Origin of the sequence: Nonomuraea sp. NPDC050153 (genome assembly GCF_044460125.1) — a bacterium.
In the GTDB taxonomy this organism is placed as follows: domain Bacteria; phylum Actinomycetota; class Actinomycetes; order Streptosporangiales; family Streptosporangiaceae; genus Nonomuraea.
Window position 1 is genome coordinate 228,952 of the sequence record NZ_JBITJQ010000003.1, and the last position, 53,934, is coordinate 282,885.

Here is a 53,934-nt window from a genome sequence, read left to right on the forward strand (position 1 = left end):
CACTCCGATGCTCGGCCTAGGAACGCGTGCTCGATGGGATCAGCCCCGCGTGCGCGGGGAGCACGCCGGCCTGCTCTGCACCATTGAGGCTATGGAGGGGTCACCCCCGCGTGCGCGGGGAGCACGCCACGGTCCCGGGCCAGCCGGGCGCGCAAGAGGGGTCACCCCCGCGTGCGCGGGGAGCACACGACGCGTCGTGAATCGCGTTCGCTGATGTCGGGGTCACCCCCGCGTGCGCGGGGAGCACCGAACACGGCCGGGTCGCAGAGAGAGACGATTGGGGTCACCCCCGCGTGCGCGGGGAGCACAAGCACGTGCCCGCGTTCAAGGCGGGCGACAGGGGGTCACCCCCGCGTGCGCGGGGAGCACTCTTGTTGACCTGCGACGTTGTCCGCGATTGGGCTCGGAATTGAGCACTTCCATAGAAAAGGGCATACCGGACATTTTGGTTATCAAGCTGCTGACTAGGTCGTCCCAGGCTGCATCATCGGCGGGGTAGCAGGCAACTTGGCTCCACTCCCCGCAAGATGTGGCTGTCCCCGTGTGCACGGAGAACACCCCCGGACCCTCCGCGACGGATCCTCCATGCAGGACCATCCCCGCGTGCGCGGGGAGCACGTGCCCGCGCAGGCCGGGCATGGCATCCACTCGGGACCATCCCCGCGTGCGCGGGGAGCACCGTCCTGATCGCACCACGTTGAGCGACGGGTAGGGACCATCCCCGCGTGCGCGGGGAGCACATGACCGGGCTCGGATTCCAGACCGTGCAGCCGGGACCATCCCCGCGTGCGCGGGGAGCACGGAGACGCCGGCCCGCCCCCGTCCGGCTGGACGGGACCATCCCCGCGTGCGCGGGGAGCACGGGCCCGGCGGCATCATCAGTGCCCTCTGGATGGGACCATCCCCGCGTGCGCGGGGAGCACTTCGCGGCGGCATCCAAGGTGCCGCTGACCGCGGGACCATCCCCGCGTGCGCGGGGAGCACTCAATGAGGCCACTCACAACGACGCTGAGGACGGGACCATCCCCGCGTGCGCGGGGAGCACGACGGAAACTTCCCGGACCCGGCCACCCTCCAGGGACCATCCCCGCGTGCGCGGGGAGCACTGACAACGGAGCGTGCCCCTCGTTGACGTGCTGGGACCATCCCCGCGTGCGCGGGGAGCACTTCTGAAGGCTGCGGGTGGAGGCGGTTCTGGCGGGACCATCCCCGCGTGCGCGGGGAGCACGGTGAGGACACGGGAGCGTTCTCCGTCGCAGCGGGACCATCCCCGCGTGCGCGGGGAGCACCCAAGTCCGGTTTCATCTCAGCCGCAAATCGTGGGGACCATCCCCGCGTGCGCGGGGAGCACGACGACACTTCGCCGTGGAATCGGTAGACGCGGGGACCATCCCCGCGTGCGCGGGGAGCACAACGCGTACACCAGGCACCGGGGGTCGACATGGGGACCATCCCCGCGTGCGCGGGGAGCACTGCTGGCCGATCACCACCGGACGGGAGACCTACGGGACCATCCCCGCGTGCGCGGGGAGCACCTGACCCGGGGCTTGAAGCTGATGGCGGGCGAGGGACCATCCCCGCGTGCGCCGGGGAGCACGATTTCGCGCGTTTGCGTTTCCCACACGCAGTGGGACCATCCCCGCGTGCGCGGGGAGCACGTTGCGCCGGTGTTGCGGGCAACGTCGGTGTCGGGGACCATCCCCGCGTGCGCGGGGAGCACGGCTCGTCGGCCTGGGGCATGTACCCGGGCACGGGACCATCCCCGCGTGCGCGGGGAGCACTCTCGCTCACCTGCATGTTTAGCGGGGAAAGAGGCCGTTCTGAAGCACTTTTGCGGAATCGGACATTGCGGACTCCCGTGAGGATTGGCGAGAGGGCGATGATCGCAAGTGGTTGGTGGAGGGGCTCAGCAAGAGTGTTGCATGCCGTCAGTCGTGCGCACGTATTTGGCACGATCATCCGCAAGCGATCATCCACAGCCGTACACCACCGGACACATCAAAAAGCCCCTGACTCGCGTTTCCGCTGGTCAGAGGCGCTTTGCTGCTGGTCGAACCTGGTGCCCCCGGCAGGATTCGAACCTGCGGCACCCGCTTTAGGAGAGTGGTGGCCTTACAGTCGGCTTCGCTGCTTTAACCTGCGCAGATGCTTCACGCTCTCCGCACCATCTGGAAGATCATCCCGCGCATGTCCCCGCGCCTGGCTTATAGGGCTCGGGCCCGAGAACCAGAAGCCGCGGGGTCGGTAGGACCTCACCTGTCAACCCCGCACACTGCTCTGCTTACGTGCCGAAGTTTACGGGTCCGAGCGCATGTTGTCCGCCTGCATCTGAGCGTGACGTCGATGACATCGTCCTCGGCCAGCTCCTCGCCCGTTCCACAAGCAGCCTTAGTCGCAAGCCTCTTCGACAAAGCCCCCTGTATCATACGTGGGCGGAGGATTGTAGTGGTAATATTCGACTTTCCAACCTCTCCTGCGACGCACGTCTATTTGGTCCGCATAAGCTTGCGCAATGTACGCAATACGGGACGGCAATAGATCGTCTTCCATTCGCTGTACAGTGTCTTTGAATAGCACGGACTCTATTTGTTTGGTTGCGAGTTCTGATCTCTCGTAGAAGTCATAGCAATCATCATGTCGCCCCATGTAATTAAACTTGCCTCTCATCACCACTCTCTGGTGAGGGAGGCGCGCGCCTGCGTATCCGAAGTAAGATGCCACAAACAAGCGGATGCCCATCTGTGGATCATATCGAGCGCCAAGATCGATGCCGGTCTCAAGTGTACCGTTCACTTTTTTGTGCGGGATGGCAAAGAGGTGAAACTGTTGTTCACTGTATTCCCTCTCAGCTTGCGAGGGACTAATAACCCCTTTGTATCGAAAGGTCGAACAACTCGTGTGTAGTTCAGATTTGCACTGTACCTCAATCGCTGAGTATGGACAGCATAGGCGAGCAAATAGCTCCGTGGTACGTATTGGAGTATTCCTGGAAATCGTCTTATTGAAACTAGGGTAGCCACTCATTGCTGAGTCCGAGGCGCAGGAGACGTCGGGATCGAAGTCGACCGAATAGAATATGGGTTCCTGAACTTCTCCAAAGCCCTCCCATCCATCCCGTCGTACTGTTTCCAGCATTGCCCGCGGGTGGCCAACCGTTTCCGCAATGAAGGAGTTCAAATTCTTTACGATCGCATCTGTCCAAATGGACTTGAGCTCCTCTATGTTTGCAGGTCCTTGTCTCTCTTTAGGTGACTCTCTGGAGGTTTCGGTCGATCTTGGGGTCTCTGTATTCCGAAGTTTCCGCAGTGCCTGCCTTTCTGCTTCTCCATGCTCTCGCAGCAGTTTACGGAGAAATCCTTCATCGCTCATCGTGGAACACCTTTTCGCGGAAGACATCTTACAAGTTTGCAGAAATGGATCCACTCTTGTCGCATTCTCGACTCCTCTTGTGCGAGTTTCCACCTCTGTGTGCGTCAACTCAACCTGATGATTGCAAAGGCTTAAGCCTTCTGCTCTACATAGGATTTACACAAGTAGGGGTGATGGCTCATGACGCGCAAGAAGATCCAAGAGTTGGGTTCGTCGTTACCGTGCCAGACGACGATCTGGAAGGTATCGACTGTGCCGTGTATCGACTCGTACGCAACGGCTATGCAGGCGATCTGTGCAGACGTAGGGTCTACATGGCGGATCGCTGCTGTGGATGACGGCACAGCCCAGGCTTCAGGGCTGGCGGCATGGGGTTGGTCATGCCCGTGACACCGTGACCGGGCTGCGCACCGCACTGTCGACACCTGGCGAGGGCCTCGGCGTCGATCCCTCCAGCCACGGCCAGTAATTGGCGAAGTAAGAAATCGTCACGGTCGCGTGCCGATCAACATCCGCAGTAGGAGAGCGCGGGCAGACTTGTCTCTGAACATCCATTGACCTGCTGAAACAGAGTCTTGCCTTCACCAGGCTAGCTTGATCATCTCGCGCATGTCCCACGTCAAGCAACCGACCCGGATTGGAAGGGCGCCAAGGCCCGAGAGTGCCGGAAGCGGCGCGGCACGGCCGGCACCGCGTGTTGGGACGTGAAGGCCGTTCCATCTTGTCAGGCGTCCGCCCACGCCGCGCCGACTATATAGTCAAGGCTATCCACCGCCATGACCGCAACGCTCGCATTCCGGTTTTGCCACGATCACGTAGTACTAACGGGGGGAGATGGAATCGCCGATAGTGTCGCCGTGACGATCTGTGGAACCTGCGAAGGTGGGGTACGTGAACAACGAGACCAACGTCCTTGATCAGCTGATCAGTCGGGTCAACGACGAGGCTCTGCGTAGTCGGTTGGCGCGTGAGGTCGAGCTGCTTCGAGGTTCGCGCAGGTTCGGTCTCGTGTTCGACAGGCATCTCCCCGAGTCTGTCAAGCTTGCCGATCACCCCATCCGCAAGGGCGTCAAGGTCGCGCTGAGTGATGAGTCGAACGCAATGACGTGGCGAGTGGTCGGCTTCACTGACATGACCCGCAGAGTCGCAGTGCTCGACGGCGACGGCGGCGAGCAGGCCGTTGCCGATCTTGTTGTGGTCCGCGAGTTCGGTGAGCCGATCTATCCTGGTCTTCAGTCGCTGGAACGCATCCAGAACGCCCCGGCGGACTCCCCGTGGCACCTGGTTGTAAACGGTGAGAACTTTCACGCCCTGCAGGCGCTTCGCTGGACACACCGGGGCAAGGTGGATTTGATCTACATCGATCCGCCCTACAACACCGGCAACGATAGCTGGATCTACAACGACCGCTACATTGACAGCAATGATCGAGCCAAATCTTCGAAGTGGCTGTCATTCCTGGAACGAAGATTGCTGATCGCGAGAGACCTGCTAAAGCCAACAGGGGTCATCATTGCGGCCATTGGAGACGAAGAGCATCATCGGCTTCGAATGCTCCTGGATCAGGTTTTCGGTGATCGAAACTTCATAGCAAACATCGTCTGGCAAGGTAGTGGGAAAAACGATGCCAAATACACGGCAGGCGGCGTTGACTACATGCTCGCCTATGCCCGAGACGTGGACGTATTGAGGGAGGCAGACGTTCGGTGGCGGGAGCTCAAGCCCGGCATCGAACTGGCCCACGACGCCGCCCGAGAAGCGTGGGAGGAGTCCATGGGTGATCGAGTGGAGGCGACCAAGGCGTACCGAGCGGCACTGCGTCGGCTAAAGGGACAGCTGGAGCCTGCTGTGTTTCGGTACGATCAGATCGACGAAGAAGGGCGCATCTTTCAGGCAGGCGATTTGGCTAGCCCCAACCCGCGGGAGAACCTCCGTTATGAGGTGAAGCACCCTGTGACCGGGCGGCCCGTTCCTACCCCTGACTTCGGATGGCGTTACGCATCCGACACGATGTCTGCTCTTATCGCTGAAAACCGCATCGTGTTTGGAGCCGATGAATCGACGATCCCACGGCTCAAGCGCTTTCTCGCCGATCAGGAAGATCGCGTACCATATCCAACCTTCACCCAACCTCGTATGCCTGGCTCAAAACGGTTGGAGGCTATCCTTGGCGATCGGCGCTTCCCGAACCCGAAAGACGTCGACGTAATCAAACGTTGGATTGGGACAGCTGCTGGTTCAGACGCGGTGATCCTCGACTTTTTCGGTGGTTCCGGCACGACCACCGAGGCGGTAATGCGCCTGAACGCTGAGGACGGCGGCTCTCGGCAGAGCATCCTGGTTACGAACAACGAGCTCGGTGCACTTGAGGCAAAGCGGCTCCGAAACGAAGGCTTCCATCCCGGCGATCCGGAGTGGGAGGCAAAAGGCGTGTTCGAGTATGTCTGTCGTCCACGTATCTCGACCGTGGTGACAGGCACGCGACAGGACGGATCGAAGTACTCCGAGGGCCTTGCCGCGAACGTTGAGATGTTCCACCTCACTTACCTCGACCCGGCGCGGGTGCGGCGTGGTCGCGAGTACGGTTCGGTCGCGCCGCTGATGTGGATGGAAGGCGGCGCTCGTGGTGACCGGGTCAACGAGGTCCCTGACGTCGGATGGGCGCTATCGGAGTCCTACGGCGTGCTGTTCTCGATCGACGCACTGACTCCGTTCGCAAACGCGGTGGCCAAGGCAGCAGCCGGAAAGGTGCCGCCGCAGGTGCTGTTCATTATCACAGATTCGCCGACGGAGTATCAGACGGCCGTTGAGCGACTTCCGACCGGGATCGAGACGGTTCGCCTGTACGAGGACTATCTGTCGAACTACACGATCAACATCCCGGGTGGTGCTCGGTGAAGTTCACGCTGGAGGACTACCAAGCCAAGGCAGTCGAGGATGTCTTGACTAACCTTGCCAAGGCCCGCGCGGGGTACGCCGACGATGGCGAACTCACCGCTGTCGGCCTCACCGCGCCGACCGGAGCAGGTAAGACGGTGATCGCTACCGCTGTTCTGGAGGGCCTATACCTAGGCACGCCGACACGTGAGCCCAATCCAGACCTGACGGTGCTGTGGTTGACTGACGACCGGTCTCTGAACCTACAGACGATCAACAAGATCCTTCAAGCCTCCGGCGGCAAGATCGACGTGAACCGGGTCCGGTTTCTCGGTGACACCGACGAGCCCACGCTGGAGGCCGGCTACATCTATTTCGTCCACATCCAGGCATTGCAGAAGAACTCGACGTTGCACGCCACGCGAGCTGACGGGTCCAAGAACGATAAACGTACCTTCGGCGCCTGGAACATGATCGCGAACACCGTCAAACAACGTGGCCAGGACTTCATCGTCATCTGGGACGAGGCGCACCGGGGCTCGGGCACGACCAAGACCGAGCGCAAAACAATCGCGGGCACCATCGTCAATGGAGGCGCGACCAACGTCGGAACCGTCCAACCGGCTGCACCGGTCGTGCTGGGCATCTCGGCGACGCCGGATCGGTTCCTTGCCGCGATGGAAGCGGCGAACCGCACAATGCGACCAGTCAACATCCCGCCAGGCGACGTGCGCGAATCGGGCCTACTCAAGGACCGCATCCTGCTGCGTAACCTTGCCGAGGCCCAGTCGGCGGACAACACGATGCTGGCCTTGGCCGTTGAGGACCTCAAGGCGGCCAGCCAATCCTGGCGCACGCATCACGACAACACCGGCGACCGGCTGGTGGAGCCGCTGCTTGTGGTGCAGGTCGAGCCGAAAGTCACTGACAAGCGGTTGGCCGAGATCCTCTCCGTCCTGGAGTCGGCGTGGCCGAAGCTGAGCGACTACTCTGTGGCCCATGCGTTCGGCGACCCGCATGGACCGCTGAAGATCGGTGACAAGATCGTCCGCTACCTGCCTCCTGAGGCGATCTCTGGCGACGACCAGGCCCGCGTAGTTCTGTTCAAGTCCGCTCTGACCACCGGCTGGGACTGCCCTCGTGCCGAGGTACTGGTCTCGTTCCAGGGTAAAGACTCCTACACCGAGATTGCGCAGCTGATCGGTCGTCTGGTCCGCACCCCACTGGCCAAGCGCGTTGACGCCGGCGATGACCGGCTCAACGAAGTGGTGGCCTACCTGCCGGGGTTCCGCACCGAGCACGTCGCCCGCGTCGTCAATGCACTGACCGAAGATGAGACGGTTCAGGTAGAAGTGATGATCACGCCCGAGGTTTGCAGCCGGTCGGCAACAGTCCCAGCGAAGCTGTTCGAATTGCTCGACACTCTGCCGTCGTACATGAGGCCGAAGGCCACCTTTCCGACGCGAACGGCGCAGCTGATGCGTCTGGCCGCCGCGCTCAACGAACACGACCTGGTTAAAGGTGCCTCAGCCAGCGCGCGAGCCTGGATCGTCGACCAGATGAAGGCGGCCGACGGCCAGCGTAAGGACGAGATTGATGCCAAGGTGGACGACATTCTCGCCCTGACGGTGAACACCACCGTGGTCAACTACGACGCCGCGATCATGCTGACTACCGGGGTCAACGAGGCGGCAACGTCCGAACGTGACCTGGACGCCTACTACAACCGCGCGGTACGGCTGCTTCCCGACGGGTCGGCAGCTTGGTACTACAACGACCTGTGCGATCGCGGCTACGACGAAATCGACGCCGCCGCCCGGGTAGCCGCGATGGCCGGACTCGGCTTCAAGAACCTCATCGAAGAGCAGGCAGCCGAGTTGATCGGCACGTGGCGCAAACAGCACCAGGCCAAGGTCTCCGTCAACCCGCGCCACGTGCGTGATCTGATCGAACCGCTCTTCCACATCAGCACCTCACCGATGCACCCGACCACCGTCCAAGCCCGCGAGGTCTACTCGGCGGCGACAGAGAGGATCATCAAAGGCAAGACCGAGTCGATCCCAACGTATGCGCACCACCTGTACGTCATCGGTGATGGCAAGCCCAACGCGGGCGGGTTCCCGGTCGATACCTCTCGATCATCGTGGGAGAAAGAAGTGCTCGACGTGGAACTGGCCGCCGAGACTCTCGTCGGCTGGTACCGCAACCCGTCTTCCGGGCGTCACGCGCTCGCCGTGCCGTATGAGTTCGGCGACAAGTACCTACTCATGCACCCAGATTTTCTGTTCTGGCATGACGACGGCGACGGGAACTACGTGCTGGACATCGTCGATCCGCACCGGCAGGACCTCGGCGACACCTCGGCCAAATGGGCGGCGCTGGCCAAGTACGCGCAGGACCACTCTGATCGGATTCGTCGATGCCTGGCGGTCATCAGAGTCGGCAACAGCTTGCGGGCGCTCGACCTCAGGCTCGGCGGCATCGGCACCAAACTCTCCGCCGCCACCAACAAAGCTCTGATCGAGAAAGTCTTCGACAGCGACGGCATTAACTATCCATAACTGCACGATGGTCGACGAACTTGATCCTGTGGGGTTCGAAGATGAGGCCGTCAACGCGGTGCAGCGAACGGGCACGATCACTGGCGGCCTTCGTGTGGTTCAGTCTTGAACGATGAGTGCTTCATCTTGAATAGCGGCACTCTTCGAGGGGCTGCGGGACGCAGATGACCTGCACGAGTGTGGTCGCCTGGGCGCGGGAAGCAGCGCAACACTCCCAGCTCTTCAAGGTTGCCACAGCACGTTCGGCCGATAGCACGGATGGGGGCGTGGGGCCCTGATTGTCCTCGCGCTACGTGCCAGACAGCCAGGGCCGATGGCCATGCGGTTGGGCGAGGCGCAGCCGCAGTCGTCGTTCGCCGTGGACCAGCCGTCCAGCGACGGCGAATAGGCGTAGTCGCAGGCTTTGGGCCCGTAACGGCGGGCGGCGGTGTCGGCTGGGGCGAGTATCTGCATCCAGGCGAGCAGGTCGCAAGCCAACGCAACCAGCTCGGCCCAGATCTGGTTGTGGGCCAAGCCGTGCAGCGGCAGGTTACGCAGGCTGGCGTTCTTGGCGCAGCGGAGCGGACGCAGGCGAGCACAGAAGCTGATTGAGAACTTTCACCAGGGCTGTTACGTTCGGCTTCGTGATCGTCCTCGACAGCAACCAACTGCGGCACGTGCTGCCAGGAAGCCCGCTGTACGGACTACTGTCGGCTGTTGCTGGACGTGCTGGGCACACGCTTGCGACGACGGATGTAGCTCTCGCGGAGGTCGTTAGGCAACGGAAAGAAGATCTTGGTGCGGCGCTGAAAGCGTGGACCACGGCGGGGTTCGAAGCGCGGAGACTGATGCTTACGGATAGGAATCGGATAAAGACTCTTGCATTGCACCCGAAACAACTGCACGGTCGCCGCCGAGGGATTGCGCACGAGCAGTCTTTGGAGTTAGAAAGACGGCTCCGGGCCGCTTTCTTAGTGTTGGACACCCTTCCGGAGGATGCCTTGTCAGCGATCCTCATGGAGGCGCAGCATCTTCCTCCCTGTGAGCATGGCATGGGCGCGCGCGATGCCACAATCTACCTCACCACCCTACGGGCCGCTGTAGCACCTCAGATTTCGGCTTCGGGGGAAGCGCTGCCCCTCCTTTTCGTATCCGAAGATGGAGACTTCTCCCGTTTTAAACTCCCTGTGGGCCTGGGATTCGACGCACTGCGGGAGGTCAAGGTACTCCATCAGAGGACAGTTGTCGCTACCCTCAACACGCTTGGATTCCCTAAGTCCGCGGCTAACTCGGACGATGTGGTAGCACGCCCAGAGTTTCAGCAAGCTCTCGTCGAAGCGGTGATAAATTCGCCGATCATGCCTATCCGCCTGCTCCGGCAGGCCGAGGAGGCTGTAGAGGTTCGCATCTACCGGCAAGCTGGCGCGCCGGCTGAGTCATGTACTGGTGACGGAGTCACAGTGACCAGCATGACTGGAGAATGGTCGATCAGGTTCGTTGAACAGGTGATGCCAGTCAGGCCAAATGGGATGCCGGGAGGATATCGAGGGTTCGGAATGAGGGCAGAAGGCACGGCACTCCTAGTCGAAGGCGGGTCGCATTCTCCGAGTGTAGAGCTGAACTCGCTGGTGCTGTCATTCCCAGATCGGTAAGGCAAGAGGTTCTGTCGCCCGTAGAGTAGGCCCGAACGCCTGGATCGTCATTCAGTCTGTCACTCACCAGGAGCGATTAGGCACACCTGCGCTGAAGCTTCTCCATACGCACATAATTACGTCACCTCCAGCGCCCACAGAGCCCAGAAATATGGGCACTCAATGAGCGGTTATGTGAGTCGGTGTCGTTGCACTAGCCGCCGTATCACGCACCCCAGCCCTCGTGCTCGGTGGCAAGGACCGACGAAGTCGGTCTGCGGCAGTCGATCGCCCCAGCTAATTCGGAGAGCGCCGAAGTGAGCGATCGTCACGGCCTTAGCTGGTGACCTCTGCAGACTTCGGGCGCGCTGGCGGTGCGTGCCCGGACCGGCCGAAGAGCCGCAGCCGGGCACGCAGACCGACTGGCGCGCCCGGCGGGCCGCGCAGCGGGCCGCCTTTAAAACCGTGGAGAAAAGTCTCATCCAGTCGATCTCGCATGGCTCTTGCATGCTCCTGAGCTGCTGATATATCGCCGGATCGGCTGCGGTGGTCGAGGCTGATGCTTGACGCTACTGGCTCTGACTCAGCCGATGTGCGGACTGCCGCCATGAAGGTAGTGGCTGAGCCTGAGGCGCATGGAGTCGTGCATGCTGTAGTCGCCGAGCTGGTGCCGCGGTACCCAGCGGACCTCTCGGGATTCACTGCTCGGCGTCGGCTCTCCATCAATGGGTCGGGCCGTGAGGACGAGGGAGAATTCCTGCCGGACTTCGTCGTTGCTGGTGTAGTGGATGACGTGGTTCGGGTTGCTGTAGGTGCCGACCAGACCCGTGATCTCGCATCTGATCCCGGTCTCTTCGAGAGTCTCCCTGATGGCTGCCTGGGGGATGGACTCGCCGAGGTCGATGGCGCCGCCGGGTAGGGCCCAGTTGTCGTTGTCGGAGCGGCGGATGAGCAGCAGCTCGCCAGCCTCGTTGGTGACCACGATGTTCACGGATGGGACGAGGCTGTTGGCGGCGGGCGCGCTCGGGTCGTTGTAGAAGTCGATCCGCTGGCTCACGTCGCGGGAGCTTACTCCGCCGAGGGGGCTGTCGTTGGGCCGATCGGCGTCCTTGGGCTACTGGGGCTCGTCGCCGCTTTTGACGAAGCTGCCGAGGTTGGGGACGGTGTAGACCTTGCCGGCGCCTCGGAGGCGTTCCATGGCCTTACGTATGGTGGGGCGGGCGACTCCGAACTCTTCCATGAGCTTGACCTCGGAGATCTTGAACTTGGGGCCCCACTCGCCCGAGTCGATGCGCGCGTTCAGCACTTCGAGGATCTGCTCCCAGCGGGAGCGGTCCTCGTCGAACTCCCAGGTGCGCGTGTGCTCGACATATCTAGCCACAGTATGAGAGTAGGAGGGCGTTTCACGCCCCTTCACGTCGGATCGTGGAGCTTCATGAAACTCCATGGAGTAGACAGGTACTTACAGGCTTGCTAGCTTGGGGGCATGGCGTTGGTGGGCGATACTCCAGGGCCCCTCCGGGTGGGGCTTCGCAGAGTGCGCTCCGGCATACCGCTCCGAGAGTGCGCGCGATGCGACTGGAGATGGCTCCTCGCTCACCAACGCCTGTTCATCGAGCATGGGCGCCGTCGGCGCCCCCGCTGGCGATCGTGCGTCGCGAAGGATGGTGGGCCCTGTGGCAGATGATGACGACTTTCATGGTTCGCACCCCGCTTCGCCTCGTCCGGACGCTGTGCGGGTGAGATGGACCCAGGTGGAGCGCCGTCCAAGTCCCGCACGTGTTCGGAACTACACCTGCGAATGCCTGACGCTGGTCTTCGAAGACTGCCGGGCCGGTGGGCAAGGGTTCATCCGGCGATACGACCGGTCTGAGGCGCCCTGGGTCATCGCTGAGAGTCCGCGGGTGAGGGTCAGCGAAGCCGAGGAGCTGTGGCGACAGCTCATCAGCGGGGAGGCGAGGTAAGGACACGCCGAACCACACAGCCCACACGCGCACGTAGCGTCACGATCGGCAATCGATCTGTGACGAGCGTTTTCGCAGGTCGACGGCCGACCTGCGGTTTCGCGTGTCCGGCCACTGGCAGTTTTTCTGCCAGTGACGCAGGTCAGCCGCCTTATCGTCGAAGCAAGCGACGGCGAGAGGGAGGGCTCGGACGTGACAACAGAGTACGTGACGCAGGGCCAGCGGATCGCGCGGGCTCGTCACCGCAAAGGCTGGGACCAAGCGACCCTCGCCGAGAAGGTCGGCCGGTCCGTCTCCTGGCTGTCGAAGGTGGAGAACGGGCGCCTGCCGCTGGACCGCATGAGCGTGGTCGGGCAGCTCGCCGAGGTGCTCGGGGTGGAAGTCGCCGAACTCACCGGTCAGCCGTACCAGCACGAGACGACAGAACTCGACTCCGGCCACGCGGCGGTGCCGGCGCTACGGCTCGCGCTCCAGCAGGCTTCGCTGCCCAGCGGGGTGCTGGTCCGATCGGTCAGCGAGCCTCGGCCGCTGGAGGAGCTTGAGGCGCACGTGCGCCTTGCCGAGCAACTTCGTCAGGACGCCAGGTTCACCGCTCTGGGTGAAGTGCTGCCCGGCATCCTCACCGATCTGATCGCCGTCACCAACGACTCGTCGGCCGAGCGCGACCGGGCCGAGGCGTTGATGCTGCGCGTCTGCCACATGGCTCGGGTGTCGTCCAACCTCCTGGGACATCACGACCTGGGTTGGACCGCCGTGCAGCGTGAGCTCGTCGCCGCGCAACGCGTGGGCGCACCGGACCTGGTCGCCGCGGCCAGTTGGGACCTGTGCGGTGTGTGGCTGCACGAAGCGCAGCTCGACCCCGCCAAAGATGCGGCCCTGTCGGCGATCGACCAGATCGAACCCCACGTCGGTGGGAGCGATGCGATCAAGGCGATGTGGGGCGCGCTGCACCTGCGGGCGGCCGTCGCCTATTCGCGACTGTGGGACCAGAGAGAGGCCGAAGGTCACCTTGAGGAGGCTCGGCGCGTCGCCGATGTCCTCCCGAGGGATGGCAACGTCTTTCAGACGCAGTTCAACCGGGTGAACACCACGATTCACGCGGTCGAGGTCAGCATGGAGCTGGGCCGGCCTCGCGAAGTCATCTCCCGGGCCGAGCATGTTGAAGTCGCCCAGATCGCCTCGTCAGAACGCCAGGCCCATTACTGGACCTGCACCGCGGCGGGCTACCACATGAACAGGAAGGACAACCAGGCGGCAGACGCTCTGCTCCGTGCCGACCGGATCGCGCCTCAGCACGTCCGGAACCGTCCACTGGTCCGCAACATCGTGCGCGACCTGAGGGACAGCGGCAAGCTGCATCGTCAGCGCGAGATCCTGAATCTCGCGAAGGTGATGCGGTTGCTGTGAGCACGGAAGACGGAGGGCTATCCGCGCAATGGCTCCCCACCCGTCAGGTAACCCGGGGGCGCTTCGGCGTCCTGCCTACACAATGGGGTGGTACGTGGGTCTCAGTGAGACGGAACGACAGATCCTGCTTCGCGAACTGGCGGAGATCACGGTCGACCTGGCCGAACTCCAGCGGCGTACTGTCAGGATCACTTCTCGGCTTGATCAGGACGAGTCCGAGCGTCTAGCTCGTCCAGCCTGACTGTCAGCTTCTGTACGTGCTGACGGATCTCGCTCAGCTGCTCGGAGATGATGCGGAACTCTTCGCTGTGCTCGCCAGGGGTGGGGCCGGCGGTTTCGTCGTCGGGAGTCCGGCTGACGTAGCTGCCGGCGCCCTGGCGGGTCTCGATGAGCCCCTCGTCGCGGAGGACGGCCAGGGCGTTGCCGATGGTCATCATGGCAACGCCGTACCGTTCGGCCAGTTCGCGGGCCACAGGGAGGCGCTCGCCGACCTCGTATCGGCCGGACGCGATGTCGCGCCGGATGTCCTCGGCGATCTTGAGGTATGGCCGGCGGCGGTCGGTTGCCATGACCCAACTTTAACGGTTCTAGATGCCTAGGTCTCTGGGCAACCTGTAAGCAATCTCGATTCAAGTTAGCTATCTTGGTTTACAGAGCTAGATACCTAGGTATCTTTGTATCTAGAACATCGCTCCAGAAGGAGACCAGCTCTCGTGCGTACCATCCCGATCCCCGTCGACACCTCCAAGCTCGTCATCACCTGCGTGAAGGCGCCCAAGCCGCGCCTGCTCAACAAGGACACCGGAGAGATCAAGACCGACAAGCACGGCAACACCGTCTACGAGATCACCGTCTCGGTCGAGGACGAGTTCGGCCGGATCGAGCTCGTCAAGATCGGCACCTCGGGGGAGCCCCCGATCGCCGCCGGACAGCAGGTCAACCCGACTGGCCTGGTCGGGTACGTCTGGGAGATCGCGGGCCGGTGGGGGATCTCCTACCGCGCCGCAACGCTCCTACCGGTGGACGCGGAGCCGCTCCGTGTCTGACACCACGCTTCTCGTGCTCGGAGTCCTGGCCGCTGCGGCGGCCGGGCTCTGGGCCTGGCGCCGCTGGCACTACCCGTCGTTCTGGCTCGTGGCCGCTTTCCCGCTTGTCGCGATCAGCGTACGGGCGAGCTGGCGCAAGGTCGCCCTCGGCTGCAACCTCACCAAGAAGCGGCAGCGCTTCTGGTTCACCACCGTCCCCGGGCTGGTCGCCTCGACCGGCGTCGTCCGCGTCCGGCGCAAGTGGCAGCGCATCGCCGTGGACACCAAGCCGTTCATGTGGCTGCCCAAGCCCACCCGGTATGGCTGGCGGGTCACCCTGCACACCCTTGAGGGCCAGATCCCCGCCGACTACAGCGACGCCGCCGAACGGCTCGCCCACTCCTGGGGCGTGCACGCGATCCGCGTCTCGTCTCCTCGCCCTGGACGGGTCATTCTGTCCGCCACCGTCCGCGATCCACTCGTCCGGGTCGAGACCTTGCCCGCCTCGCCCGAACTGCTCAAGGTCGTCGTGGGTCGTCTGGAGACCGGCGGCCCGTGGATCATCGATTTCCGCACCGTTCCGCACTATTTGAACGCAGGGGCGACGCAGTCCGGCAAGTCCAACCTTGCCAACGCCCTGGTCCAAGGGCTCGCTCCGCAGCCGGTCGCCCTGGTCGGCTTCGACCTCAAGGGCGGCGTGGAGTTCACCCCGTACAGTCCTCGCCTGTCGGCGCTGGGCACCACGCGAGGTGAGTGCACCGCTCTGCTCGATGACCTCGTCAACCTGATGACCGGTCGCATGGCCATGTGCCGCGAGGCCGGCGCCCGCAACATCTGGCAGCTCCCGGACGACCAGCGGCCCGTGCCCGTCGTCGTCCTGGTCGACGAACTGGCCGAGCTCTACCTGATGGCCGACAAGAGCGAGAAGGATGAGATCGCCAAGACCTCGACCGCGCTCCTGCGGGTGGCCCAGCTCGGGCGGGCCTTCGGCATCTACCTGTTCTGCTGCGGCCAGCGCATCGGCTCCGACCTCGGCCCCGGCGTCACCGCGCTACGGGCCCAGTGCTCGGGGCGGATCTGCCACCGGGTGAACGACCCAGAGACCGCCACCATGACCCTCGGCGACCTCGACCCCGCCGCGCTCGCCTCAGCTCGCGCCATCCCGGCCGAGACACCAGGCGTCGCGATCGTCGCATCCCAGGACGGCCAGTGGTACCGAGCCCGCTCGTTCTACGTCAGTGAGCAAGCTGCCGAACTGGCCGCCACCACCTACACCGACCGGACCCCGACCTGGGCGGACGTCGTATCCGGTCACACCGCGCCACCGACGGACGCCGACCTCGCCGAGTTCCTCGACTCCATCCCGGACCCGCGGAAGGCCTGAGCCGATGCGACGCCTCGCCCACTGGCTGATCGACACGGGGCCTGTCCTCGTCCTGGCCCTCATCGCCGGAGCTGGGTCCTTCACCCACATCCGCGACACCGCCAGTGAACACGGACAGTCCGGCTGGATGGCCTGGGCGATCGCCGTCTGCGTCGACCTCACCTGCGTCATGGCCGCTCGCGAGCGGCAGCGCGACAAGAAGACCGGCCGCCGGCGGCGCGGCCCGATCTCCTGGCCCGTCCTTGTCCTGACCGGAGGCATCGTCCTGTCTTTGGCCGCCAACCTGCAACAGGCCGACCCGACCATGTGGGGCTGGATCACCGCTGCGACTCCAGCGGCGGCATTTCTCGTCGCCGTCTCCATGCTCGAACGCCGGACGTCCGGCCCGCATCCCGTCCAATCCTGTCCTCGTTCCGACGAACCGCCGACCGCCCCTGCTCATGATCTCCCCGCTCTCGTCCCCGCTGAGGACGGTGAGGACGACAGGCCAGGGCCGTCCCCGGCGCTGATCGACTACGCCCGCCGAGTAGCCGACGAGCACCACGCCAGGCACGGCCAGCCGATCAGCCGCGACGTTCTCCGCGCCCGCCTGGGCGTATCCGACCAACTCGCTTCTGACCTGCTCCGCTCCCTGCGGACCGTTCCGGAAAGCACCTGAAAGGCGAATCGCCATGAGTAACGACCGAGACGCCCTCATCGCCGGGCTCATCGCCGTGGCCGGCTTCCTCAAAGCGCACCCTCAGGTACCGACCTCGATAGCACCCGTCATCATCCGGGCTTTCCCGGCGAACGGCCCGGACCATGAGATGCGCGCGGAGGTCGACAAGGTCGCCGCCGTGCTCGGCACCGAGATTGACGCCGATCACCTGCCCTACGACCACTACATGACTGGTATCAGCTTCGGGCCGGTCCGCTACGAGTTCATCGCCATCCTGGCCACCGCCCGCGCCCGCCACGCCGCCGTGGACAGCTACCGCGAGTGCATCCAGACCGACGACACCTGGGAGCAATGACCATGCGCGTCCGACTCGAAGGCAGCCGGGCCGAGCTCACCCTCGGCATGATCCACCTTCGCCAGCACTTCACGGTCTCGTCTATGTCGCGGGCCTTCCCCGCCAGGAACCGAGCACGGCACTACCGCATCTACCTCACGATCACTCCGCGAGAGAGCAGCTGACCATGGCACCCGAAAAGCCTTGGACCGGCTGGTCCCAGATCCTCGCCGCCGTCCCGTTCGCGCACGGCTCCTGCTGCACCTGCAACGGCTCGGGCCTCGACGGCAACGGCGACACCTGCCGTGACTGCCACGGCAGCGGCATCGACAACCACGGCGCCTAGCGCCGAGATCCCCTCACCTGGCCACACAACCGCCAAGTTCCGCGCCAGGTGAGGGGCCATCCCACTCCAGAACGCAATCCGGATAGGACAGATCCATCTTGCACCACCCACACGCCATAGCCGGGATGATCTCCCGACTCCATGACCCCGACTACGACCGCTGGGCCTGCCAGGTCAAGCGCACCGGCGGCTGCCGGCAGCCCATCCACCTGCGCGGCAAGGTCGAACACTACGACCAGGCCACCGGCCGACTGCTCCACCGCTACAGCACCACCACCGAACCGAACGGCGTCCTGCGGGTGCCGTGCAAGACCCGCCGTGTCACTCGCTGCCCGGCCTGCGCCGAGGTCTACCGCGCCGACACGTACCAGCTCGTCCGCGCTGGCCTCGTTGGCGGCAAGGGCGTACCCGAGACGGTCAAGTCACACCCGTGTCTGTTCGTCACTCTCACCGCCCCGTCGTTCGGCGCCGTACACACGCGGCGAGAGAAGAACGGCAAGACCCTGCCCTGCCATGCCCGCCGCAACGCCGAGACCTGCCCGCATGGGCAGGCGATGTCCTGCACCGATCGACACAGCTCGGACGATCCCCGGCTCGGGGAGCCGCTGTGCGCCGAGTGCTACGACTACGACGGATCGGTCCTGTTCAACGCCATCAGCCCGGAGCTCTGGCGCCGCTTCACCCTCGCGCTACGCCGCCGCTTCGCCAGGCTGAACGGGCTGACGGTCAAGGCCATGCGCGCCCAGGTGAGCATCGCCTTCGCCAAGGTCGCCGAATACCAGCGCCGCGGCGTCGTCCACTTTCACGCCGTCATCCGCCTCGACGGACCGGACGGCCCCGACACCCCGCCACCGGCCTGGGCAACCGCTGACGACCTCGACCAGGCTGTCCAACACGCCGCCGCCGCGGTGACAGCAGAGGTCAAGCCTCTGGGGCGTGCCTTCCGGTGGGGGACCCAACTCGACAGCCGCCGCATCACCCTGGACGGAGATCTCACCGACCAGGCCGTCGCCGCATACATCGCCAAGTACGCCACGAAGGCGGCCGAATGCGTCGGCACGCTGGACCGGCGCATCCAACCTCTCGACGACCTGAACGCTCTGCCGGTACGGGACCATGCCCGTCGGCTGATCGCCGCCTGCATGCGCCTGGGCAGCCGCTCCGGGCTGGCCGACCTCCGGCTCATCCACTGGGCTCACATGCTCGGCTTCCGCGGCCACTTCTCCACGAAGAGCCGCCGCTACTCCACCACCCTCGGCGCCCTGCGCGCCGCCCGCGAAGAGCACATGCGTGCCGAAGAGATCACCACCGGGCGGCTGCCGCTCTTCGACGAGGACACCGTTCTGATCGTCGCCCACTGGCAGTACGCGGGACAGGGGCTGTCCCTGGGCGAACAACTCCTCGCGGCGGCGTTGACCGGCGTCCCCCTCCCGAGTGTGGGCGGTGGTCCTCGATGAGCAGGAACGACCAACTGCTGACCGTGCCAGAGGTCTGCGCCGAACTGGGCGGGGTCTCCCGCCGCACCTTCTACCGCTGGCGCGAACTGGGCCGCGCGCCGGTCTGCGTCCAGTTGCCCAACCTCGAACTCCGCGTCTGGCGGAGCGACCTCATGACCTGGCTCAACTCGCGGCGGGAGGGCAAGTGAAGACCACGTACGACGTGAAGCTCGGTCAGGTGCAGCAGCGTGCCAATGCCTTCATCGCGCGCTGGCGGGTGGCCGGCAAGCCGAAGTCCAAGAGCTTCCGCACCAAAGGGCTGGCCAACGCCTTCCTGTCTGACCTGCGGCAGGCGGCGAAGGCGGGGGAGGAGTTCGACGTTGCCACCGGTCTGCCGGTGTCGATGGTGGCGGCTGAACCGGAGGGGCCGTCGTTCCTGGAGTTCGGGCAGGCGTACGTCTTGCGGCGCTGGAACTCCTCGGCGGCCCGGACCCGCGAGACGGACGCGTACGCGCTCCTCACGCTGATCCCCGCCCTGGTGGAGAACGCTCCTCGCCGCCCCGCCGCCGAGGCGCTGCGCGAGGTGCTGCGCATTTACGCTCTCCTGCCGGAGGGCAGGCGCGTCGCGCTGAACCCGTCGCAAGCCGCGGCGTTGCGCTGGCTGGAAGGGGCGTCGGTGCCCTTGACGGCGCTGGGGGAGGCGGACGTGCTGCGTACGGCGCTCGATGCCATCTCGGTCACGTTCGGCGGCACTCCGGCCGGGGCGAACACCGTGCGCCGCAAGCGTGCCGTCCTGCACCACCTGCTGGAGCACGCGGTGGAGCAGAAGGTGTTCAGCACTAACCCGCTGGACGGCATCAAGTGGTCGGTGCCGAAGGCGGTGACATCCGTCGATCCTCGGACGGTCGTCAATCCCGCTCAGGCTCGGCTACTCCTGGATGCCGTGCCCAAGGTCGGCCGCAAGCGAGGCCCCAGGCTCAAGGCGCTGTTCGCCTGCATGTACTACGCGGCGCTCCGGCCTGAGGAGGCGGCCGATCTGCGGCTGCGGAACTGCACGCTGCCCGAGGAGGGGTGGGGGCTGATCGTCCTGGAGAAGGCTCGGCCGCAGGGGACGAAGCGGTGGACCAACTCCGGCGAGACCCACGAGTCGCGCAGTCTCAAGCACCGCGCCGAAAGGGAGACGCGAGAGATCCCGATCCCGCCCGTCCTCGTCGAGCTGCTGCAGGAGCACATCACGACGTACGGCACTGCCGAGGATGGGCGCATCTTCCGTACGAGCACCGGTGGCACCTACTCCAGCTCCGCGCACTCCTACGTCTGGCAGGAGGCACGGAAGCTCGCCCTCGCTCCGGCCCAGGTCGCCTCGTCGCTCGCAGCCCGACCGTACGACCTGCGCCATGCGGCCGTCTCGCTCTGGCTCAACGCGGGCGTCCCGGCCGTCGAGGTCGCCAAGCGTGCGGGCCACAGCGTCGATGTCCTTCTGCGGGTCTATGCCAAGTGCATGGACGGGCAGCAGGACCAGATCAACGGCAAGATCAACGACGCTTTGGACGTCTGATCCCGTTCTCGACAAGTTTGGCCCCGGCCCGGCCGGGGCCTTGACCTTCGACACTCGGGTCATTCCCGCTGGGGCGCGTCATGTTGCGCCACCCTGGCATGCACGGGCCGAGAGAGGAGGACCATGAACAGCGATCAGAACCCCTCCGAAGAGCCGCGCCGAGTGGGGCGCCCGCCGTACGGTCTGCCGATGCGTGACCGGCGCCGGTCCGACTCGCTCGGCTGGAGACGGTACGCGACCCCGGTTGCGCCCGCTCCTCGTGGCCGGCGTCTTCGGCTGTCGCGGTTCGTGATCGTCGCCGGGCTGCTCGGGAGCATCAGCGTCGGCGTCTGGTCGATCTCGTGGCACGCCAACAGCTCGTCGCCTCGTACGACGGTCGTCGCGATGCCGACACCCCGTGCTGAGACGGTCGTCCCTCGTTCCTCGCAGTCTCCAACCTCCTCGCCTTCCAGTCTGGCGCCTGGAACGCCGCCGCCCTCGGCGGAACCCAAGCCGCGTCACAAGGCGGAGAAGAACGACAGGAAGCGCCGACGAGCAGCACCGGTTGTGCCGCGTCCGGTTCCGCCTCCCGCGAGCAGCCACATCGAACGGAAGGCACCGGCGCCTCGTCCCAAGCGTGCGGAGGAGCGTCGACACGTGCACCGTGAGCCGCGGAAGGTCTCGCCGTACGTCGGTTGGTGCGATGAGCTGTTCCCGCCGTCCCGTCCTGAGCATCGGATTCGCAACCAGGCGTGCCGTGCTCTTCTGGGATAGCTATAGGCCCGTGTTCGGCATGGACGATTTCGTTTGAACGGTAGTGGCAGCCCAGGTGAGGCCTAGTTTCACGCCTTCCGCGAGGGTCCGTCCTTGGGCGAGTTCCCAGAGGAAGCCGGCGGCGAAGGCGTCGCCTGCTCCCGTGACGTCCACCGCCTCTATGGGGATGGCCGGGTAGTGGGTGCGCTCGCCTGATGAGTGGACGGTGACGCCCTTGGCCCCCTCGGTCACGATGGCGGTGGTGTCCTCGGGAATCGTGGAGAAGTCGTTGCGGGACCCGATCAGGTAGCGCATGGCAGGGCTCGTGCCTGGGGGGACGCTGGCGACCAGAGCTCCTGCGGCTGCCATCGTCTCGGCTGGGGCGGTGAAGGGGGCGTGCCAGGCGGCGAAGTAGACGATGTCTCCGGGGGCGACCTCATCGACGGGGATCGTGATGGCGTGCAACAGGTCGGGGTGGATGCCGATGATCGTTCGTTCGCCGTCCGGTTCGATGAGCAGGACGACTGAGGACGTGTGCCCTGGCAGCACCTGGACATGGTCGATGCCGACCCCGGCCGCCGTGAGGGTCGTCGTCATGTTGCGGCCGGCGGCGTCGTTACCGATGTAGCCCACCATGTGCACGCGGCCCCCGGCTTGGCTCAGCGCGACGGCGACGTTGGCGCCGGTGCCGCCGGGGCGTTCGACGCTCTCGCTGGCCTGGACGAAATGCCCGCTGGGTGGGATGTGATCGACGTACAGGGCCAGGTCCCAGGCGATGGGGCCGATGATCCAGAAGTCAGGCATATGCGGCCTGCCGCATGGCGCGCAGTCCTTCGGCGAGGGTCTCCAGTTCTGGTGGGAGCGCGACTTGCGGTGTCCAGGGGATGTCCGCCGTGTCCTGGCGGCAGTTCAGGATGCCTCCGACGATTGCAGCCACGGTGTCAGTGTCCCCACCGAGGCTGACCGCGTACCGCATGGCTTGTACCGGTTCGTCGTGAAGGTGCAGTACGTGGAGGATCGCGCCCAAGGTGTCCATGACGTCCAGCGATACCCCGCCTGGGCTGGGCACCCATCCTGTGGGGATGGGGATCGCGAAGTGATCCAGCTCTTCGCAGGCGACGGCGATGAGGTCCTCGGCGGGGCAGCCTTCCAGTGCCCATGATCCCATGGCCGCCACTGCGCAGGCGGTGGCGAGGGCGCGCGGGTCGGCGTGGGTGGTTCTCGTCATGCGGACGGCCAGGTCGCGGCGGCGGTCGGCCTGCGTGGCGGGCATGGCCCAGCCGATGGGGAGCACTCGCATCATGGCGCCGTTGGTTGCTCCGCCCTCGGCTGTCGCTGCTCCGGTGGTCGTGAAGCGTTCCACCGCTCTGCGAGTAGTGGGGCCGGCGCCGCGCATGGTCGGAAGGGCTGCGGCCAGGGCGTGAAGGAAGGCCATCTCTGAGCCGCCGGTGTCAATGAGGTTCCGGGCGAGCAGGATGAGTTGTTCAGTGTCGTCGGACGTGCTGCCGAGCGGCCAGTCTCCTCGGGCGGCGATCGTGTCGGTGAGGTGGATGTCCTTGGGAGATTTGCCCTCCCAAGGGACGCCGAGGGCGTCTCCGCAGCAGAAGCCGGTGAGGCCGTTAAGGATGCGCTGCGCGGGCGGGACCGCCTGATCCGGGAAGAGCTGGGTGAGAACGCCGAAGCCGCCCCAGGCGATGGCGCGGCGTCCGCGGTCGGCGTACTGGACGCGTTTCCGGCCCTGCGGGGCGAGGCGGGTCAGGGAGAGGCAGGCTGACGCCACGTCGTAGGGAGTGCCGTGGTGCTCGAACTCCTGCAACGCCTGCACGGTCAGTTCCCATGCGGCTGTCTCGTCACCTTCGGTGCGGCGGACGTCGGCTTCGCTGTGGGTGACTTTCGCGGCGAGTAGGCCGTCGCCGAGGTCGCGGGCCATGCGGCCGGCTTCGGCGAGGGCTTGTGCGGCTTCCCGCATCTGGCCGACGCCGCATCGGGCCTTACCGAGGCCGTGTAGGGATTGGGCGATGCCGCGGGCGTCCTCCGATGCCTTGCGGATGGCGAGGGCTTCGGTCTGGCTGTCGAGGGCGGTCTGCCAGGTGCCGGTGGCTTCGGCGACAAGTGCCGCGTCCTGGAGCAGGCCGGCGTAAAGGGCCTGGTCCCGCTGGTGGACGGGGCGAGCGGCGACGTCCCTTAGAGCCTGAGTGATCAGCGTGTCCGCTCGTTCTACGTTGCCGGAGAAATACTCGATCTCGCCGAGGAGCTTTTGCCACGGTGCCTGGTCGGTGGAGGTGCTCATGCCCTCGGTGGCGTTCCTGCGGCCGTCCGCGAAGCGCCCCCGGTACAGCTCGATCTCGGCCAGCCGGAACAGGAAGCTCTCACGGGCGTCCTCGCCGGTGAGGGCCAGGGCCGTGTGTGCCAGGTGTTCGGCGTGGTCGAAGTCGCCCCGGCAGAAGGCGACCTCAGCGCGTACCAGGACGGCGTGCGCGGAACTGAAGGGGAGACCGTCGATCAGGGCTTCGGCCTGGGCCCAGTTGCCGAGGCCGAGATGGGCGCGAGCCACCCGGTACAGGCAGCGGCCCTTGTCCTCGTCGCGGTCGATGCGCAGGTCACTGAGGAGGTTGGCCAGGGCGCGGCAGCGGTCGAAGCGGCCGGTGGCGAGGCTGCGGTCCATGAGCGCGACCCAGGCCGCCACTCCTTCGCCGGAGTCGAGGTGGCTCAGGTGGTAGGCGGCTTCCAACTCGGCGGTGAACTCCTGGCGTTCCCCGTAGTGCCTGGCCAGCACTTCGTGGGCCTTGCGTACCTCGTCCGGACGGACGCGTTGCAGCGAGCGCCGCAGGATGGAGTGCATGGTGTACGCGCCGGTGCCGCTGGCCGTACCGCCCCGAATCGGTGAGATGAAGGAGTAGGCGGTCAGCTTGCCGAAGGCGCTGCGGTCGGACGGGAAGTCGAGCGCTTGGCCGAGGTGGTGGAAGGTGTCGGCGGTGAAGGAGCGGCAGGCGCTCACGGCGAGGATGCCGTACTCGGCTTCGGCGGGTGTCCACTGGAGCAGGCGGCGGGCGAGGTCGCGTTCCTTGTCGATCAGTGTTGCGAAGTCGCCGGGGTCGAGGCGGGGGCCGGCGGCCAGGGCCACGTCCGCGCATAGGCCGAGAAAGTAGGGGTGTACCTCGTCCGGGGCGGTGGAGGCGTAGGTGACGAGCGCCGTGCGCATGGCGGGGTTGGTGACGCCGGCGAGGGTGAGGTACTGCGTCGCGTCCGCGGTGGTGAGGTGGCCGACCAGGCGGTGATCGATGTACTGCTCGGGGATGGGGAAGACGGGCGCCGACGGCCACGGCGGGCGGGTGCGGCCTGCCACGATGGCGACGATTCCGGCGCCCAGGTCGAGGTGGCCGAGCAGGCAGCGTAGCCACTCGTCGCGCATGAGCTTGTCGGCGTGAATGAGGCTGTCGGCGTCGCCGATGGCCTCGCCGAAGAACGCCTCATGGGTGTCGAAGAGGAGCACGATCCTGGGGTGGTCGGCGGTGGCGTCGTTGAGGTCTTGCGCGAACAACCGAGGCAGCTCGTCCAAGAGATCCGGCTCGGGGACCAGGGTCAGGATGTGGTCGGCGTCCTCGTGGGAGAGGCGGCGTTGCATCCGTCGGCGGGTGAAGGTCTCGTCCATGCGGGAGTTGAGCATCTGCAACAGTTGCTGGCCGACGCGCAGGATCGGCAGCGTCAGTATGGCGTCGGCGATGTCGAGTGCGATGTCGACCTCGCTGCGGGGGAACAGCTCGCGGATCCGGTGGGCGATGTCGAAGCCCAGTTTGTGCAGGTACGTGATGGCGGCGAAGTCGAAGCGCGGGGTGGCGATGCGGTGCTGAGCGAGTTGGCGCTTGAGCATGAACAGCGCCGAGAACGCCTCCTGCGGCCGGTTCTCGCCGGCTGGCCGGGCGCCGAAGTCGATCCTGGCCACCGGCACCTGTTGGCCGCGCTCGGCAAGGCGGCCGAGCAGTTCGGTGTCGGGGGTGTCGCTGATGTCCGCCCACCGGTCTGTGTGCAAGCAAGCGCGTTTCTCCAGGTGGCGGAGGAGCAGCGACTTGCCGTTGCCGCCGAGGCCGTACAGGTAGAGGATCCGCTCTGGGGATGGGTCGTCGTTGATGAGGGTGACGACGTGGCGGGTCAGCTCGAAGCGGTTGGCGAACAGGTCGAGCGAGCGGTCGTGCGCGGCTATTGAACGGGCTGCGCCGTCTGGAAAGATCGGCATAGGTCAGCCCTGTACGTATGTGGGTAGCAATGTGTGTCCCGTCCCGGGTAGACGAGTGGTGTGACGGCGTTGTTGCCCACGGTCCTTCACAGGGGCTGCCGTCCCGCATGGTTTTACACCTCCGGCCGGTTCGCTTCTACCTTGTTGGCCATTTCCGTTCTGCTTCTCGCAGTGTGGCGAGCGGCGACGGATTCTGCGGGGTGGTGGGACATATGGCTTAGGTCGGGAATATGGACTATGAGGAAAGAAGTAGAGGCTTCAGTTGGCGGACGAACTCGACTACGTCTGCCTTGTGGTCGCGGCCTGGTCCGCCTCGGACAATCTTTATGTCGAGCACCTTGGTAACGTCTTGCGTCCAGGCTCGCGCTCGTGCGCCGATGACGTTTTTTTCTGTATCTATGATGGGAGCGCTATAGCCGGGACCGGCATCGGCAGGGAGATCGGTGCCTTTGTCCTCAGCTTTCGCATTGTGTAGGGCATCCACGGTCGACCCGAACGGGTCGTGAAGCTCGATGGACATCAGTGCCCCTTTTTCTTCGAATGCCGGGGACTTGGTGATGACGCAGTGTGAGAAGTGAGCAGCTGAGTCGGATCCGCTTGAGTAGAAGCTGCCCCTGCCCAACGCCCGAGCGATGGCCTGGTGAGAAAGAATCCCGCACTCTGTGGGAGAAGCTGTGATGTTGCCTAGCGGACGGCGATCCGCAGGCGGTGGTGGAGGCGAGAAAGAGCATGACGTCGCGACAAATAGAGCGACTGTCAACAGCGTTGTGACGTACCATGTCCTCATGGCTGCGCTGCTTTATAGGGAGGTGAAGGAAGTTCGAAGCCGTTGTGAACGGACTGCGCCGTGTTATTGAAGATGCCGGAGGCTATCGAATGCTTGAGCCATTCGTCGTATGCGTACGACTCATCGGCATCCATGCGATCGGGCGGCTTGATGCGACCGTCCGTCAGGAAGTCTCCCGTCGAACCCTTGGCGTAGTTCTCGAAAGCGTGAGGATGGCCGCTGCCGGGCGCTTTCTCGTCGCCGAATAGGCCATGGCGTAGCATGACGTTGGCCGTCAGGAACTTGAACAGGTTCTGGCTCTGTGTCAACTTGTCCACTGCTTCATCGCGCGCTTTCTCTCCTCTTGTGGGATTCTGATTGTCGCTCACATAAGCCTCGACAAAGTCAAAGACAGCGTTCGCACCGTCTCCTGCAGGGGTGAGCGCAAGTTTGGTGGTGCGTTTTATGCCATCCGTGAAAGCTTTCTCCCACTGATCCTTACGATCTGCCTCGTTGATGCTCGCAATGTTCGCGGAGTCGATCAGGAAGTAGAGCGATTTGCTCAGCCCAGTGACTTGCGCATTGAAGAAGTCGCCTGGATTCCCAGACATGGTTTCCTTGATCAGCTTCTGGCGATATGCGCTCTGCTCTGCCTGTGTCGCGGCGGGGTTCCGCTTCTGCCAGGCGGTGAACTCGGCTTTGATTTCGTTCGCAACCTCCGATCCGCGTGCGTTCAAGACGCGAAAGCTGTACTCTCCGTGGCCTTCCACAACGGTCTTGAAGGCATCCGGCTCCTTGGCTGCCCAGATCAGAACGCTCTTCAACTCCTTGTGATGGAACTTGGCGCCGTGATCTTGATAGCCGGGAAGGTTCGGGTCCGTGTCAGGCAGCGACACAACGCCGGGCTCCTCGGGCACATCGCGGTTGGCTACTCGGTGAACGTCGCTCATGTAGTCGGAGACGATCCGCGCGAAGCTTTGCCGGGTGTCGGGAAGGGACCTCTGCACCTTTTCGTCTGACCAGAAGTGGATTGCCCAGGACGCAATGAGAGCGGACTTGTATCCCCGTGAGGTTCCTGGTGGTTGGCCGTGATCACGGTACGTCGTGCTGGCCGCCTCGATCGCTTTGCCCAGTGCCGCGCCTCTGTCACCCCAGTAGGTCTGACGTACCAGGAAGGCCAAGGGCTTGCGTGCGGGATCGGTGAAGAAGTCCTGCGCGACTCTGGGATTGTTGGCCAGGGCGCTGGCCAGGCCGGGGCCGAACGCGATGATGTCCTGTCTTTCGGAGGTCGGCTTCCGAGCGTTGTCGTACACCTTGTTGGTGATGTCGAGCAGGAACGCATCATCGAAGGCGCCGTGCTGCAGGAGCTTGCCCACGATGGCGTCCTCCAGGCCCGCGATGCCATCAGTATGGCGAATCAGTTCGTCGGCGTAGCCCTTGGGTAGTCGCATGTTGCCGACGCCCCGAGAGGCCGTGCCGAGAGTGACACTGAGCAGCCTCGTTAGGTCTTCCAGCTTGTCGGAAGGCGGCCCTGGCCGGCGCTCGCCGACGGGGTTGCGGACCGAGTCGTAGAGATCTTGGAGGATGGCTTTGAGCTCCGCAGGTGGGATCTCCTTGGCTAAGGCGACGGCGAAGTAGGGATCGTGCTGATGCTTTTCCAGCAGCTTCAGCGTCTCCGGCGATATCACCTTTTGGCCTTTGACGCTGTCCGCGTCCTTTCTTGCTTGCCGAAGCTGTTCGGCGGCGGACTTGGCGGCTGCCGCGCCGCCTGCGGGTGAGCTCGACGCCCACAGCGTCTCGTCTGCCCAGACCACTCCCTTGTCGAGCCCGATCTTCTGCGTAGAGACGATCAGGTCAAGCCTGCGCTGGAGACTGGGGACCTCTTGACCGATCTGGAAGCCGATGTCCCTCAACAGCCCCGGCCCCGGCAGGCTCGTGCCGATCGACCTCAAAGCGTTGTAGAGCTGCGCGTCCACTTCGGACCATGACCGCTCGATGCGTTTCATCTCAGAGATCAGCTGCGTCATGAGCTCAGGGTCGATGCCGACCCGATTAGGAGACGGGCTCATCGGCGAATCCCGTCAGGGGGCGGCAGGAACGGCTTGCCTGGCCACTGGCTCGGCTGCCTCGTGGGTTCAGGTTCCCCGGGTATGGATTCGACCAGCGTGAGTGCTCGCTGGAAGGCGCTCTTATACGCGGCTTCCCATGCATGGCAGTCCTTAATGAGCTTGTCGGCTGCCTTGCCCTTCATCGCTCCGCTCTCCAGAAGGCCGATGAGCTTGCGCACGTCGTTGGCATGCTGGTCGCGTAACTGTTCGATCATGCGCCGAGCGGCGGCGATCTGTTCCTGGGTCGCCATCAGTCGGGATCCTTTGGACCTTGAGGACGACTATCTATGGGATCAATGTGACGATAAAGGGCTGTAGTAGAGCCGTCGAGCCGAACTGCTCATATGGCATATGCTCAAACATTTTCCCGGCCGGTGCGTATCACTTCTGGAGACAAACGCCTCGGCTGCATGGGCGGCCATGCGCCCACTTGATGTCCGGGACCGGGCCGCACCTTCCGCCGGCCTGGGTGTCGCGGTCATCCGCCACGTAGGTGGCCCGAGATGGCTGCGCCGGGCGCCGTCGCGTGGCGGTCTCGCCGGGTCGCGCGTCGCTCCAAAGCCATCCGATCGCACCCGGGCACCACCGACGGGCCGCCACACTTCAGGGGCGATGCCCAGGTGAGGCGGGGGCAGAGCTCGCCAAGATCATCCCCCATATATCCCCAGAACTCTGTCCTGCAGCTGCCTCTGGCTGCTCTCAACTGCCTCAAGCGGTCTTGGAAAGCAAAAGACCTGCGACTGGGAAACCGCAGGTCAGGGGCCAAATTGCCTGGTCGAGAAGCGTGCCCCCGGCAGGATTCGAACCTGCGGCACCCGCTTTAGGAGAGCGGTGCTCTATCCCCTGAGCTACGGAGGCGGACGCTCGTAAGCCTAGCGAAAGTCTGGCACTGCGTGGGACGTGGAGCCGGGGTGAGTTTGGTCGGGTTGGTTATGGGTGCTCTGAGCTGCGGTAAAGGCATGACAAGTGGTCAGAATCTTGCGCATCCCGCGTGGATAGCGTCTACCTGTGACCAGGAGGCGATGCAAGCAGGCGCGGCGGCGGCCTGTCGTGTTGTTTGGGGCGTTGTTGGCGCCGGCGATCCTTGCTGGGGGGTTGTTGGCTGGGGAGATGCGGGGGTTTGAGGGGGGTGCTCCCGTGGTGGGTCCCGGGCGGGTTGTGCGGGTGGGGTTCGGGCCGGTGGTGGTTCGGGCGCCGGCGCATCCGGATCGGGTGTACGAGGGGAGTGTGCCGGCTCCTGTGCTGGCGGTGAGTCGGCCGCGGGTGGCTGTTGTTCCGCCTGTTTCGCCGGTGCCGGCTGTGGTGGATTCGGAGTCTGGGGGTGAGGAGCCTGTTACGCCGGCTCCGGTGCGGACTCAGGTTGGGTGTCCGGGGGAGTGGATGGACACCTGGTTGTGGGATCTGTGCCGGGAAGGGGTGGGGTTGAGGGTTGGTGGCAGTTTGGTGCCTGGTATCTGAGCGGGCTGTGTTTCGGGGGATTTCGGGTGGCGAGATCTGGCTGGTGGTGGGGGGTGGGCGGACAGAGTGCGCTTTTTGTCTCATAACAGCTCTCCCGAGTTCGGTCCGGGCACTCGGGGGGCTGTAGTAACGTGCGTGCCTGACCCAGGTAACGAGTTTGCAAACGGAGGAGTCGAACGTGCCAGCCCCTCGATCAGCGGGTCTGATCGCGGTAGTCATGGCGGTGGCTTCTCTTTTCGTGCCCTCCGGGCAGGGGCGCGCTCAGGCGCAGGTCGTACAGGCGCAGGAGCGGCAGGATCCTGGTGACCTGGCCGGGCTGCGGAAAGACGCCGAGCGGTCGGCCAAGGAACTCGAGGACGCCACCAAGGCCCTGGAGAAGCGGCGGACGGACATCGCCACCTCTGAGAAGCAGCTGAAGACCAAGCTGGCGGCGCTGCAGGACCTGGAGCGGCGGGTGGCGGTGATGCGGCAGCCGGTGTCGCAGATGGCCGAACTGCTGTATGAGCAGCCGATCATGGCCGACGGGATCGTGCCGTTCCTGTCCGGGACCGCGGACGAGACCACGCTGCGGGCGCTCAGCGACGTGACTCAGATCGTCTCTGTACGGCAGCAGGCCGTCGAACAGACCAGCGCGCTGTACAAGCAGGCGGAGGGGCTGGCCGCGGAGGCGCAGGAACTGCGGGCGGGCAACCTGCTGGCCGAGGCGCAGCTGGCCGTCGAGGTGGACACGTTGCGGCAGCGTTCCGACAAGATCGTGAAGTCGCTCACCGCCCAGCTCGTGAAGATGGGTATCAAGATCGACAAGGTCGGGCGGGCGGCGCTGGGGTGCAACCCGCTGAGGGCGGCGACGGCCAACGACTATCCCAACGGGCTGATTCCGAAGAGCATGCTCTGTCCGTTGCAGCAGAAGGGGTTCAGTCTGAGGGCCGACGCCACCATCGCGTTCGTGAGCCTGAACGAGGCTTACCGCAAGCGGTTCGGGAAGAGCATGTGCGTCACCGACGCCTATCGGAGCCTGGCCGAGCAGCAGTCGGTCTACTATCGGCGGCCGGGGTTCGCCGCCGTGCCTGGGCGTAGTAACCATGGGCTCGGGCTGGCCGTGGACCTGTGTGGTGGGGTGGAGAGGTCCGGGTCGACGGAGTTCGTGTGGATGGAGAAGAACTCCAAGAGGTACGGGTGGTTCCATCCCTCCTGGGCCTACAGCGGCCCGTTCGAGCCATGGCATTGGGAGTATGACCCCAAGAACGATTCGCTGCTGTAGCCCTACGCGACCTGTGAGCTGCAGAAGGCGCAGCGGGACGCGGCCTTGGGGATTTCCGACAGGCATTCGGGGCAGTCGCGGGTCTTCGACTCGATCCTGGCGGCGTTGCGGTCTTTGAGGTGCGTGTACGGCTTCACCAGCAGGAAATAGACCACCGTGGCGATCATCAGGAACGAGATGATCGCGTTGATGAAGTTGCCGTACATGAAGTTGGACTGGCCGATCGTGACCTTGAGCGAGGAGAAGTCGGGCAGGCCGCCGAACGCCGAGATCAGCGGGGTGAGGAGGTCGGCCACGAACGACTGCACGATCGAGTTGAAAGCCGCCCCGATGACGACCGCCACGGCCAGGTCGATGACGTTCCCCTGCATGAGGAACTTCTTGAATCCATTCATGAGAAGATCGTAGCCGAGCGATTACGCTGTGCTAGCTTTGATGGTGATCGAAAGGTGGCCGGTCGTCTGGGCGGACGCGAGTTCGGCGGCTTGGGTCGGAGTGGTGGTGAGCACGACCAAGGCGCCGTGGGTTTGGCTCGTGGTCTTGGAAGACTGCAGGATCGTGATGACCCTCACGTCCTCGGCTACCGCGCGGGCCGGGAGGGGTTCCTCGCCGGCCGCCAGGACGGTGATCGTGGCGCCGGGGGCGAGGAGGCTCGCGGCCGCCGCGTCGGCGATGCGGACCGGGGTGGCGACCATCCCTGGCGGCAACCGGTACGAGTGGAGAAGGCGGACATCCGTCAGCGGCTCGCCCTTGCGCATGGGGCTCGCCAGGATCTGGCCCGCCGCGGCCGCGCGTACGGCGCCCGCTGGTGGACGGTTGAGGGCGGCAGGGGTCAGGTCGCCCGGGCCGAGGGGGCCGGGAGACAGGTCGCGGGCCGCCACCAGGACCGTGGGCGACGGCTCGGGGCGGGTGGCGATGAAGGCCGACATGACGGCCAGGGCGGCCAGCGCCGCCGCGACGAGGCGGCGACGGCGGCCGTAGCGGATCAGCCAGGCCCGGATCACGGCAGCTCGAAGGGGAGCTTGATGCCGTCGAGAGCCGACCCGCACGGGCACGTGCGCTCCTCGGGGAGGGCTTGCACGGTCTCCGCCACCAGGGCGCGCATGCGGGTGACGTTTTGCGCGAAGAACTTCAGGACCTCGTCGTGCGTGACCCCCTCGCCGGCCTCGATCCCGGCGTCGTGGTCGGTCACCAGGGAGAGCGAGGTGTAGCAGAGGGCCAGCTCGCGGGCCAGGATGGCCTCGGGGAAACCGGTCATGCCGACGATCGACCACCCGTTGCCGGCGAACCACTGAGACTCCGCCCGCGTCGAGAACCGCGGGCCCTCGATGACCACCAGGGTGCCGCCGTCGACGGTCTCCCAGCCGGTCGAGCGGGCGGTTTCCACCGCGGTGGCACGGCCTGACGGGCAGTAGGGGTCGGCGAAGGAGACGTGGACCGCGCCGTCCACGTCGTAATAGGTCTGGACGCGGCCTGAGGTGCGGTCGACGAGCTGGTCGGGGATGACCATGGCGCCCGGGCCGTACTCGGCTCTCAGCGAGCCTACGGCGCTGGGCGCGAGCACCTGGCGCACGCCGAGCATGCGCAGTGCCCAGAGGTTGGCGCGGAAGGGGATGCGGTGCGGTGGGAAACGGTGATCTCGTCCGTGTCTGGGGATGAACGCCACCGAACGTGTGCCGATGCGGCCGACCGTGACGACGTCGCTCGGAGGGCCGTAGGGTGTGGAGAGCTTGATCTCTTCCGCGTCGTCGAGCAGCGAGTAGAAGCCGGAACCGCCGATGACGCCGATGTCTGCGCGAGTGACCATGGCGAGAGAGTAGCCGGATCGGGGATGGGCCAGGGCGGGCCGAATCCTGTTCTGTGGATAACTCGATTTCGGGGGTGGTGGCACCGGGTGGGTCTGGGGGTTCCGGTGGATCCGAGATGTCGCACGGAGTGGGGAATTGTCGGGTGGAAACGGGCGCCCGGTGCAGCCTGGCGCGGGGTTCCAGGATCCCGTGGGGCCACCAGGGGCAGGGGTCATCGTCTGCCGTTGGTGGTGTGCGCATTCAGGCGAGTTGGTGGGTGCTGACCGGTGCCGATGAGCGGGCGCGAGTGTGGGCTCGCGCGTAGGACCCGCATATGGCTGCGGCGCACGAGTGTGAGATCGAGTGACGCGCAGGTCCGACGCCGAGTGCGGGCTCGCGTGCGGGGCTGATGTCGGCTCGCGTGCGGTGCGGGTGCGAGGCGGATGGGGCCCTACGCGAGGCGGATGGGGCCCTACGCGAGGCGGATGGGGCTTTTCGCGAGGCGGGTGTGGTGCCGGCGTGGGCCGGCGCCTCACGTCGGTGCACGTATGTGACCCCGCCTGACGCGTACATGAAGATCCCGCGCGTATGCGAGCGCGGCCGGACGGACGCGGAAACCCCGCCCAGGTGTCCGTGGCCGCTGGGCGGCCAGGCCCTGGGTGTGGCTGCCGGGAAGGTCAGCTGGAGGCCGCGGCGGGGGCGGCGGCGGGGGCGGACGAGCTCGTGTCCGAGGACTTGCTCTCCGCGGGCTTCGACGACGGGGACGACGAGGAAGAAGAGGACGCCGTGGAAGTCGAGGTCGACGACGCGCGGTTGTCGGTCCGGTAGAAGCCCGAGCCCTTGAACACGATGCCGACGGCCGAGAAGACCTTCCGCAGGTTCCCCTCGCAGGCAGGGCAGATCGTCAACGCGTCGTCGGTGAACTTCTGAACGACCTCGAGCTGCTCGCCGCAGTCATTGCAGGCGTACTGGTACGTCGGCACGCGCTCCTCCTTAAGGTCTGGCACTCGAGGGATGCGACTGCTAATGGTAACCGATTAGGTCAAACGCCTATTCCAGTCCCCGCTCTCCGTACCAGCCCGCCAGCTTTCCACTGCGGCTCACGGCGCGCAGGCGGCGTTCGACCTGGTCACGGCAGGAGGCCGTGGTGACCAGCAGGAGCTGGTCGTCCGCCCGGATCCTGGTGCTCCCGGTGGGGACGAAGGATTTGCCGTCGCGGACGATCAGGGTCACCTGCGCCCCGGCGGGCAGGCGGAGCTCGAAGATCTCCACGCCGTGCAGCCGAGAGCCGGAAGGCACCTTGACCTGCAGCAGGTCCGCCTTGAGCTCCTCCAGTGGCGCCGCCTCGACCTCCAGGTCGTGCGCCTCGCCGGGGGCGGCCACCCCGAGCAGCCGGGCCACGAACGGCAGCGTCGGCCCCTGCAGCAGCGTGAACACGATGACGATCACGAAGACCTCGTTGAAGATCTCCTTGGACCCCGTCACGTTCGACGCCCAGGGGATGGTGGCGAGCACGATCGGGATCGCGCCGCGCAGCCCCGCCCACGACAGGAACGCCTGTTCGCGCCAGCTCACCCTGCCCATCCGCAGCCCCCGTGCAAGCAGCGAGCTCACCACGACGGAGAGCGGCCGCGCCAGGAGCACCAGGACGGTGCCGGCGATCAGGCCGGGCACGATGGCCGACGGCATCTCGTTCGGGCTGGCCAGCAGGCCCAGCATGACGAACAGCCCGATCTGCGCCAGCCACGCGGCCCCCTCCGCGAACCCCCTGGTCGCCGCCCGGTGCGGCAGCCGCGAATTGCCCAGGATCAACGCCGTCAGGTAGACGGCCAGGAACCCCGAGCCGTGCAGCAGCACGGCGCCGCCGTACGAGACGAAGGTGAGCGAGAGCACGGCGAGGGGGTAGAGGCCGGAGGCGGGGAGCGCGACGCGGCGCAGCGTGTACGCGCCTGCGGGGCCGACGGCCAGGCCGACCGCGGCGCCGATGATCAGCTCGACCGAGGTCTCCAGAAGGAACGTTCCCACGGACGCGGAAGAGGTCGACGCCCCGCTGAGCAGCACCACGGCGATCACTGTGGGGGCGTCGTTGAAGCCCGACTCGGCCTCCAGCACGCCCGCCAGCCGGGGCGGCAGCGGCAGCCTGCGCAGCACGGAGAAGACCGCGGCGGCGTCCGTGGAGGCCAGCACCGCGCCGAGGATCAGCGCCGTCGTCTGGTCTATGCCGAGAATCGCCTGTACGCCCAGCGCGACCACCGCGACGCTGACCGCCACGCCCACGGTCGCCAGGATCAGGGCCAAGGGGACTGAACGCCGCACATGCGGCCAGTTCGTGGTAAGTCCGCCTTCGGCAAGGATCACCGCCAGCGCCGTCAGCCCGATCTGCTGGGCCAGCTGGGGATTGTCGAAGGGGATCCCGAACCCGGCCTCGCCCAGGACCAGGCCGAAGCCGAGATACACGAGCAGGCTGGGCAGGCCGGTGCGGTGCGCGATGCGCACCGACGCGATGGCCGCGATAACAATCACGGCACCAAGAAGAAGCCAGACATCCAGTGTCATCTGGCCCCCTCTCATACCTGCGGTCACATAAGCCTAGTGAGTCCCCCTGGTGTCACGGCAAAACGGACGTGACGGTCATGAGGCTCCGCCGGGATGCCGTCGATCAGCTCGCCGTCGTGCAGCAGCGCGACCGTCGGGACGTTGGGGCCCACCCTGGCCAGGGCTCGATCGTACGAGCCGCCGCCACGTCCCAGACGTACACCCGTCGTCCTGTCCACCGCCAGGGCCGGGACGATCACGAGCGCGGCGGTGCGGATGGCGTCGACGCCGCGGCGGGTGTCGACCGGCTCCATGATCCCGAAGCGGCCCGGGGTGAGCGAGTCCGGCCCGTCGTACACCGCCCAATCCAGGTCGAAGTCCTCAAGCAGGACGGGGAGGATAACGGTGGCTCCATGTTTCCAGAGAGCGAACACGAGCCCGTGCGTGTCCGGCTCCGACCCCGTTGACCAGTAGCAGGCCACGAGGCCGGCCATCTGAACCCACGGCTGGTCGAGCAGCGTTTCGCGGATCTTGACGGCGTTTGCCCGCTGTTGTTCGGGGGAGAGGGAGGCACGTGCCGAGCTCAGGTCGCGACGCAGGTTCAGCTTGTCCACAGATACCTCCACTAGGGTCTACTCATGGCTGACTTCGACCCTGTGACGAAAGCCGTCGTGCCCGCCGCGGGTCTGGGCACCCGGTTCCTTCCGGCGACCAAGGCGACACCGAAGGAGATGTTGCCCATCGTCGACAAGCCCGCGATCCAGTATGTCGTCGAGGAGGCAGCCTCCGCTGGGCTCCTCGACGTGCTCATGGTCACCGGCAAGAATAAACGCTCCATCGAGGATCACTTCGACCGCGCGTTCGAGCTGGAGGAGGCCCTTGAGGCCAAGGGCGACGAGCACCGGCTGTCCCAGGTTCGCGAGCCGGCCTCGCTGGCGACGCTCCACTACGTACGTCAGGGCGAGCCCAAGGGGCTCGGCCACGCGGTGCTCTGCGCCAAGCAGCACGTCGGCGACCACCCGTTCGCCTGCCTGCTCGGCGACGACCTGATCGACTATCGCGATCCGCTGCTCAAGCGCATGATCGAGGTGCGCGACACGTTCGGGGGGAGCGTGATCGCGCTGATGGAGGTGCCCAAGGAGCAGGTCTCCCTGTACGGCGTCGCGACCATCGAGGCCACCGCGGACGACGATGTCGTACGCGTGACCGACCTGGTGGAGAAGCCGCCGGCCGACGAGGCGCCGTCCAACTGGGCGATCATCGGGCGCTACGTGATCGATCCCGCGGTGTTCGAGGTGCTGGAGAACACGCCGCCGGGGCGCGGGGGCGAGATCCAGCTCACCGACGCGCTGCGCACGCTCGCCGGACGCGCCTCCGGTGACGGTGGGCCCGTGCATGGGGTGCTGTTCAGAGGGCGCAGGTACGACACCGGCGACAAGCTTGACTATTTGCGGACGGTGGTGAAGTTCGCGGCGGACCGGAAGGACCTCGCGCCCGATTTCGTGCCGTGGCTGCGGGAGTTCCTCGATGAAATCGGTTGACGAGCATCTGGCTGAGATCCTGGCCACCGTTCGTCCGCTGGCGCCGCTGGAGCTGGAGTTGGAGCAGGCGCTGGGGGCGACGCTGGCCGAGGAGGTGATCTCGCCGGTGCCGCTGCCGCCGTTCGACAACTCGGCCATGGATGGCTATGCCGTACGGGCTGTCGATATTTCGGAGGTTCCGGTTACGTTGCCGGTGACCGACGATGTGGCGGCCGGGTCCGAGGAGCTGCGGGCCGTGGGGCCCGGGCACGCCGTCCGGATCATGACCGGCGCGCCCATGCCGGCCGGGGCCGACGCCGTGGTGCCGGTGGAGTGGACGGACGGGGGGACCGTCTCCGTACAGATCTCGCGCCAGGTGAGCGTCGGCAACGCGATCCGCCGGGCGGGGGAGGACGTGCAGGCCGGCGAGGTCGTGCTCAAGCCGGGCACGGTGATCGGGCCCGCCCAGCTCGGGATCATCGCCGGGGTGGGGCGGCGGCGGGTCCTGGCGCGGCCGAGGCCCAGGGTCGTCGTCATCTCGACGGGCGCGGAGCTGGTCGAGCCCGGAAATTCGCTGGCTCCCGGGCAGATCTGGGACTCCAACAGCTTCACGCTGACCGCCGCCGTGCGGGAGGCCGGGGGCGAGGGCTATCGGGCGGGGTCTGTCGGGGACGATCCGGGCGTACTGCTCGATCGGCTCGACACCCACCTGGTGCGGGCCGATGCGATCATCACCAGCGGTGGGGTGTCCATGGGGGCCTACGAGCCGGTCAAGGAGGCTCTGTCGCCGCTGGGGACGGTCCGGTTCGAGAAGGTGGCGATGCAGCCGGGGATGCCGCAGGGGTTCGGCGTGCTGGGGGAGGACCAGGTGCCGATCTTCGCGCTGCCCGGCAACCCGGTGTCGTCTTTTGTGTCTTTCAGGCTGTTCGTACGTCCGGCGCTCGACAAGATGCGCGGGCTCCCCGCGAACATCCCCGAGTCGGTGCCCGCCCGCCTGACCGCGCCGGTGCGCTCGCCTGCCGGGCGGCGGTCGTTCCTGCGCGGCGTGCTGGCTTCGGACGGCACGGTGTCGCCGCTGCACGGGCAGGGGTCGCACCAGCTCGCCGCCCTGGCCGCGGCGAACGCGCTGATCGTGGTGGCGGAGGACGTGACCGAGTTGCCCGAGGGGACGACTGTCGAGGTGATCCGGCTGTGAGCGACTCGGAGGGCCCGGGGCTGACCCAGGCGGACTCGGGGCTGCCCCGTGCGGACTCGGGGCTGACCCATGTGGATGAGACCGGCGCCGCTCGCATGGTGGACGTTTCCGCCAAGGACGTGACGGCTCGCACCGCCACGGCGACCGGGCGCGTGCTGCTGTCGGGCGAGGTCGTGTCGCTGCTGCGGTCCGGCGAGGTGCCCAAGGGCGACGCGCTGGGCGTGGCGCGGATCGCGGGGATCATGGGGGCGAAGCGGACGCCCGACCTGATCCCGCTCTGCCATCCGATCGCGTTGCACGGGGTGAAGGTCACGCTGGACGTCGAGGACTGGGGCGTGGCGATCACCTGCCGGGTGAAGACGGCCGACCGCACCGGGGTGGAGATGGAGGCGCTGACGGCGGTCTCCGTGGCCGCGCTGGCGTTGATCGACATGGTCAAGGCGGTGGATCCGGCAGCGGTGATCACTGATGTGCGGGTGGAGGAGAAGCTGGGCGGGAAGACCGGTCGCTGGGCCAGGGAGCAGGAATGATCCGCGCACTCGTGATCACCGTGTCGAACCGGGCATCGGCCGGGGTTTATGCGGATAAATCCGGGCCACTGCTCGTGGACCTGCTGCGGCGCGACGCGGGCTGCGAGGTCGTGGAGGGCCCCCTGGTGGTGCCCGACGGCGAGCCGGTCGAAGACGCGCTCCGCGAGGGCGTGGCCCAGGGGTACGACGTCATCGTGACCACCGGGGGCACCGGGCTGACGCCCATGGACCTGACGCCGGAGATGACGGCCAGGGTAATTTCTCGGGAAATTCCCGGTATAGCCGAGACCATTCGGCTGGCGAATCGGGAAAAGGTCCCCACCTCGATACTGTCCAGAGGGCTGGCCGGCCAGGCGGGCAACACCTTGATCGTTAATTTGCCCGGATCGTCGGGTGGCGTACGCGATGGCGTCGCCGTACTCGCGCCGATTCTTCAGCACGCGGTTGATCAGATTCGGGGTGGAGATCACCCGCGCTGAGCGCGATTCCGTGATGCGTGGCGACATCGTGCCCGATGGGGGGATGATGAGAGTTGTGGATCGACTTCGTGGCTGGCCGGTGACCCTCAACGAAGGTCCGGTAGGCCTCCGGCCGCTGCGGCTGAGCGACGTGCGTGTGTGGCGTGAGACCCGGCTGCGAAACGCCGACTGGCTGCGTCCCTGGGAGCCCAGCAATCCGGAGACGCCGCTGTTCAGGACCGGGCTCGGCCCGTACGTCTCCATGGTCGGCACCCTGCGCCGCGAGGCCCGGCAGGGCCTGGCGATGCCGTGGGTGGTCACGTACGGGGGGCGCTTCGCGGGGCAGCTGACCGTGGGCGCGATCGTGTGGGGCGCCGCCCGTTCCGCCCAGGTCGGCTACTGGATCGACGGCGCGCTCGCCGGGAAGGGGATCACCCCCACCGCCCTCGCCATGGCCGTTGACCATTGCTTCTTCACCACGGGCCTGCATCGGCTCGAAGCGAACATCCGTCCCGAGAATCAAGCCAGCCGCCGGGTGGTTGAGAAGCTCGGATTCCGGGAAGAAGGCATTCGGCGGCGCCAACTCCACATCGATGGGGCCTGGCGCGACCACATTTGCTACGCGTTGACCGCTGAGGACATTCCTGGCGGCCTTCTCGTGCAGTGGCGTCGCGCGCGTGAGTCAGCGGCTCACGGGGGGCCTTCCGTCGAAGAGGTTTGACGATCTCGCGACACACCGCACCGAATGCTCGTCAATTAGTGACACGCGGTCTTACGGTGCGTGACGTGAGCACATTGAAGGCGCGACGAGCACACTCGCGTCTTTGTGCTGCCCGGAGGTGGTCGTGAGCAGCGCCTTCCTCTATCTGGTCATCGTCGTGATGTGGCTTTGCGTCCTGATCCCGATGTGGCTGCGCAAAGACAAGACGAACCTGGCCGAACTGGCCGAGCTCGAAGAGCACTACACCGGCGAACACCAGCTTCCCGACCTCGACAACCTGGACCCATCGGACGCGGACGAGGACGACGGGTCGCCTCCTGTCGAGGTCGAGAAGGTCGACGTGCGCCAGTTCCGGCTCCGGCGCCGGGCCATCATCGTGGCCCGCCGGCGGCGGCTGCTGTTCTTCACGGCGCTGCTGGTGCTGGCCTCTGTGGTGACGGCGGCGGTCAAGATGATCCCGTGGTGGGGCGTGGCGCCCTCGATCATCATCATGTTCGCGTACATGGCGTTTCTCCGCATCGCCGTACAAGTGGATAGGGAACGCCGCGAACGGGCCCGTCAGGCACGCACAGAGCGCCTGCGGCGGGCACGCGAGCGGCGGCGGGCCGCAGAGGCGGCCGCCCAGGCGGAGGTCATCGATCTCGCTACGCTGCAAGCGGACGTTCTGTTCGATCAGTACGCCGAACCGCCCAGGCGGGCGGTGGGCGATTGAAACGGTGGCGCGAGGACCCCGCAGAGTTTGCTAACCTGGTCGAGTCCTTGGGGATGTAGCGCAGTCCGGTAGCGCACTTCGTTCGCATCGAAGGGGTCAGGGGTTCGAATCCCCTCATCTCCACCGCAGGTCAGAGGCCGTTTCCCAGTCGGGAAACGGCCTCTTTCGTTAGATCAATGTCCGATTGTGGGAGTGGAATGGGAGTGGACCTTGGAAAGGTGAGCCCGGCTCACCCCGTCGCGGATGCAATCCGCCGCCGCCCATGAGGCGCAGCACGCAGGCGGCGAGCCGGCCGACCGATCCCCGTGACGCTCTCGGCCCGATACGGCTCCAAGACCTCGTTCACGATCCCCACCGGCGACCGCGGCGCCTGCCCGCTGTCGCGGAACCAGACCGCTTCGAGAGCCACCCTCTCCACGAGCGACTCCTCCCACCGCTTCTGTAGGGCGTCCACGAGCTCGCCGCGCATCGTGTCGGAGATCTCCGTGTAGCGGTCCCGCATGCTGCGCTTGGTGTCGGGATCATCGTCCTCGCCGACGTGCCCCATCCGGTCGTCGCGGAGAACGTCGGCGATGCGGTCCTCCGCCATCCACGTCTCGTGGCTCCGGCGCAGACCGTGCGGGGTCAGTCCGAACTTGACCGGCAGCCACATGGCCCCCCACACCGGATCCTCAGGAAGGTATGAGGCGCGCACGTACCGGTCGAGGAGCTGTTCCCGCGTCAGCGCCTCAGCCGCTTCGAGTGTCATCCCCTGATCGACTGCGTGCAGGATGAGCGCGTCCCGTTTTGATCGGCTGTTCACTGGCAGCCGCTCCGGCCGACGCAGCACCCCCCGGGAGGGCACCTCGAACACCCCGTCCACGTGTTTGGCCGGCGCCGCGATCCCAGGCCACGTGGTGGACACGTCGACGAGGATCGGGGTTGCGGGGCGGGGCCGCTGCCCGCCCTGCGCCGGGATCCGGCCATCCGCTGCAGGGCGGAAGACCCTCCGGGAGAAGTCCGACCGGCGGGCATGCGTCCGGCCAGGGCCGAGGAACGTGTAGGCGCCGCCGGCGCAGAACGGCTCCTCCGTCTCAGGGTCACACGCACACCTGGTGGACCCCATCCGCTCCAGGTGCTTCCCGACGAGCGAGTCCAGGAACGGCGGGGTGTCGATCGTCCGGATGGAGCCGTCCTTCGGGTACTGCCGGTAGAAGCGGCCGTTTAGTTCGTACAGCTTCCAGTCGAGATCCCAACTCCCCTCATGGAGCAGGCCGGGATCGAGGCCGAGGATCTCCGACCAGCGCGCCCCCGTGTATGCCTTCGTGATGAGCTTGACGAACTCGTCATCCCGCCCGCTCAGCACTGCGGCCCGTTCGGCGACCAGGAAGGCTTCCAGTGGGGTTGCCCACGCCTTGCGGCGGGTCTGCTTGCGCGCGATACGGCGGGTGGCCTTCTTTCCGGTGGCCCGCTGCCGGATGGCCGGATTGATCTGGATACGGTGCGGGATCGCCGCTTGCAGGCAGGTGGCGAGGGTTGAGCGGGCATCCTTGGCGGTCCGCTTCGACGTCTCGGCCGCCACCGCGAGTTCCCAGGCGTCGATCTCCTCCGGTGTGCTCGCGATGGCCGCCAGGGACCGGCCCTCAAAGGAGGGCAGCGCCCAGGTTTCCAGGTGGTAACGGTAGTTCTCCAGCGTGGACCGCTCCAGGTCCAGGGTCGGGTACCAGGTGTTCACCCAGTCCTCGAAGAGGATCTGTCCGGCTCGTGGGTCGACGTAGCGGTTGGCGTCGATGTCTGCCTCTTGCCGCTGCCAGTATTTGTCCGCGGCCTTCTCCGTGAGGAACCCGGACACGCTTTCCATTTTGCCGTTGGGGCTCTTCCAGCGGGCACGCCAGAACTTGCCGCGCTTTTCCGACCAGCCCAATGAGACTCCTTGAGGGGTTCGAGGGGTTGGGAGTGGAGGGGCAGGGGTTCAACTAGCAAAGCACGCCGACGTCCAAGAGCGGGTCCACATCGACGCGGATGAGGCAATCTCGTCCGGATGCCTGCGTCGGAGCGGGGGGTTGCGTCGTCGCCGGCGGGTCGTTAGGGGTTTCGGTGGTTCGTGTGGGGGGTGGCGGGTCGGGTTCGTTGCCCGCCTCTTGGGGTGCGTCTTGTGTCGGGACCTTGCTTGGTGTGGGTGCGGCGGAGGTTGCTTTGACGCTCGGGCGGACGGTCGGCGCCGTCGGCCCTGCTGTCGGTCGTGAGGTGCGTTCGGGTCTGCCGTCGACTGGAGAGGCCAGCGTCCTCGTGGAGGGTGGACGGGTGGGTATGGCCGCTCTCTTGGAGCGGGTTGGGCGGGGCGTCGGGAGAACGCTCCGGGCTGTGGACGGGGCCGGAACGGTCACGACGGAGACGATGGTCCGGGGCGGGTCAGCCAAGGGCAGCTCAGGGTCGACCCCTGTCTGAAGGCTCAACGCGAGGGTGCCGCCGGCGACCGACGTGGCGAGGCTGGCGGCGACTCCCGGGTGGTCGCGGATCCAGTCGCCCCGTTCGACGATCCACCCCCAGGTTAAGGATGCGAGGGCTGCCAGGCGGAACGTGTTGTAGGTGGCTCGTAGGTCTTTTTCGTTGGCGTTGAGAACGATGGTCGGTTCTTCGTTCTCTTTGCCGGGGAGGGCTAACGCGGCGATCTCTGGTGGGAGGTCTACGCGTAGCGGCATGGGATGGATATTGTCGCGGTTATCGTCCACTTCGCGCCCCTCTGACAAGGTCGCGAGTGTAGGCCCACAGCCATCGTTCGCGTTCGGGGTCTGCTTTTCCTTGCGGGTTCAGCAGTATGGGAATTCGGACGCCGTCAATCCATACGGTGATGGGCGCGCGGCGGGAGCCGATGGGGCGTCTTAGAGCGTTCCGAAAAGCGCGGGGAGGGATGGTGGTCTCATGGTGCTCGACCTCCTCGCCCGGTGGGTCTAGCAGGGCGAGGGTGTCGAGCATGAGGCGCCGGTCCTTGCGTGTAAGGCGCGAGTAGCGGACCGCCTTAGTGATCAGTTTTGCGTATGCATCACTTCCGTCGTTGCCATTGTTGTTGCCGTTGTGGTTGTTGCTGCGGGATGCCACTCCGGACGCCTCCTGCGCTGCTGGAGATGTGCGGTTACGATCCCTCGCCTTTTGACTGCCGGGACTACATATCACGCCTTTTAAGCGGTTACGGTCCAGACCTTATCGCGCTGTGTAATGAATCCGTTACATAAGGTATGCCTAACTAATAAAATATTAGCTAGGCACCCTTCCGCTCATCCAAGAGCCTTCTGATCAACTGGTTCTGCTCGTCGACCTTCGCCGCCAACTCATCCAACTGCAGGCGAGTCTGGCGTTGGGCCTGCTCAAGCAGTGCGCGCAACTGTGGCGTGATTGGCGAATCGCCCTCTTCTTCTAGAGTGTCCACGTTCGCCTGTAGGTCTGCTTGCAGAGAGGGGAGTCCGTCGATAGCGCGCGGCTCTCCACCATCCAGCACTTGCTGGGCGCTGCCCGGCTGCCATCGGAGGGCGCGTTCGAGCTGGGCAAGCACGCGATCCTCGTAGGACGGTTGCTTGGCGTTTTCGATCTTGCTGATGACGCCGGTAGAGGGGCCGCCTGCTGCGCTCACATCGGGCTGACTCATTCCGAGGGCGATACGCCTCTGACGTGCCTGTAGTCCGAGTCTCGCCCACGCTTCCTGCGGGTACGCGGTGTCGCTCATGACCGCTGCATCCTGACTGTCGCGGGGGGTGATCTGAGGGGTTGTCCCCGTGTCAGACATGACTTTACGGGTTTCAGTGCGCATTAGCGAGTCTTCGCATGTAGAGACGTGCGTCAGCGCGTGACCGCAATGCTGACTCGCATGCGAGTGCAAGTCAAAGCATGTGAAAACTTGCGAACGCATGCGACTGAGGCTAGGTTTTAGGTCATGGACGACACCAACGACGAAGCCCGGGTGGCCGACCAGGCGCAGGAGCAGATCCTCTACAAGGCCGAAGAAGCCGCCAAAATAGTGCAGCTCACGGCGTACTGGCTGAGGTCCAGGGCAGGGAAGGGACTCATCCCTCACCGCCGCGTTGGCCGCCTCCTCCGCTTCGCCAGGGAAGACCTCGAAGCAATCAAGGACATGTCGGCGCAGCCGGCGAAGGCCGGCCGGGAGTCCGCGTGAGCGGCACCGAACGGCTCTACACCACGGGCGACCTGGCCGACCGCTACAACTGCACACCCCGCGCTGTCGCCCGGATGGCGCGACTCGGCCGTTGGCCTTCCCGCAAGGTTCTGCGCGAGTACCGGTTCACGGACGAGATGGTCCAGTGGATCGACCAGCAGCACGAGCGATGGCCGGAAAACGAGCCCGCGCATGCGCCGGCGCCGCAGCAGCCGAAGCCGCAGCCGGTCAAGCAGACCCGCCAGCGCCGCACTCCACAACCTCCGCCCCTGACGGCTGGCAACAACGTGCGCCGCCTCGTCGCCAAGGAACGGCCCAACCGTGTCGGGAGGACAGCGTGAGCGACATCCAGCTCTTCGACAACGGCGAGTTCGAGCTCCGCATCCGCGAGGACGGCGATTCCTTCATCGTCGAAGCGCCCGGCCTGGCCCGCTCGCTCGGCAGCCGTGACGCCCGCACCCTCCTTCGGTCAGTCCCCGACGAGGAGAAGGGGTACGCACTAGTGCGCACCCCTGGCGGCGAGCAAGAGGTATGGCACGTCACAGAGCCCGGCTTCTATCGGGTGATCGGCCAGCGCCAGGCCGCCCGCATCAAGAACGCGGACGTGCGCGAGCAGGTGGTCCGGTTCCAGAACTGGGTCTACCGCGAGGTTCTCCCTGCCATCCGCCGTACCGGCTCGTACTCGCTCCCCGACGCTCGACCGGAGTTGGCCGACGACCCGTTCAAGCCGGACGCCTACACCTGGAAGGAAACCTGCACGGTCATCCGGCAGGAGTACCGGGTCCGTGTCGGCGTGGTGGATCTGCGCCGCACCTTGATGGCCGCTGGCGTCCTCAACCAGCAGTTCGAGCCGAAGGCGGACTTCGCTGACTGCTTCTGGTGGACGGGAAGCGCCTACCTGGTGTTCCGGCACTGCGTCCCGGCGCTGTGGTTCCACTACCGGGAGACGAAGCGGAAGCTGCGCGCCTTCACAGGTGAGGGCAACGAGCTGACCTCGGGTAACCGGCAGGGCGACCTATTCGCCATCGAGGGCGGCGCGTCATGAACGTCCAGGACCACATCGGCCTCATGTTCGGTCGCAAGACGGACGGCTCCTACAACGTCCCCAGTGACTTGTCAGGCAAGACCAGCGAGATCCTCCCGCTGATCGAGCGGATCGCGGAGGCGCGCGGCGAGACGCCCGATGAGGTGCTGTCGCTCGACTGGATCTCCCTGCTTGAGAGCTGGCTCTGCTTCGTGGTGCGCAACGAGGCGCTGCAGTTGCGCCTGTACGCCCGACAGAACGGGCTGCACCACCTGGAGTTGACGCTCGCCGAGGCGATGGCCGAGCAGGCAGTGAAGGCGCTTCACGACGGGAGCGCGTCATGACTGCCACGGACCGCTTCAACGACCAAGTGATCGCCGGATGGCTGATCCGCTGCGTGTTTCGCGAGCTGGCCGACGCCGAAGAGTTCGCCGCCGAGATCTCGGCCACCCCTACTTCCTGAGGAGATCCCCCATGCTCGACGACGCCCAGCGTGTGGCCAACTACCAGGCCCAGTCCGGTGGCACGAGCCTCACCGATCGCCAGCACCGGCGGGTGAACAAGAAGCGCCGCCACCAGTCGTGGCCGGCGACCGACCGGAGGGCCGAGAAGTCCGCCGCCCGAGCCAAGGTCCGCGAGGAGCGTCAGCGCGCCGCGCTGCTGCCCACCCCCTGACGTATGCCGCGAGGCCGGCCAAGGCCACCCGGCCGACCTCGCGAGACCACCCGCTCACGACAACGACCGACTGATCAGAGAGCAGGTAGCAGTGACCATTACATCACCCGCGCAGACCAGCGAGACACTGGCCTCTAAGCAGCCAACCTCGGTCCGTGACGCGCTGGAGTACGCGAGCGCCTACGAGCAGGTGGCCGCGTTCCTGGCGGCAAACCCGGACCTTGCGGAACAGGCCACGGTTCACCTGGCCCGTTACACACACATCGTCCCTCCCGCCGATGCTGATCCGGTGGCGTTCATCGTGGACGCCGCGAAGAAGGGGCGGGAGTTCGGCGCCACCATCGAAGAGTGGGCCGACGGCAAGCACGGCGGCGTCAAGATCCACCTCGGCCCGCTGTACGTCAGCGTCTACACGACGGCAGACAGGGTGTGCCGCAAGGTTGTCGTCGGCGTCATTGAGGACGTCAAGTACGCGCTCGTCGTCGACTTGGACGGTAACCCGCGCAAGGACGCCGACCAGGCTGAGGCGGTGGCCCAGTGACGTACGTGCTGCCCCAAGAGCCCGCTGACGTGGCCCGTCAGATCGACCACTACGAGTACTCCAAGAGGAAGTTGCGCTGGCTGTACCAGGTCGAGGTGCAGGTGGCCGAGCAGCATCCGGAGCGTGACCGGTGAACGCCGAGACGATCCTGCACGCCGCCATCGGCGTCCTTCAGCAGCGGGGACGCTGCACAGGCGACTTCCTGAAGAGCGACGGGCGGGTGTGCCAGTTGGGTGCGCTCGCAGTCGCCGCCGGCCAGCCCGCCGACTTGTGGCGGTTCCTGCGGGACCTGGACTTCGAGGACCTGATTCCCGAGGACCGCGTCCTGGTGGAGGCCGCCCGCATCCTCGCGAAGGTTGAGGCGCCACTGCAGCCCGTCCACGAGATGTCGATCGAGCGCCTGGTGTCGCTCCTTGGCGACTGCAACGACCTCGCCTCGGACACGCAGGTGTTCACCTTCCTGGCAAGGGCCGCGAACGTGGCGTCGATACGAGCCCGGTGGCGCTCCGCGTGGCGTGGGGCTGCCCGTCTCGCTGAGGCGAGCGCGTGATGGCACGGCACAAGCGTGGCACCTGCCCAACGTGCAAGACCAACCACGCCATCAACTGGGGCAACGGCGGGATGCGCCTCCACAACTGGAACGGCGCCCGCTGCCCCGGCGTTGGTCAGGCCCCTCTCCCGCTTCCGCAGAGAAGGCGTAGGTGGGCGTCATGACAGGCGACTGGGTCCCGCTGCATGTCGCTGTCAAGCGCATCAGAGAGGCGACCGGCCGACACCCGAAGGTGGCTGACATCCACCGCCTGGGTGACGAGGACGAGCTGATCGTCGAGTGGCTGCACGACCACTACGGCGTGCTGGAGTCCTCTCTCGCCGCCTACCTGAACGACCTGGCCGCCCACGGGGGCGACGACCAGACCGCAGGCCCGACCGTGGGCGGCGGCCCCGAACTGCCGCTGGAGATCGAAGCCGACTATCAGCGCCGCAAGGACGAGCCGTGATCAGCCAAGAGCAGGCCAGGACGCTCGCCCGCAAGTACCGGTCGAAGGTCGACTTCATCACCCGCCTGGCCGCGTTCTCCGCTGCCCTCGCTGGCGGCGCCAACAAGTGGGACGCCCTTCGCAGGCTCGGCATCACATCGCATCCGGCCGCCTACCGGTACGCCCGATGGGAGCAGCAGTTGCGGAGCGAACTGGCGGCAGCGAGAAGCAACGACACCCCCAACGACGAGGGAGACGAGCAGCAGTGACGCTGTCCACGCCCGCGGGCCGCTTCATCGGCCGATGGGAGAGCAACACGCCAGAGTGGGACGCCGCCCGCGCTCAGCGGCTCGGCGGGTCCCGCATGGCCGCCTTGCTTGGTCTGTCGCCGTGGGAGTCGCCCTACTCGGTGTGGTGCCAGATGGCTGGCCTGGTCGACAAGGACAAGCAGACCAGAGCGCAGGCGCGCGGCCACTATCTGGAGTCCGGGATCGCGGACTGGTTCGCTGACCAGCACCCCGAGTATGAGGTCCGTCCGGCTGGCACGTACGTGCACGCGGAGCGGGACTACCAGCTCGCCAACCCGGACCGTCTGTTGCTCGGCATGCCCGGCCACTTCCCCGAGCCGGGCGTCCGGGCGGGCCTGGAGCTCAAGACGGACGCGGACGCCTCCGGGTGGGGCAAGCCCGGCACGGACGAGATCCCGCCCTACTACCGGCCCCAAGTCCAGTGGTACATGGACACGCTCGGCCTCGACGTGTGGCATGTCGTCGTCCTGACCGGCCGGCTGGACTTCCGCGAGTACGTCGTCCACTACGACGCCGACGACTGCGCGTGGATGCGCGACCAGGCCGAGGACTTTCTGTCGTCGCTGTACTGGCGGGAGATGCCGGACCTGGACCACCACCCGGCCACCTACGCCGCAGCGCGCAAGCTGCACCCGCAGATCGACCGGGACTCGGCGTTCATCGCCGACCTGGACCTGGCGGTCGAGTTCATCGACGCCACCACCGGCCTCGCCGAAGCGCAGGAGCGCGAGCAGGCCGCCCGAGCCCGGCTGCTGGCCGCCATGGGGTCCGCGCACCGCGCCTACTACGACGGCCACCGGCTGGCCCGCCGCCAAGCCAAGAGCGGCGGCACGCCCTACCTGGTGACCGAACAGAACCTCCCTGACCTTTCCGACCTCCTCCGAGGAGTTGCGGCATGACCGTGACCGACAACCTGCCCGCCGTGCAGGGGCATGGGGCGCTGGCCATCCAGCCCGCCCAGTCGATGTGGACGCCCGAGCAGCGCGCCGTGCTCGGCAGCATGGGCGTGGACGGCGAATGCACCAACGCCGAACTCGCCGGGTTCCTGCACCTGTGCCAGCGGCGCGAACTGGACCCGTTCCTCAAGCAGGTGTACCTGATCGGCCGCTACGACAAGCGCGCCGGCCGGAAGGTGTTCACCCCGCAGACCGGCATCGACGGCTTCCGCGTGATCGCCCGCCGCGCCGCGGACAAGTCCGGCATCGACTACGAGTACGAGGACACCGTCTGGTTCGACGCCGACGGCGCCCAGCATGAGGTGTGGCTGACCGACGCTCCGCCCGTCGCGGCCAAGGTCGTGGTGATCCGCAACGGCAAGCGGTTCTCCGGCGTTGCCCGGTACGCCGCCTACGTGGACCGGGACCGCGACGGCAACCCGAAGAACCAGTGGAAGACCAGCCCGGATGGCCAGATCGAGAAGTGCGCCGAAGCGAAGGCACTGCGCCGCGCGTTTCCCGAGGACCTGGGCGGCATGTACAGCGACGTCGAGATGGAGCACCTTGACGACGAGACGCCGCGCGAGACGATCCAGGGCCAGACGATCCGGGAGGCGGTGGCCGCGCAGAACGGCGACGCCGAGCACGTCGACGGCATGTCCGCCAAGAGGCAGCGCAACCAGATTGCCCTGCTCCTGTCGAAGAAGGGCATCACCACGCCGGACCTGGCGCTGACCTACATGTCCAAGGTCGCCGACCGCGACATCGTCAAGCCCGAGGAACTGACCGGCGCGGAGGCCGCGAAGGTGATGGTGGCACTGGGCCGGGGCGACTTCCTCGACGGCCCGCCGTTCACGCCCGAGCAGGGCGAGGACAACCCGCTCCACTACGACGATGACGAGGTCGCCGAGTCGGAAGGCGGCCAGTCATGAGCGATGTCTTCCAGCGCGGCGAGTCGGGCGCGTTCGAATTCATCTCGGAGGACACGGTCCTCACCCCCGCGGACACGGACGTGTACCTGAAGCGGCTCAACAACGAACTCGCCCGCTCCCAGCTGGCCCTGATGCGGGCGCGTGACGCGGAGGTGATGGCAGAGCGGTCGTTCCTGGAGGCTCGCACCGCGTTCCTGTTTGCTTCTGACGAGGAGCCGCCCGAGGTGGGCCGGAAGGCCGGCCAGGTGTCACAGAAGCAGGCGGACGAGTGGTACGCGGTCCGCATCTCGAAGGAGTACTGGGCGCTTCGTGAGGCGAAGGTCGTCCGGCAGAACGCCTCGGACTACGTGTGGCAGGTCAAGACGCAGGTCGAAGTGATGCGGTCCCTGAACGTCAACGCCAAGGCGCTTTACGACACGCCGGGGCGTGGCCGATGAAGACCCGCGTGCAGCCGTGCTGCTCGAAGGAGACGTTCGCCAACGAGAAGGAAGCCCGCCGGCGTCTGGATCGGATGCGCAACCTCGGCCTGCGGAGTGTCCTGCCGATCGACGTGGAGCGGTGCACGAACGGCTGGCACCTGAAGTTCCCCACGTCGGATTCCGGCCCCACGTCGAAGGTCCGCGCGCAGGTGGAGGCTCGCGACGGTAACCGGTGCGTGAAATGCGGCAAGTCGGTTGCCAGGGATGAGGACTCGGTCCACCACCGCATCCCGCGAGGCCGCGGCGGCACCAATGACGTCGAGAACTTGCTTCTCCTCTGCGGCACGGGCACGACTGGCGATCACGGTTGGGTCGAAGGGAACAGGGCTGCGTCCTACAAGCTCGGCTATCTGGTCGAGACGGGCATCGAGCCTGCCGACGTGCCTGTTCTGGTCGCCGGCTGGGGGTGGCGGTATCCCACCCCGGACGGTCGGTGGATCACTCCCGAGGAGTACGGGATGAACCCTGCCGAACTGGGCGAGGTGGCCTCATGACCGAGGTCACTGCCCGCCAGCTCCGCATCTTGCGAGCGGTGTCGGCCCACATCGAAGAGAACGGCTTCCCGCCGTCCACGGTGTGGATCGGCAAGGCGGCCGGCTTGTCGTCGGACTCGTCGGTGATGCACCAGCTCGGCCAGTTGACGGCCAAGGGTCTGCTGGTCAGGGCGCCTCGTACTCCGCGCGGCCTGGCGCAGGTGCTCACCCCTGGTGTGGTGACGGTCCCGGTCGTGTGGTGCGAGCCATGCGGGAGCGAGTTGCCCGCTGATCACTTCTGTCCTGCCCGTCGTGCCGAATTCGAGCACGGCTCCCCTTCCGACCTCGACTCTCCCGCCTGAGGAGGCTCACGTGTCCGAGCGAAGCGATTTCGCCGACATCGAGTACCCAGTCATCGACGTGTGGGCGGTCCTCGCCGACCCGGACATCCCTTGCGACGTGGGGCAGCGGCTTCTGTCCCGTCAGCGGGCCCGTGCCATGGGTTTGCCCCCGGATGTGGTGCCGGAGGCGGACAAGCCGTTCCTGGCCCGCCACATCGTCAACCTGCCCGAGGAGACCCCGTGATCATGCCGACTCCCAAGCCTGAGGGCTGTGGTGGCTGCCTCGCCCGCGTGTTCCTGGCCGTGCTGGTCGGGGTGGCGGGTGCCTTCCTGGTCGTGCTCCTCATCGTCGCCGCCTTCACGACCTAGCCCCTGATCTTCCGCCGCTGGCCTGGACCGTATCGGGGGCCGGGCTAGCGGCGGCACAACCCCCAGACCAAGCAGCGAAAGGAGGCGAAATGTCAGTCCGGGATACGGCGGCGGATCTCCGCAAGGAGGTCGTCGGTCGGTATGGCCGCAAGGGCGAGCGCTTCGCCTTCCGCTCTGGGCATGTCTGTGCGGAGCCCGGCGAGGCGCAGCGCCCGGTCTTGCTCAATGTTGAGGGCTTCGGCGACGGCGATGACGTTCGCTGCCTGGGGGGTGCGGGGCTGCGTGCCCCAGTTGTTGATCGTGTTGCGGTTCACCTTGCTGCGCTGGGCAAGCCATGCTTTGGTCTTGCCCTGCCTGTTGAGGGTGGCCTCGATGAGGTCGAGGAACGGGCGGGCGGGGGCGTTGTCGCTCACACCTCCATGTCTACAGAGATGACCAGAGTTGTCACGCCTGTTTCCCTTTCCATTTGCGCTCAGAGTCGCATAGAGTTGCCTAGAGACGCCCAGAGATTGGAAGGAGTAGGTGACGTGTATCTATCCACCGCGCAGACCTGCGGCCGACTGAACATCGGCCGAGACACGCTGCGCAAGCGCATCCGCAACGGCGAGCTGGTCGCCATCAAAGGCGAGGCCCGCAACTCGCACGTGAAGGTCTCCCTCGCCTCCATCGAGGCGTACGAGGAGCGCCGCCGGATCGCGGGGTCTGCCGCATGAACGAGTTGGCACTGACTGAGTCGCCCTTGCTGCGGGCCCAGTACGCGGACCGGGTTGACGTTCTCGACAAGGTCAAGGCGCTGGTCTTCCTGCCTGACGGCCTTCACCTGTCCACCGAGTTGGTCGCCGACTACTACGAGGTGGACGTGGACGCCATCGAGAGCGTCGTCCGGCGTAACCGGTCGGAATTGGAGAGCAACGGCTACCGAGTCCTGCGCGGCCAGGAACTGCGCGAGTTTGAGACCGTCAACCTGACGGGCTCAAAGCGGCGGGCGTACGCCCTGTTCACCCGTCGCGCGATCCTCAACGTCGGCCAGATGCTTGTTGAGTCGCCCATCTCGACAGCGGTCCGCAAGCACCTGCTGGACATGGAGGAGCGCGCTCGGGAGATCTACCTCGCCAGCAGGGCCATGCAGCAGGCCGAGTCTCAGGTGCTTCAGCCGAAGACCTTCCCCTTCGCTGACGTCGTGGTGCTCATGCGGCAGGAGTACGGCGTCCGGATCTCCGTCAAGGACCTGACCGAGACGTTGCGGCAGGGCGGCGTCCTGCGCCAGGACGAGCGCAAGCCGAAGACCAAGTACGAGGCGATGTTCTGGCACACGGGCAGCGCCTATGAGGTTCACGCCCACCACATCAAGGGCCTGTACCACATCTACGAGTCCACGAAGCTTCGCCTTCAGGCTGCGACGCAGCGCGCCCTGCCAATAGATCCTCCCGGCTGGCCTGAGCTTCCCCTGGAAGGTGCCTAATGGATCCACTCGACGCGGTCGCCCCGTACCCAAGGCGGCAACTGGACGTCACCGCCTCCGCTCTGATCAAGCACTTTGCGGCGTTCGGGGAGATGCACACCCGCCTCGCCGACGAGTTCATCGGGGACGAGTCCCAGTACCGGACATCGCTCGGACACGTCGTGTCCAGCTTCACCACCGTCTACCTGCTGACCGAGATCCGCTCCCGGCTCGGCGTCGAGGTGGCCGACGACGTGGCCCGCGAACTCTGGTCCGCATGGCAGGACGGCGAAATCCCGCCGTGGCTGTGGGACTGGGCGGACGAGGAAGGACTCGACCACAACCGGATCGCCGCCGCTGCCAACGAGGTGGCGCGGAACCTCCGAGCCAAGGCCGCTCTTCTTGCGCCTGATGCGCATCCCGGCCAGACCGAGATCCCCACCTCCTAGAACTTTCCGCCACCCACTTCCGGGTGAGCGGCGGCGCACAACCCGAACCACCTCAGCAAGGAGATCGCATGGGACGCCACAGCACCGCACAGGCAGAGCGCAAAGACACCCCCGTCCATCGGGCGTGGAGGCGCCTACCGGAGCCTTTCCGGGGCCGCGTGTGGGATTGGCGGCAGCGCTGGCGGGCCTTCTGGGACCGCCTCTACAAGCCCAAAGGCGACTGGGACAAGGACCTGCCCGACCACCCGCTGGTGTGGGTCGAGTCCATGAAGTTGGGCGCCTACGCGGTGGGTGCCG

Annotated in this window: 60 protein-coding genes, 2 tRNA genes and 2 CRISPR repeat arrays (2 of these 64 cut by a window edge); of the genes, 43 read left to right on the forward strand and 19 right to left on the reverse strand. The window is 66.0% G+C overall.

Translation table 11 applies throughout. The features are described 5' to 3' along the window. Nucleotides 1–369: a CRISPR direct-repeat array (repeat unit 25 nt; unit sequence TCACCCCCGCGTGCGCGGGGAGCAC) (it extends 83 nt beyond the left edge of the window). A 220-nt stretch (nt 370–589) separates the two neighbouring features. After that, nucleotides 590–1,781: direct repeats of the CRISPR family, unit length 29 nt; unit sequence GGGACCATCCCCGCGTGCGCGGGGAGCAC. 607 nt (nt 1,782–2,388) lie between these two features. Continuing rightward, nucleotides 2,389–3,369, reverse strand: coding sequence for a hypothetical protein (locus tag ACIBQ1_RS09240; protein WP_397275868.1), 981 nt, complete (start codon nt 3,367–3,369; stop codon nt 2,389–2,391). Nucleotides 3,370–4,260: 891 nt separating this feature from the next. Between ACIBQ1_RS09240 and ACIBQ1_RS09245 the strand changes: the two genes are divergently transcribed. The 3 genes from ACIBQ1_RS09245 (at nt 4,261) to ACIBQ1_RS09255 (ending at nt 10,438) form a co-directional block, all read left to right on the forward strand. Then, nucleotides 4,261–6,267, forward strand: a complete 2,007-nt coding sequence (locus ACIBQ1_RS09245) for a site-specific DNA-methyltransferase (protein ID WP_397275870.1) — start codon at nt 4,261–4,263, stop codon at nt 6,265–6,267. Further along, nucleotides 6,264–8,807: a DEAD/DEAH box helicase gene (locus tag ACIBQ1_RS09250; protein WP_397275871.1), complete on the forward strand. Its 2,544-nt coding sequence runs from the start codon at nt 6,264–6,266 to the stop codon at nt 8,805–8,807. The genes ACIBQ1_RS09245 and ACIBQ1_RS09250 overlap by 4 nt, the downstream gene beginning before the upstream one ends. Nucleotides 8,808–9,430: 623 nt before the next feature. Next, on the forward strand, nt 9,431–10,438 hold the full coding sequence (locus ACIBQ1_RS09255) for a hypothetical protein (RefSeq protein WP_397275873.1): 1,008 nt from the start codon (nt 9,431–9,433) through the stop codon (nt 10,436–10,438). A 562-nt stretch (nt 10,439–11,000) separates the two neighbouring features. Here the strand turns inward: ACIBQ1_RS09255 and ACIBQ1_RS09260 are convergent. Next, on the reverse strand, nt 11,001–11,474 hold the full coding sequence (locus ACIBQ1_RS09260) for an NUDIX hydrolase (RefSeq protein ID WP_397275874.1): 474 nt from the start codon (nt 11,472–11,474) through the stop codon (nt 11,001–11,003). A 57-nt stretch (nt 11,475–11,531) separates the two neighbouring features. Then, a complete protein-coding gene (locus ACIBQ1_RS09265; RefSeq protein WP_397275876.1) occupies nt 11,532–11,798 on the reverse strand; it encodes a winged helix-turn-helix domain-containing protein in 267 nt (88 codons plus the stop codon). 775 nt (nt 11,799–12,573) lie between these two features. Here ACIBQ1_RS09265 and ACIBQ1_RS09270 point away from each other — a divergent pair. Next, on the forward strand, nt 12,574–13,788 hold the full coding sequence (locus tag ACIBQ1_RS09270; protein WP_397275878.1) for a helix-turn-helix domain-containing protein: 1,215 nt from the start codon (nt 12,574–12,576) through the stop codon (nt 13,786–13,788). Between the two features lie 188 nt (nt 13,789–13,976). On the opposite strand, the gene ACIBQ1_RS09275 is transcribed toward ACIBQ1_RS09270, so the two are convergent. Continuing rightward, entirely contained in the window at nt 13,977–14,357 is a 381-nt protein-coding gene (locus ACIBQ1_RS09275) for a GntR family transcriptional regulator (RefSeq protein WP_397275880.1), read from the reverse strand. Between the two features lie 144 nt (nt 14,358–14,501). Between ACIBQ1_RS09275 and ACIBQ1_RS09280 the strand changes: the two genes are divergently transcribed. The 9 genes from ACIBQ1_RS09280 to ACIBQ1_RS09320 all read left to right on the forward strand — a co-directional run bounded on the left by ACIBQ1_RS09280 (nt 14,502) and on the right by ACIBQ1_RS09320 (nt 20,529). Next, the gene (locus ACIBQ1_RS09280; protein ID WP_358355220.1) at nt 14,502–14,834 is read left to right on the forward strand and encodes a hypothetical protein; all 333 of its coding nucleotides are present in this window, start codon (nt 14,502–14,504) and stop codon (nt 14,832–14,834) included. Then, nucleotides 14,827–16,197 carry an FtsK/SpoIIIE domain-containing protein gene (locus ACIBQ1_RS09285; RefSeq protein ID WP_397275882.1) on the forward strand — a complete coding sequence of 457 codons (1,371 nt, stop codon included), beginning with the start codon at nt 14,827–14,829 and terminating at the stop codon, nt 16,195–16,197. Before ACIBQ1_RS09280 ends, ACIBQ1_RS09285 begins: the two co-directional genes overlap by 8 nt. Before the next feature lie 4 nt (nt 16,198–16,201). Next, nucleotides 16,202–16,855 carry a DUF2637 domain-containing protein gene (locus tag ACIBQ1_RS09290; RefSeq protein ID WP_397275884.1) on the forward strand — a complete coding sequence of 218 codons (654 nt, stop codon included), beginning with the start codon at nt 16,202–16,204 and terminating at the stop codon, nt 16,853–16,855. A gap of 13 nt (nt 16,856–16,868) precedes the next feature. Continuing rightward, complete coding sequence (locus ACIBQ1_RS09295; protein ID WP_397275885.1) at nt 16,869–17,210, forward strand: hypothetical protein; 342 nt, start codon at nt 16,869–16,871, stop codon at nt 17,208–17,210. A gap of 2 nt (nt 17,211–17,212) precedes the next feature. After that, complete coding sequence (locus ACIBQ1_RS09300; protein WP_397275887.1) at nt 17,213–17,374, forward strand: hypothetical protein; 162 nt, start codon at nt 17,213–17,215, stop codon at nt 17,372–17,374. Nucleotides 17,375–17,376: 2 nt separating this feature from the next. Further along, entirely contained in the window at nt 17,377–17,535 is a 159-nt protein-coding gene (locus tag ACIBQ1_RS09305; protein WP_397275889.1) for a hypothetical protein, read from the forward strand. 125 nt (nt 17,536–17,660) lie between these two features. Continuing rightward, nucleotides 17,661–18,992: a replication initiator gene (locus ACIBQ1_RS09310; RefSeq protein ID WP_397275890.1), complete on the forward strand. Its 1,332-nt coding sequence runs from the start codon at nt 17,661–17,663 to the stop codon at nt 18,990–18,992. Continuing rightward, nucleotides 18,989–19,180 carry a helix-turn-helix transcriptional regulator gene (locus ACIBQ1_RS09315; RefSeq protein WP_397275892.1) on the forward strand — a complete coding sequence of 64 codons (192 nt, stop codon included), beginning with the start codon at nt 18,989–18,991 and terminating at the stop codon, nt 19,178–19,180. The genes ACIBQ1_RS09310 and ACIBQ1_RS09315 overlap by 4 nt, the downstream gene beginning before the upstream one ends. Then, the gene (locus ACIBQ1_RS09320) at nt 19,177–20,529 is read left to right on the forward strand and encodes a tyrosine-type recombinase/integrase (RefSeq protein ID WP_397275893.1); all 1,353 of its coding nucleotides are present in this window, start codon (nt 19,177–19,179) and stop codon (nt 20,527–20,529) included. Before ACIBQ1_RS09315 ends, ACIBQ1_RS09320 begins: the two co-directional genes overlap by 4 nt. 753 nt (nt 20,530–21,282) lie before the next feature. On the opposite strand, the gene ACIBQ1_RS09325 is transcribed toward ACIBQ1_RS09320, so the two are convergent. The 6 genes from ACIBQ1_RS09325 to ACIBQ1_RS09350 all read right to left on the reverse strand — a co-directional run bounded on the left by ACIBQ1_RS09325 (nt 21,283) and on the right by ACIBQ1_RS09350 (nt 29,227). Then, a complete protein-coding gene (locus tag ACIBQ1_RS09325) occupies nt 21,283–22,065 on the reverse strand; it encodes a carbohydrate kinase family protein (protein ID WP_397275895.1) in 783 nt (260 codons plus the stop codon). Further along, the gene (locus ACIBQ1_RS09330; RefSeq protein WP_397275896.1) at nt 22,058–25,495 is read right to left on the reverse strand and encodes an ADP-ribosylglycohydrolase family protein; all 3,438 of its coding nucleotides are present in this window, start codon (nt 25,493–25,495) and stop codon (nt 22,058–22,060) included. Before ACIBQ1_RS09330 ends, ACIBQ1_RS09325 begins: the two co-directional genes overlap by 8 nt. Before the next feature lie 235 nt (nt 25,496–25,730). Continuing rightward, nucleotides 25,731–26,015 carry a hypothetical protein gene (locus ACIBQ1_RS09335; protein WP_397275898.1) on the reverse strand — a complete coding sequence of 95 codons (285 nt, stop codon included), beginning with the start codon at nt 26,013–26,015 and terminating at the stop codon, nt 25,731–25,733. A 263-nt stretch (nt 26,016–26,278) separates the two neighbouring features. Next, nucleotides 26,279–28,288 (reverse strand): hypothetical protein, encoded by a 2,010-nt coding sequence (locus tag ACIBQ1_RS09340; protein WP_397275900.1) that lies wholly within the window; start codon nt 28,286–28,288, stop codon nt 26,279–26,281. A gap of 38 nt (nt 28,289–28,326) precedes the next feature. After that, nucleotides 28,327–28,620, reverse strand: coding sequence for a hypothetical protein (locus ACIBQ1_RS09345; RefSeq protein ID WP_397275902.1), 294 nt, complete (start codon nt 28,618–28,620; stop codon nt 28,327–28,329). Between the two features lie 534 nt (nt 28,621–29,154). After that, nucleotides 29,155–29,227 (reverse strand) — tRNA-Arg (locus tag ACIBQ1_RS09350). A gap of 823 nt (nt 29,228–30,050) precedes the next feature. Between ACIBQ1_RS09350 and ACIBQ1_RS09355 the strand changes: the two genes are divergently transcribed. Further along, nucleotides 30,051–31,088, forward strand: coding sequence for a D-alanyl-D-alanine carboxypeptidase family protein (locus ACIBQ1_RS09355; RefSeq protein ID WP_397275903.1), 1,038 nt, complete (start codon nt 30,051–30,053; stop codon nt 31,086–31,088). Nucleotides 31,089–31,090: 2 nt separating this feature from the next. On the opposite strand, the gene mscL is transcribed toward ACIBQ1_RS09355, so the two are convergent. The 6 genes from mscL to ACIBQ1_RS09385 form a co-directional block, all read right to left on the reverse strand. Beyond that, nucleotides 31,091–31,483: a large conductance mechanosensitive channel protein MscL gene (mscL, locus tag ACIBQ1_RS09360; RefSeq protein WP_397275905.1), complete on the reverse strand. Its 393-nt coding sequence runs from the start codon at nt 31,481–31,483 to the stop codon at nt 31,091–31,093. A 21-nt stretch (nt 31,484–31,504) separates the two neighbouring features. Beyond that, nucleotides 31,505–32,092 carry an RcpC/CpaB family pilus assembly protein gene (locus ACIBQ1_RS09365; RefSeq protein ID WP_397275907.1) on the reverse strand — a complete coding sequence of 196 codons (588 nt, stop codon included), beginning with the start codon at nt 32,090–32,092 and terminating at the stop codon, nt 31,505–31,507. Then, nucleotides 32,089–32,895, reverse strand: a complete 807-nt coding sequence (locus tag ACIBQ1_RS09370; RefSeq protein WP_397275909.1) for an S-methyl-5'-thioadenosine phosphorylase — start codon at nt 32,893–32,895, stop codon at nt 32,089–32,091. The genes ACIBQ1_RS09365 and ACIBQ1_RS09370 overlap by 4 nt, the downstream gene beginning before the upstream one ends. Nucleotides 32,896–33,552: 657 nt before the next feature. After that, nucleotides 33,553–33,858 carry an FmdB family zinc ribbon protein gene (locus ACIBQ1_RS09375; RefSeq protein ID WP_397275910.1) on the reverse strand — a complete coding sequence of 102 codons (306 nt, stop codon included), beginning with the start codon at nt 33,856–33,858 and terminating at the stop codon, nt 33,553–33,555. Between the two features lie 67 nt (nt 33,859–33,925). Next, complete coding sequence (locus ACIBQ1_RS09380) at nt 33,926–35,446, reverse strand: potassium/proton antiporter (protein ID WP_397275912.1); 1,521 nt, start codon at nt 35,444–35,446, stop codon at nt 33,926–33,928. A gap of 8 nt (nt 35,447–35,454) precedes the next feature. Next, entirely contained in the window at nt 35,455–36,024 is a 570-nt protein-coding gene (locus ACIBQ1_RS09385) for a 5-formyltetrahydrofolate cyclo-ligase (protein ID WP_397275913.1), read from the reverse strand. 24 nt (nt 36,025–36,048) lie between these two features. Here ACIBQ1_RS09385 and galU point away from each other — a divergent pair, with 24 nt between their 5' ends. From galU to ACIBQ1_RS09420, 7 genes are all read left to right on the forward strand, one after another. Beyond that, entirely contained in the window at nt 36,049–36,951 is a 903-nt protein-coding gene (gene galU / locus ACIBQ1_RS09390; protein ID WP_397275914.1) for a UTP--glucose-1-phosphate uridylyltransferase GalU, read from the forward strand. Next, on the forward strand, nt 36,938–38,125 hold the full coding sequence (glp, locus tag ACIBQ1_RS09395) for a gephyrin-like molybdotransferase Glp (RefSeq protein WP_397275916.1): 1,188 nt from the start codon (nt 36,938–36,940) through the stop codon (nt 38,123–38,125). The genes galU and glp overlap by 14 nt, the downstream gene beginning before the upstream one ends. A gap of 20 nt (nt 38,126–38,145) precedes the next feature. After that, entirely contained in the window at nt 38,146–38,655 is a 510-nt protein-coding gene (moaC, locus tag ACIBQ1_RS09400) for a cyclic pyranopterin monophosphate synthase MoaC (RefSeq protein WP_397276742.1), read from the forward strand. Next, on the forward strand, nt 38,652–39,134 hold the full coding sequence (locus ACIBQ1_RS09405) for a molybdenum cofactor biosynthesis protein B (protein WP_397275917.1): 483 nt from the start codon (nt 38,652–38,654) through the stop codon (nt 39,132–39,134). Before moaC ends, ACIBQ1_RS09405 begins: the two co-directional genes overlap by 4 nt. A gap of 46 nt (nt 39,135–39,180) precedes the next feature. Beyond that, nucleotides 39,181–39,834 carry a GNAT family protein gene (locus tag ACIBQ1_RS09410; RefSeq protein WP_355369839.1) on the forward strand — a complete coding sequence of 218 codons (654 nt, stop codon included), beginning with the start codon at nt 39,181–39,183 and terminating at the stop codon, nt 39,832–39,834. A 124-nt stretch (nt 39,835–39,958) separates the two neighbouring features. Next, a complete protein-coding gene (locus tag ACIBQ1_RS09415) occupies nt 39,959–40,546 on the forward strand; it encodes a hypothetical protein (RefSeq protein WP_397275919.1) in 588 nt (195 codons plus the stop codon). A gap of 49 nt (nt 40,547–40,595) precedes the next feature. Beyond that, nucleotides 40,596–40,669, forward strand: a tRNA-Ala gene (locus ACIBQ1_RS09420). A gap of 106 nt (nt 40,670–40,775) precedes the next feature. Here the strand turns inward: ACIBQ1_RS09420 and ACIBQ1_RS09425 are convergent. Together ACIBQ1_RS09425 and ACIBQ1_RS09430 are read right to left on the reverse strand one after the other, a co-directional pair. Beyond that, nucleotides 40,776–42,449: a hypothetical protein gene (locus tag ACIBQ1_RS09425; protein WP_397275920.1), complete on the reverse strand. Its 1,674-nt coding sequence runs from the start codon at nt 42,447–42,449 to the stop codon at nt 40,776–40,778. Between the two features lie 1,335 nt (nt 42,450–43,784). Next, nucleotides 43,785–44,168: a hypothetical protein gene (locus ACIBQ1_RS09430; protein WP_397275921.1), complete on the reverse strand. Its 384-nt coding sequence runs from the start codon at nt 44,166–44,168 to the stop codon at nt 43,785–43,787. A 285-nt stretch (nt 44,169–44,453) separates the two neighbouring features. Between ACIBQ1_RS09430 and ACIBQ1_RS09435 the strand changes: the two genes are divergently transcribed. From ACIBQ1_RS09435 to ACIBQ1_RS09520, 18 genes are all read left to right on the forward strand, one after another. Next, on the forward strand, nt 44,454–44,693 hold the full coding sequence (locus tag ACIBQ1_RS09435) for a helix-turn-helix domain-containing protein (protein WP_397275922.1): 240 nt from the start codon (nt 44,454–44,456) through the stop codon (nt 44,691–44,693). Next, nucleotides 44,690–45,034 carry a helix-turn-helix domain-containing protein gene (locus ACIBQ1_RS09440; protein WP_397275923.1) on the forward strand — a complete coding sequence of 115 codons (345 nt, stop codon included), beginning with the start codon at nt 44,690–44,692 and terminating at the stop codon, nt 45,032–45,034. Before ACIBQ1_RS09435 ends, ACIBQ1_RS09440 begins: the two co-directional genes overlap by 4 nt. Further along, nucleotides 45,031–45,738, forward strand: a complete 708-nt coding sequence (locus ACIBQ1_RS09445) for a Bro-N domain-containing protein (RefSeq protein WP_397275925.1) — start codon at nt 45,031–45,033, stop codon at nt 45,736–45,738. Before ACIBQ1_RS09440 ends, ACIBQ1_RS09445 begins: the two co-directional genes overlap by 4 nt. Further along, nucleotides 45,735–46,061, forward strand: coding sequence for a hypothetical protein (locus tag ACIBQ1_RS09450; RefSeq protein ID WP_397275926.1), 327 nt, complete (start codon nt 45,735–45,737; stop codon nt 46,059–46,061). The genes ACIBQ1_RS09445 and ACIBQ1_RS09450 overlap by 4 nt, the downstream gene beginning before the upstream one ends. Continuing rightward, nucleotides 46,058–46,180 carry a hypothetical protein gene (locus tag ACIBQ1_RS09455; RefSeq protein WP_397275927.1) on the forward strand — a complete coding sequence of 41 codons (123 nt, stop codon included), beginning with the start codon at nt 46,058–46,060 and terminating at the stop codon, nt 46,178–46,180. Before ACIBQ1_RS09450 ends, ACIBQ1_RS09455 begins: the two co-directional genes overlap by 4 nt. An 11-nt stretch (nt 46,181–46,191) precedes the next feature. Next, nucleotides 46,192–46,392: a hypothetical protein gene (locus tag ACIBQ1_RS09460; protein WP_397275928.1), complete on the forward strand. Its 201-nt coding sequence runs from the start codon at nt 46,192–46,194 to the stop codon at nt 46,390–46,392. A gap of 91 nt (nt 46,393–46,483) precedes the next feature. Then, on the forward strand, nt 46,484–46,933 hold the full coding sequence (locus ACIBQ1_RS09465; RefSeq protein WP_397275929.1) for a hypothetical protein: 450 nt from the start codon (nt 46,484–46,486) through the stop codon (nt 46,931–46,933). Continuing rightward, on the forward strand, nt 46,930–47,067 hold the full coding sequence (locus ACIBQ1_RS09470) for a hypothetical protein (RefSeq protein ID WP_397275931.1): 138 nt from the start codon (nt 46,930–46,932) through the stop codon (nt 47,065–47,067). The genes ACIBQ1_RS09465 and ACIBQ1_RS09470 overlap by 4 nt, the downstream gene beginning before the upstream one ends. Beyond that, nucleotides 47,064–47,483: a hypothetical protein gene (locus ACIBQ1_RS09475; protein ID WP_397275933.1), complete on the forward strand. Its 420-nt coding sequence runs from the start codon at nt 47,064–47,066 to the stop codon at nt 47,481–47,483. The genes ACIBQ1_RS09470 and ACIBQ1_RS09475 overlap by 4 nt, the downstream gene beginning before the upstream one ends. 160 nt (nt 47,484–47,643) lie before the next feature. Continuing rightward, entirely contained in the window at nt 47,644–47,931 is a 288-nt protein-coding gene (locus tag ACIBQ1_RS09480; protein ID WP_397275935.1) for a hypothetical protein, read from the forward strand. Then, on the forward strand, nt 47,928–48,179 hold the full coding sequence (locus tag ACIBQ1_RS09485; RefSeq protein WP_397275937.1) for a hypothetical protein: 252 nt from the start codon (nt 47,928–47,930) through the stop codon (nt 48,177–48,179). The genes ACIBQ1_RS09480 and ACIBQ1_RS09485 overlap by 4 nt, the downstream gene beginning before the upstream one ends. Next, complete coding sequence (locus tag ACIBQ1_RS09490; protein WP_397275938.1) at nt 48,176–49,117, forward strand: YqaJ viral recombinase family protein; 942 nt, start codon at nt 48,176–48,178, stop codon at nt 49,115–49,117. The genes ACIBQ1_RS09485 and ACIBQ1_RS09490 overlap by 4 nt, the downstream gene beginning before the upstream one ends. After that, on the forward strand, nt 49,114–50,085 hold the full coding sequence (gene bet / locus ACIBQ1_RS09495) for a phage recombination protein Bet (RefSeq protein ID WP_397275940.1): 972 nt from the start codon (nt 49,114–49,116) through the stop codon (nt 50,083–50,085). The genes ACIBQ1_RS09490 and bet overlap by 4 nt, the downstream gene beginning before the upstream one ends. After that, nucleotides 50,082–50,522: a hypothetical protein gene (locus ACIBQ1_RS09500; protein ID WP_397275942.1), complete on the forward strand. Its 441-nt coding sequence runs from the start codon at nt 50,082–50,084 to the stop codon at nt 50,520–50,522. The genes bet and ACIBQ1_RS09500 overlap by 4 nt, the downstream gene beginning before the upstream one ends. Continuing rightward, a complete protein-coding gene (locus ACIBQ1_RS09505) occupies nt 50,519–51,058 on the forward strand; it encodes an HNH endonuclease (RefSeq protein WP_397275944.1) in 540 nt (179 codons plus the stop codon). The genes ACIBQ1_RS09500 and ACIBQ1_RS09505 overlap by 4 nt, the downstream gene beginning before the upstream one ends. After that, nucleotides 51,055–51,399, forward strand: a complete 345-nt coding sequence (locus ACIBQ1_RS09510; protein ID WP_397275945.1) for a hypothetical protein — start codon at nt 51,055–51,057, stop codon at nt 51,397–51,399. Before ACIBQ1_RS09505 ends, ACIBQ1_RS09510 begins: the two co-directional genes overlap by 4 nt. A gap of 10 nt (nt 51,400–51,409) precedes the next feature. After that, entirely contained in the window at nt 51,410–51,622 is a 213-nt protein-coding gene (locus ACIBQ1_RS09515; protein WP_397275947.1) for a hypothetical protein, read from the forward strand. A gap of 2 nt (nt 51,623–51,624) precedes the next feature. Further along, on the forward strand, nt 51,625–51,747 hold the full coding sequence (locus ACIBQ1_RS09520; protein WP_397275949.1) for a hypothetical protein: 123 nt from the start codon (nt 51,625–51,627) through the stop codon (nt 51,745–51,747). A 92-nt stretch (nt 51,748–51,839) separates the two neighbouring features. Here ACIBQ1_RS09520 and ACIBQ1_RS09525 read toward each other — a convergent pair whose 3' ends face one another. Then, complete coding sequence (locus ACIBQ1_RS09525; protein WP_397275950.1) at nt 51,840–52,160, reverse strand: helix-turn-helix domain-containing protein; 321 nt, start codon at nt 52,158–52,160, stop codon at nt 51,840–51,842. A 114-nt stretch (nt 52,161–52,274) separates the two neighbouring features. Between ACIBQ1_RS09525 and ACIBQ1_RS09530 the strand changes: the two genes are divergently transcribed. The 4 genes from ACIBQ1_RS09530 to ACIBQ1_RS09545 form a co-directional block, all read left to right on the forward strand. Next, nucleotides 52,275–52,460, forward strand: a complete 186-nt coding sequence (locus tag ACIBQ1_RS09530) for a helix-turn-helix domain-containing protein (protein WP_397275952.1) — start codon at nt 52,275–52,277, stop codon at nt 52,458–52,460. Beyond that, nucleotides 52,457–53,209: a hypothetical protein gene (locus ACIBQ1_RS09535; protein ID WP_397275953.1), complete on the forward strand. Its 753-nt coding sequence runs from the start codon at nt 52,457–52,459 to the stop codon at nt 53,207–53,209. The genes ACIBQ1_RS09530 and ACIBQ1_RS09535 overlap by 4 nt, the downstream gene beginning before the upstream one ends. After that, nucleotides 53,209–53,637, forward strand: coding sequence for a hypothetical protein (locus ACIBQ1_RS09540; protein WP_397275955.1), 429 nt, complete (start codon nt 53,209–53,211; stop codon nt 53,635–53,637). The genes ACIBQ1_RS09535 and ACIBQ1_RS09540 overlap by 1 nt, the downstream gene beginning before the upstream one ends. Before the next feature lie 158 nt (nt 53,638–53,795). Next, nucleotides 53,796–53,934, forward strand: partial view of a hypothetical protein gene (locus tag ACIBQ1_RS09545; RefSeq protein WP_397275956.1) — the 5' portion only. The gene runs 65 nt beyond the window's last position; 139 of the gene's 204 nt are visible here — the first part of the coding sequence; the start codon lies at nt 53,796–53,798; its stop codon lies beyond the right edge, outside the window.

What these genes read in the sequence shown, in the direction of transcription:
- ACIBQ1_RS09240 (WP_397275868.1), bottom strand. Translation starts at nt 3,369, where the DNA reads ATGAGCGATGAAGGATTTCTCCGTAAACTGCTGCGAGAGCATGGAGAA.
- ACIBQ1_RS09275 (WP_397275880.1), bottom strand. Translation starts at nt 14,357, where the DNA reads ATGGCAACCGACCGCCGCCGGCCATACCTCAAGATCGCCGAGGACATC.
- ACIBQ1_RS09290 (WP_397275884.1), top strand. Translation starts at nt 16,202, where the DNA reads ATGCGACGCCTCGCCCACTGGCTGATCGACACGGGGCCTGTCCTCGTC.
- ACIBQ1_RS09295 (WP_397275885.1), top strand. Translation starts at nt 16,869, where the DNA reads ATGAGTAACGACCGAGACGCCCTCATCGCCGGGCTCATCGCCGTGGCC.
- ACIBQ1_RS09300 (WP_397275887.1), top strand. Translation starts at nt 17,213, where the DNA reads ATGCGCGTCCGACTCGAAGGCAGCCGGGCCGAGCTCACCCTCGGCATG.
- ACIBQ1_RS09305 (WP_397275889.1), top strand. Translation starts at nt 17,377, where the DNA reads ATGGCACCCGAAAAGCCTTGGACCGGCTGGTCCCAGATCCTCGCCGCC.
- ACIBQ1_RS09310 (WP_397275890.1), top strand. Translation starts at nt 17,661, where the DNA reads ATGATCTCCCGACTCCATGACCCCGACTACGACCGCTGGGCCTGCCAG.
- ACIBQ1_RS09315 (WP_397275892.1), top strand. Translation starts at nt 18,989, where the DNA reads ATGAGCAGGAACGACCAACTGCTGACCGTGCCAGAGGTCTGCGCCGAA.
- ACIBQ1_RS09325 (WP_397275895.1), bottom strand. Translation starts at nt 22,065, where the DNA reads ATGCCTGACTTCTGGATCATCGGCCCCATCGCCTGGGACCTGGCCCTG.
- ACIBQ1_RS09330 (WP_397275896.1), bottom strand. Translation starts at nt 25,495, where the DNA reads ATGCCGATCTTTCCAGACGGCGCAGCCCGTTCAATAGCCGCGCACGAC.
- ACIBQ1_RS09335 (WP_397275898.1), bottom strand. Translation starts at nt 26,015, where the DNA reads ATGTCCATCGAGCTTCACGACCCGTTCGGGTCGACCGTGGATGCCCTA.
- ACIBQ1_RS09340 (WP_397275900.1), bottom strand. Translation starts at nt 28,288, where the DNA reads ATGACGCAGCTGATCTCTGAGATGAAACGCATCGAGCGGTCATGGTCC.
- ACIBQ1_RS09345 (WP_397275902.1), bottom strand. Translation starts at nt 28,620, where the DNA reads ATGGCGACCCAGGAACAGATCGCCGCCGCTCGGCGCATGATCGAACAG.
- mscL (WP_397275905.1), bottom strand. Translation starts at nt 31,483, where the DNA reads ATGAATGGATTCAAGAAGTTCCTCATGCAGGGGAACGTCATCGACCTG.
- ACIBQ1_RS09370 (WP_397275909.1), bottom strand. Translation starts at nt 32,895, where the DNA reads ATGGTCACTCGCGCAGACATCGGCGTCATCGGCGGTTCCGGCTTCTAC.
- ACIBQ1_RS09380 (WP_397275912.1), bottom strand. Translation starts at nt 35,446, where the DNA reads ATGAGAGGGGGCCAGATGACACTGGATGTCTGGCTTCTTCTTGGTGCC.
- galU (WP_397275914.1), top strand. Translation starts at nt 36,049, where the DNA reads ATGGCTGACTTCGACCCTGTGACGAAAGCCGTCGTGCCCGCCGCGGGT.
- glp (WP_397275916.1), top strand. Translation starts at nt 36,938, where the DNA reads ATGAAATCGGTTGACGAGCATCTGGCTGAGATCCTGGCCACCGTTCGT.
- ACIBQ1_RS09405 (WP_397275917.1), top strand. Translation starts at nt 38,652, where the DNA reads ATGATCCGCGCACTCGTGATCACCGTGTCGAACCGGGCATCGGCCGGG.
- ACIBQ1_RS09410 (WP_355369839.1), top strand. Translation starts at nt 39,181, where the DNA reads ATGAGAGTTGTGGATCGACTTCGTGGCTGGCCGGTGACCCTCAACGAA.
- ACIBQ1_RS09430 (WP_397275921.1), bottom strand. Translation starts at nt 44,168, where the DNA reads ATGAGTCAGCCCGATGTGAGCGCAGCAGGCGGCCCCTCTACCGGCGTC.
- ACIBQ1_RS09435 (WP_397275922.1), top strand. Translation starts at nt 44,454, where the DNA reads ATGGACGACACCAACGACGAAGCCCGGGTGGCCGACCAGGCGCAGGAG.
- ACIBQ1_RS09450 (WP_397275926.1), top strand. Translation starts at nt 45,735, where the DNA reads ATGAACGTCCAGGACCACATCGGCCTCATGTTCGGTCGCAAGACGGAC.
- ACIBQ1_RS09455 (WP_397275927.1), top strand. Translation starts at nt 46,058, where the DNA reads ATGACTGCCACGGACCGCTTCAACGACCAAGTGATCGCCGGATGGCTG.
- ACIBQ1_RS09460 (WP_397275928.1), top strand. Translation starts at nt 46,192, where the DNA reads ATGCTCGACGACGCCCAGCGTGTGGCCAACTACCAGGCCCAGTCCGGT.
- ACIBQ1_RS09480 (WP_397275935.1), top strand. Translation starts at nt 47,644, where the DNA reads ATGACAGGCGACTGGGTCCCGCTGCATGTCGCTGTCAAGCGCATCAGA.
- bet (WP_397275940.1), top strand. Translation starts at nt 49,114, where the DNA reads ATGACCGTGACCGACAACCTGCCCGCCGTGCAGGGGCATGGGGCGCTG.
- ACIBQ1_RS09500 (WP_397275942.1), top strand. Translation starts at nt 50,082, where the DNA reads ATGAGCGATGTCTTCCAGCGCGGCGAGTCGGGCGCGTTCGAATTCATC.
- ACIBQ1_RS09505 (WP_397275944.1), top strand. Translation starts at nt 50,519, where the DNA reads ATGAAGACCCGCGTGCAGCCGTGCTGCTCGAAGGAGACGTTCGCCAAC.
- ACIBQ1_RS09510 (WP_397275945.1), top strand. Translation starts at nt 51,055, where the DNA reads ATGACCGAGGTCACTGCCCGCCAGCTCCGCATCTTGCGAGCGGTGTCG.
- ACIBQ1_RS09520 (WP_397275949.1), top strand. Translation starts at nt 51,625, where the DNA reads ATGCCGACTCCCAAGCCTGAGGGCTGTGGTGGCTGCCTCGCCCGCGTG.
- ACIBQ1_RS09535 (WP_397275953.1), top strand. Translation starts at nt 52,457, where the DNA reads ATGAACGAGTTGGCACTGACTGAGTCGCCCTTGCTGCGGGCCCAGTAC.
- ACIBQ1_RS09540 (WP_397275955.1), top strand. Translation starts at nt 53,209, where the DNA reads ATGGATCCACTCGACGCGGTCGCCCCGTACCCAAGGCGGCAACTGGAC.